The following is a 57,671-nucleotide window of genomic DNA, read 5'->3' as shown; positions in this document are numbered from 1 at the left end:
AATAATATGCAAAAGCATTAATTTATACTTGATAATACGCTAATTTTAAATAGAAAGTAGAGAAAATGTTAGATAAATTTGAATGGAAAAAGTGGATTTTACCACTTGTATTAGGCTTAGGGTTATGGCTTTTAACGCCTATCAGACCAACAGCTATTAATATTCAGGCATGGCACTTGTTTGCAATTTTTATTGCAACGATTGTGGCGTGCATCACTAAGCCATTGCCTATGATGGCTACTACAATTATTGCTATTGTAATTGCCACCTTAACCGGTATTTTTAAAATGGAAGAAGTCACTGCTGGCTTTGGGAATTCAACTGCATGGATGGTAGCAATGTGTATGTTCATGGCAGCTGGTTTTATTAAATCAGGTTTAGGAAAAAGAATTGCTTATTTCTTTGTTAAAACTTTTGGTAAGCGAACATTAGGTTTGGCTTATGCCTTATCCATGGTTGAAACAGTGCTCGCCATTGGAATTCCAAGTAATAATGCTAGAGTCAATGGTATTATGTATCCAATTATTGACAACCTTTCTAAAGAGATGGGATCAGATCCTAAAAAGGGAACCCAAGCAGATATGGGATCTTACTTGGTTTTTAATGAATATGAAGTTAATATTGTTACGTCAACGATGTTTCTGACTGGATTGGCCGGGAACATGGTAGCTTTAGGAATTGCGAAAACGCAAAATATTGAGATTTCTTGGATGCAATGGTTCTTAGCAGCAATTGTACCAGGAATCATTTCTTTATTGGTTATCCCGTTTGTTTTGTATAAAATTTATCCGCCCAAAATCAAAGAAACTCCTAATGCGCATGCTTGGGCAGATAATAAGTTAAAAGAACTAGGCAAAATGACCTTAGCTGAAAAAATTATGGCTATAGTTTTTATTTTAGCAGTAGCGCTTTGGTTAATCGGGCCTAAATTTGGTATTGATGCTACTTTAGTTAGTTTTATTGCCGTGGCTTTATTATTAATTTGTGGTGTTATTAATGTTAAAGACATTCTTGGTCAAAGCTTTGCATGGAATATTTTGACTTGGCTTTCAATTATTATGTTAATGTCACAAAAATTAATGCAACTTGGCTTTTTCCCATGGTTCTCAAAAACTTTGGGAAGCATGTTAAATGGTATGAATTGGGTCTGGGTTTTAGTAATTTTGTATTTAGCTTATTTCTATTTACATTATTTATTTCCTAGTGTTTCCACTCAAATTTCAGCCTTATATGCTGGCTTTCTTTCAATTGCGATCGGTGCTGGTGTACCTCCAATTATGGCCGCATTAATGTTGGCGCTAGATGGGTCATTATACTTGTCAACTACCAGTTATTCCGCTGGTCCGGCTGCACTCTTATCATCAACTGGTTATGTTTCAAATAAAGACTGGTGGCGGCTTAGTGCAATTATCGGAATAATTCTTAACATTATCTGGCTTGGCGGCGGTCTTTTATGGACTAAAGTTATTGGTATGTGGTAATTAATTGAAAAATTTCAGCCTTTGAAGTACTCCATAATAGTTAGACATTAATTTAACTATTAGGAGCGCTTTTTTTATGACTAAATATTCAAATAGAAAGGGGGAGTTTATGAAAAAATGGTTAAACAAATAAGGCTCTTGAGTTTGGGAAGCCGGATATTAGATGCGTATTATCATTTGTAGGCGCAGGAATAGGGAAGGCACCGTTATTAAAGGCAATATTTGACCAATATGGTATATCTTGTAAAGGGTTAAATATTTTAAGTTAAAAAATAAAATATTATTTATTTATATTGATTTAAATTAACCTTTATTTCCTGGTACTGCGGTTGATAATATTACTTTAAATAATAATGTTGACATATATAAAATAAAGTATTCGATTGAAATAATAGAAATTAAAAAACTAGTCATTTATAATAAATTTGATAAAAAGTAGCGAATAGCTTTAGCAAGGGCTTTATTGTTAACTAACAAGTTTTTGCTATTAGATGAAGCTACTTCTAGTAAGGTTAGAACTTATTTATTTTTTATAAATAGAGGCTTTATACAAATAGCTCATGAATTAAGCGAACAAGAAATTTCCAGGTATGACCAAGTTATTAATTTAGGGGGAAAAAATGATAATTGATACCAAAAACTTCAGAAGGAAGTTCTAGATAATAAAAGAAGACATAATTTTAATACGACAGATATCAAGTTTGAATTGCTGCTATTGTATGGCGAAGTAAATGAACTTTTTAAGGGATGGCTTAAGAGTGAGGCAAGAATTATATTTTTTGTCTCTAGTATGCATACTAAAAAATATTTTACATATTATCAATAAATTTAAGACAAGAGAGATAAAGTAATGACAACAACAATAATATACGCACATCCTTACACAAAAAGCTTTAACCATGCAATACTTAATAAAGTTATAAAAGCGATGAGAGATAATAAAGAAGATTATACAATTATAGATTTATATAATGATAAATTTGATCCAACATATTCTGCTAAAGAGTTATCTTTATTTAGTGTTGGAAAAACAATTGATCCTTTAGTTAGTAAGTACCAGAAGATTATCAAAAATACAGATAAAGTTATATTTATTTTTCCAATATGGTGGAATGATACGCCAGCTATTATAAAAGGCTTCATAGATAAAGTAATGAAGAAGGACTTTGCTTACAATGTAGGCAGTACTGGGTTAATAGGAAACCTTAACAATATAAAAAAGACGTTAGTTCTTACAACCTCAACTTCTCCGACATTTTATTTGAAGATGTTTTGTGGCAATGCTATTAAAAAAGTTTTTATTAATAGTACACTTAAGCAGCTTAAATTTAAAAATCGAGTATGGAAAAATTTTGGTAATATTGATCATAGTAGTATGAACAAAAGAAATGAATATTTGGAAAAAATAGCTAACTACGTAAGTGAATGGGTAGTGAAAAATAATTGAATAGGGTAGTTGTAACTGGTTTGGAATAATTAAGCCCTTAAGTGATAAGGTTACTTCGACTTGGAAAGCGGCTCAACTTTTGTCATACAAGAAAATTTAAGCCGTATATATAATAAACTCATTGGTGAAAGACAATCTTTATCTGATATAGGAGCAATAGTTGCTAAATATTTTTAGGTTCAATATTCAGCAGATGTGAAATCTTGAAGTTAGCAGTTACTTATGGCAGTTTCAATTTTGAAAATGAATATTGCTAGGTATAAAGAAAAGAATGAAGGACGCAGGTAAAGCGCCCTTTTTTGTGAGAAATAAATCTTGTAACTAGCATGTGATTTCTCACAGCTTTGTATTCGCTTAATAAAATTTTTGCTTTAAATATAGAATCGCGATTCTAAGAATAGTTATCAATGTAAGTTAATAAAAAGCTCCTTAGAATCGTCCCCTCAGCATTACATCATCTAATTGAAACTACTAGCAACCGTAATGAAGTAAGTATTGCTTTATTCAGTGGCTATGTTTTTAAGGATAAAACTAGAAGCAAAATATATCTATCATTTACAATGTAATTGACTTCTGTTTATGCCAACTGTGAGTCTACTGTAAGAGTAGAGCTTAAAGTTAATGAAAGAAGGTATTGGGTAGATTTGGTAACCGTTGCTTTTTAAATAATCTTAAAAAATAGCTTATACACTAAAAAAATCAATTCTAACGAAACTTAGAATTGATCTTTTAATTTTAATTTACATCATTTACGCTAAAAATATGTTTAGGAGGTACTGCAGGCAGTTTTGCCTTCGGTGGAACTAGGACTACTAAAACCTCCCCATATTGTCTACTTTCAAATTCATTTTTACTTTGCGGTACTACATAAGCACCAATCTTATAGCCTTTAAAATCTGAAAATGTTTTACCTTTGCGTGCTAATTGAAATTTTAAGCACTCTTTTTCAAATTCAATAAGACCATCTGGAGAACCGGTATATCTTTCATCAGATTCAAAGCAATTATCATGATTACCTTTACCAACGATATGATCTAATACATAATCTCTATCACTGTTAGCATCACCTTCTTGAAAAGCGACACTTGCTAAATTAGCACCAAATTGTACTTGACTATCCTTAATTGTACCAGGGTAAAAATCCGCTATTTGATTATTTAAATTATTATCAATTAGGGGATAATGCCGACAAGCTATCTGGTGGACAGTTAGCGAGAATTGAATTAGCAAGAGCAATTTTATCGAAACGTCCAATTTTATTACTTGATGAAATCAATGCTTCACTTGATCAAGCGACTTCAGCCGCAATTCATCAGATATTATTGCATTCAAATTTAACCTTCGTAGAGGTAATTCATCATTATCAAATTGCTGATTTAGACAAGTATGATCAGGTAATTAATTTAGCGGATTATCAAGATAGATAAATAATAAAATGTCTAACCTTTTCGTTGCACTACATTTGTTAGAGATTTTTTATCAGAAAAATAGCCTTATTTAACTTAATATACTAAAATAAAAAATTATAAAACTAATGAGTAAGTAACTAATCACTCATAGGTTAGGAGAAATTCACCTATCTAATGAGGCTAAACTGAAAGGATTAATTATGCTAAAAGAAGCTTGCGTTGAAAATTTTACTGCTATTCCCCAAATGATTGCTGCTGGTGCAACAAGAATTGAACTTAACAGTGATTTAGCTCAAGGTGGACTTACACCATCATTTGGTGTGATGAAACAAGCAATATTATATGCGCACCAACATGGCGTAGCAGTTGTAGTTATGATTAGACCACGTAGTGGTGATTTTGTCTATAATGAAACGGAGTTAAATATAATGATTAATGATTTGCAACTAGCTGCCTTGTTAGATGCTGATGCGGTCACCTTTGGTTGTTTGAAAGAGTCAGGGGTACTTAATTGCGAACAGATGCAAAAATTAATTACTTTAGCTCAGGAACTGAATTTAGAAGTGGTTATGCATATGGCATTTGACCAACTACAATTGGCACAGCAACATTCAAGCTTAGATTGGTTGGCAAATCATGGTGTGAAAAGGATTTTAACTCACGGTGGACCACTAACGGAGCCAATTGAAACTCATCTTGCCCATTTGAGCGAATTGATTACTTGGTCAAAGGGGCAAATAACGATTTTGCCAGGAGGAGGAATTACCGTTGATAACTGTAATCAAGTAGCGCAATTACTGGGAGTTAATCAAGTTCATGGTACAAAAATAGTGATTAAATGATTAGGCTATCAGATAGCATAAATTAAATTTAAAATTAGCAAAAATAGATATTAATTTAAAGATGAAAATATTTCATCTTTTTTATTTGGCTTATTTTTCTTGCACATATGATTGTTAATAAACAAATCTAGACGTAATTAAAATTATATCCTGACAATTACGCAAAATAGGTAAAACTAAAAAATAACATTTTTATAATTTGAGCCTCTTCTTTGACAACATTTACCAAGCAACGTAAATTAAAGGTAACTAGTTATAGATAGGATTGATCAAAAAGGATAGGACACAAATATGAAAAATATGGATATGGGGCATGAACAGCACCTAAAGCAAGCAGATCAAAAAGATAACATGCAAATGAAAAATGATTCTCAGCAAGCGATGAGTGACCATAAGATGATGATGCATGGTGGTCAGATGATGCAGATGGGAAATTTAAAGCAAAAATTTTGGTGGTCTTTTATTTTAGCACTACCAATTTTATTGTTATCGCCAGCAATGGGATTTAAGTTGCCATTTCAATTCTCTTTTCCGGGTTCAGATTGGCTAGTGGTTATTTTTGCTACTATTTTATTTTGGTATGGGGGAGAAATATTTTTACGAGGAGCTTATGCGGAATTAAAGCAAAAAAAGCCAGAGATGATGACGCTAATTTCCTTAGGGATTGTCACTGCGTATCTTTATAGCGTATACGCCTTTATTCAAAATAATTTGGTACACAGTCAAATGAAGGTAATGGACTTTTTTTGGGAATTAGCAACTTTGATTTTGATTATGCTCTTAGGTCATTGGATTGAAATGACTTCTGTGATGAAGGCTAGTAGTTCAGTTCATGACTTGGCAAAATTATTGCCAGATAAAGTACATGTACAAATAAACAATCAAATTGAAGAAATCAAGATTAACGATGTTCAAAAGCAAGCAACTGTTATTGTAAAACCTGGTGAAAGTATTCCTTTAGATGGCATAATTATCAGTGGTTCGAGTACTGCTGATGAGTCTTTAGTTACCGGTGAAGCAAGGCAAATCACCAAGCAAAAGGGGCAGCGGGTAATTGGTGGTTCAATCAATGGCTCAGGTACGCTGACTATCAAAGTTACCCAGACGGCTAATTCTGGTTTTCTGGCTAGTGTCAATAAGTTAGTTCAGTCTTCACAGGCAGATAAATCGAAATTGCAGACTAAGGCAGATCAAGTTTCAGGTTGGTTATTTTATGCTGCATTAATAATTGGACTTTTGGCTTTGATTGTTTGGACTAGTTTTCAAGGAATCGCTAGTGGATTAGAGCGGATGGTGACCGTGTTAGTAATTGCCTGTCCACATGCCTTGGGACTGGCTATCCCATTGGTAAATGCTAAGAGTACTGCTCTTGGTGCTAAACATGGTCTACTTATTCGCAATCATAATGCAATAAGTTTAAGTTCCCAAATTAATTATTTATTGCTAGATAAAACGGGAACATTAACTCAAGGAAAGTTTCAAGTTCGGCACTATGCTAGTTTAACTAATAAACTTGATTCTAACCAAGTCTTGACCATTATGGCATCGCTAGAACAGGATTCAACTCATCCTTTAGCTCAAAGTATTTTACATTATGCTCAATCTAAAAAGATAAACCTACTGCCATTAACTAATAGTCAGAACATGACAGGTGCAGGCGTCAGTGGAACTATTGAGCAGCACACTTATCAACTAGTTAATGAAAAAGCAGCACGCAAACAAGTCAGTAATTTCCCTAAGCTAGCAGCTGATAAAGATACAATTAGTTATCTTATACAAGATAGTCAACTTTTAGGTTATATAGCAGTGGGGGATCAGATTAAAGCATCAGCTTTTACTTTAATTAAGCAAATTAAAGAACGTCAAATCACCCCCGTAATGCTAACTGGTGACAATCAAAAAGTAGCTGATAATATAGCTCTTCAACTTGGAATTGATCAAGTTTATGCTGAACTTTTGCCTCAAGATAAAGAAAAGGTAGTTAAAAAACTACAATCTGCAGGTAATAAGGTTATGATGGTGGGCGATGGCATCAATGATGCTCCTAGTTTAGCTAAGGCTGATATTGGAGTAGCGATTGGGACTGGGACTGATGTTGCGGTTGATTCTGCTGATGTGATTTTAGTCAATAGTGAGCCAGAAGCAATCATTAGTTTCTTGGACTTAGCGCAGAAAACGCAAACCAAAACAATTCAAAATCTCTGGTGGGGCGCAGGTTATAATATCATTGCCTTACCCTTAGCTGCTGGAATTTTAGCACCATGGGGCTTAGTTTTACCGCCAGCGGTAGGCGCAATTTTAATGTCACTGTCAACAGTTATTGTTGCAATCAATGCTGAATTTTTAAAAATTTAAATAAATAGCAATTATTTTTAAATATTGAAATAAAAAATATAACAGGTATGATATTCATGAAGATAAGTCATGATAATTTTTAATAGTAAGGAGAATTACAATGAGCGAAGCAGAATATCGTATTGAAAGTGACACAATTGGACCAGTTAAAATTCCTCAAGATGCTTTATGGGGGCCACAAACTGAAAGAAGCCGCCACAACTTTCCAAGTGGGGAATTAATGCCCTTAGCGATTATCCGTGCTTTTTTAAATTTGAAAAAAGCCGCTGTAGAGTCAAATGTTGAAGTTGGTGATGAGCCAAAAGAAAAAGGTGAAGCAATTGAAGAAGCAATCAATCAATTGCTTGCCTTGAATGACACTGATTTACGTAAAGATTTTCCATTGCACGTTTTGCAAACTGGGTCAGGCACTCAGAGTAATATGAATGTAAATGAGGTTGTAGCTAATTTAGCTAATAAATTACATCCTGGTTTAAATATTCTACCCAACGATGACGTAAATCGCGGCCAGTCATCAAATGATACTTTCCCAACAGCTATGAATATTGTGGCAGTTGAGGCCCTTGATAAGTTGGAGCCGGCTGTGCAACATTTAATTGCTGAATTAAAAATTAAGCAAGACAAATACTGGCAGACAGTTAAAGTAGGACGTACTCACTTGCAAGATGCAACTCCAATCACTTTTGGTCAAGAAGTATCGGGTTATATTTCTGCATTAAAGCATGATCTGACTTATATTCAGAAATTGAAGCCCACACTTTACGAATTAGCAATCGGCGGTACTGCTGTAGGCACTGGCTTGAATGCAGCAGCAGGCATGACTGAAAAAATTGCTACTAAGTTATCTAAAATTTATGGGCATGAATTCAAAGTTGAAACAAATAAGTTTTGGGGGTTGGCACATCATTCTGGTATTGCAGTGGTTCATGGGGCCCTTAAGACTTTGGCCGACGACATGTTTAAAATTGCACAAGATATTCGTTTCTTGGCATCAGGTCCGCGCGCTGGATATCACGAACTAAATATTCCCGCTAATGAACCTGGTTCATCAATCATGCCCGGTAAGGTTAATCCTACTCAAGCAGAGGCAGTTACGATGGCGGCTGCTAAAGTTTTTGGTAATGATACTACGATTACCTTCACTGCCGCACAAGGTAATTTTGAGATGAACGTTTACAAAACAGTGATGATCGCCGCTTTTCTGGATAGTTGTGATATTTTGACAGGAACAATTACTGGTTTTGCTGATAAGATGATTGCTGGCTTGACTGTAAATTCGGAAAAGATGGATGAATTACTGGAAAATTCATTAATGACCGTTACAGCTTTATCCCCCCACATTGGTTATCATTCTGCCGCTAAAATTGCACAGGCAGCTGATCAAGAGGGTATTACTCTAAAAGAAGCTACCCTTAAGAGTGGTAAAGTTTCAGAAAAGCAGTATGATGAATGGATGGATTACATGCAAATGACTAACATTGATCGTACTAAACCAGAAGACTAGTGAAATACAAGAGGAGAATAATTTAAATGGCAAAATTTGTCTTTACCCCTAATCAAAGTACTGAAATCGCTAATTATTATGACGCAGTTATTGTCGGTACTGGTGGTGCCGGGTTAACTGCAGCCATTCAAGCCCATGAATTAGGCTTGCAAGTTGCAGTTTTTGAGAAAAATACTGCTTTAGGTGGTAATACAATGCGCGCTTCTTCAGGTATGAATGCATCTGAGAGCTTAGTTCAACTAGCTGAAGGAATTATTGACGATAAAGAAGATTTCTATCAAGAAACGCTTAAAGGCGGCGGCCTTATGAATGATCAAGAGTTATTGCGTTATTTTGTCGATCATTCAGCAGCAGCTATTGACTGGCTTTTAAACCATGGAATTGAGCTAACTAACTTAACTATTACTGGTGGAATGAGTAAAAAAAGAGCTCATCGCCCGGCATCAATGGCACCAGTCGGTAATTATTTAATTACTAATGCCTTAAAACAAGTTCAACAAGCAAAAATTCCAGTGTTCAATAATGCTGAGGTAATAAAATTATTACAAGATAAAAATAAAAATGTGGATAGCGTTGAAATTAAAACTGCAGATGGGGTTAAGACTGTTAAAACTAAGGCAGTTTTACTTGCTTCTGGTGGTTTTGGTTCTTCAAAGGAATTAATTAAAAAATACCGCCCAGATTTAGTTGATTACAAGACAACAAACCAACCAGGCGCAACTGGAGATGGACTAAAACTAGCTAATCAGGTTGATGCCCAATTGGAACAGATGGATCTTATTCAGGTTCATCCTACAGCTCAAACTGACACTGATCACGTGTATTTAATTGGTGAAGGCCTACGTGGTGAGGGTGCAATTTTAGTCAATAAATCGGGTAAGCGATTTGTTAATGAAATGGATACGCGAAAAATTGTTTCTAATGCTATTACAGCTTTGAATGAAAATGGTGCTTACCTGATTTTTGATCAAAGTATTCGCAATAATTTTACCGCGGTAGAGTTTTATGATCATATTGGCTTAGTTGAACACGGTACAAGTTTAACTGATCTTGCTCAAGCAATTGGTGTTGCTAGTTCTAATTTAGAAGCAACTGTTAAAACTTGGAATACAGCTGTAGATAGCAAAGTCGACAAAGAATATAGTAGAACAACCGGCATGGAGCGCGCGATTAATCAGGGCCCATTTTTTGCCATTCATATTAATCCAGCTATTCACTATACAATGGGTGGAATCCATATTAATTCTAAGACTGAAGTTTTGGATACTAATGGAAATGTGATTAATGGTTTATATGCTGCTGGTGAAGTTTCTGGTGGCCTTCATGGCAATAACCGAATTGGGGGAAACTCTGTCGCGGAAACAGTCGTATTTGGACGTCAAGCAGGAATGCAGATGACTAAATTTGTCCGCAATAAAAAATAAAGAATAAAAGTTAATTGCTGGGTTTAAGTAAACTAAGTAATTAACTTTTTTATTTATCTAAGTTTTAAAAATATTTTTAAATTTTAAAAAATTTAAATTTAAATAATTTATTTTGAATATTGCAAATAGAATAATTCAATTCTATAATTAAATATGTAAAGGATTACATTTTTTCATAAATTGAAAGGAAACAACTATGAATAGAAAAGTGTTACTCGTTGGTGATGGGGCAGTTGGGTCAACTTTTGCCAATGACTTACTACAACAGACACATGTTAATGAATTAATTATTGCCGATGTTGTTAAAGAACGTCCAGTTGGCGATTCTATGGATCTTGAAGATATTACCCCCTTTGTTGGTGACTGTAATATTCATCCTGGAGAATATTCTGATGCAAAAGATGCAGATGTCGTTGTAATTACTGCAGGAATTCCCCGCAAACCTGGCGAGACTAGATTAGATCTTGTTAATAAGAATGCTGCTATTTTAAAGAGCATCATTGAACCGGTTGTAGCTTCTGGCTTTAATGGAATTTTTGTTGTGTCGGCTAACCCGGTAGACATTTTGACCACTTTAACCCAAAAATTATCTGGTTTTCCGAAAAATAAAGTTATTGGAACGGGAACTTCACTTGACTCAGCTCGTTTACAAGTAGAGTTGGCCCAAAAATTAAGTGTTCCCATCGCTAGTGTTAATTCAATGGTGCTTGGTGAACACGGAGACACATCATTTGAAAACTTTGATGAATCAACGGTAGCGGGCAAGTCTTTACGCCAGTACAGTGCAATAAATGATCAAGTTTTAAGCGAAATTGAAACTGATATTCGGCAAAAGGGTGGCAAAATCATTGAAAATAAGGGCGCTACTTTCTATGGAATTGCCATGATGTTGGCTCAAATTGTTAGTGCAATTTTAGATAACCATGCAATTGTTTTACCATTGTCAGCACCAATTAACGGTGAATATGGCATCCAACATGAATTATATTTAGGAACGCCAACTGCAATTGACGGTTCAGGAATTAGTCACGTAATTGAAGCAAATTTGTCAGATCGCGAAATTAAGAAAATGATTAATTCGGCTGATAAAATGCATGAAATTTTGGTCGATATTAAGGTAGATTAAGCATAAAGAAGGCATAAGTATGCAAGTTGGAAAAAGAATATTTTTGAAAAGAGAGCTACCGGACAAAAATCTCATTGAAAAATATAAAAAATTACCATCATCTAATGTAGCAGATTGTATGAATCGAAGAGGAGCAATGGCTCCGCGAATCAAATTAATGTCTAAGCCTAAAGCGGAAATGTGTGGGCCAGCTTTTACAGTTCATAATCGTCCTGGAGATAATTTGACAATTTACGCCGCTTTAAAATATTGTCATGAAGGTGACATTATTGTGATTGATAATGAAGGCGATAATACTCGAGCTGTTATTGGCGAAGTAATGATGACTTGGCTACGTGACCAAAGACATGTAGCAGGAGTTGTTGTCGACGGACCAATACGTGACATTGATAGTTTGCGCAATTGGGACTTGCCTATTTATGCCGTTAGTACAACACCAAATGGACCATATAAAGAGGGCCCAGGCGAAATAAATGTTCCAATTTCTTGTGGAAATATTAGTGTTAATCCGGGTGACTTAATGCTAGGGGATGCAGATGGTGTTGTTAAGATTGCTCGCGAAAAAGCAGCAGAACTTTTACCTATAGTAGAAAAATTTCATCAAGAAGATGAGGCCAAGGCTGCTAGCTTTCATAATGGCACCGGAAATATAGATTGGCTTGATGAAAAATTAAAGAATAAAGATTATAAAATTATTGACGATATTTATCGCCCGTAACTAAAAGGGAATAATGATGAAGACGTTAGAAAAAGTAAATTATAAAGGTTTTATTTTGCCACTAATAATTGGTATTGCTCTGTGGTGCTGCACGCCACTAAGGCCAGCTGGATTGTCTGTTCAAGCTTGGGAAATGTTTGCCGTTTTTGTGGCGACAATTATAGGTTGTATTACTAAGCCCTTACCAATTGGGGGTACAACATTATTGGGCTTGATTGTAACTGTTTTGGCTGGTTTAGCCCCAATTAAAGATGAAGTAAATCCTAAAACAGGAGCGGTTACTTCCGGAATATTGAGTGCATTTAGTAATTCAGCTTCTTGGCTAATTGCGATGGCTTTTATTATGGCATATGGTATTAGTAAGACGGGGTTAGGGAATCGGATTGCTTATTGGATGATTCGACGCTTTGGTAAGCGCTCAATCGGTATCGGATATGCAATAACTGTTTTAGAATTAATTCTTGGGGCATTAATCCCTTCCAATAGTGCACGAACTGGTGGAGTAGTCTGGCCAGTTACCGAATCAATCTCTAAAGATTATGATTCTCTACCTAATGATTCTTCTCGTAAGAAAATCGGAGCTTATTTAAGTTTTACCGCTTTTCATGCCAACATCTTATCAACTGCGTTGTTCATTACCGGTGCGGCGCCTAATATGGTGGCTTCACAGATGGCGTCGCAAAAAGGTTATACGATGACTTGGATTGGCTGGTTCACAGCAGCTATTGTTCCAGTATTAATTGCCACTGCTGTAATTCCGATAGTTATCTATAAAATTTTCCCACCAGAAGTTAAAGAAACGCCTAACGCCAAAAAATGGGCTGACGATCGTTTGCAAAAAATGGGAGCGATTACTAAGCCTGAGAAAATTATGTCAATTGTTTTTTTACTGGCTATTATTTTATGGGTTTTATCTGGAATTTTTGATATTCCCCAATTAGATTCAACTTTCATTGCTTTTTTAGCAGTCGGATTACTGCTTTTAACCGGTGTTTTGACAATGAAAGATGCTTTAAATCAAACTGGAGCATGGAATATTTTAATTTGGCTTTCAATATTGGTTTTTATGGCTAGTAAGTTGATTTCATTTGGCTTTATTGACTGGTTCTCTAAAACTATTCAAAGTGGATTGCATGGCATTAGTTGGGGTATTGTCTTAGCCATTTTAATTGTATTAATGTTTTATACGCATTACTTCTTTGCTAGTGGTACTGCCCATATGACTGCTTTATACTTACCGTTTTTGTCAGTAGCTGTTGCAACTGGTACTCCGTTGGCCTTAGCTGCAATGTTACTAGCATTTACTGGTGCAATTAATGCGTCGACTACTCACTATGCCAACGGTCCCGCTTCGATTTTAGCTACTACTGGCTATATTAAGCAAGGTGAATGGTGGAAGTATAACTTTATTCTAGGCATTATTTATTTGGTTATTTTTGGTGGAATTGGGACACTTTGGATGAAAATGATTGGAATGTGGTAGATGATTCATCAAGCAGATTTAATAACCAATGATGGTATAAGAATTCATTATTATGATACTCAAGCAGATAAACAACCATTATTAGCTATTCCAGGTATCGGTGGATCTGCTTTACTTTGGGAAAAAGCATTGGAACGGTTTCAGTCAAAATTTAGAATTATTATTATTGATCCACGTAATCAAGGTAAGTCTGCAAGAACTTTTCAAGGGCAACGAATTAGTCGGCATGCAGCAGATTTAGCTGAGTTAATTCAAAAGTTAGATTTATCCCATATTATTGGCATTGGCAATTCAATGGGAGCTGCCAATTTCTGGGCGTATATTTCTATCTATGGTTCTGATAGATTAAATGCACTAATTGATTTAGACCAGCCACCCAAGATGATTAATGATTCAACTTGGAAGTTTGGTTTTAAAGATTTAACATGGGCTAACTTTCCTGATTACTTAAAGCTTGATTTTGGTAGTGGTATTTATGCTCAAATAGACGATGTGATGTTTGAAAAAGCACATCATTTTGCACAAAAATATCCTTATTTTCCAAAAAGTAATTATTTGTGTCGAATTAATCATGCGGAACAAGATTGGCGCGATGTGTTAGTTAATTTGAAAATTCCAATGTTAGTTTTAGCTGGAAAAAATTCCCCTTTCTTTAATTATCATTTTGCTTATAAAATGACTGAACTCAATTCTCAAATTAGCGCTAAAATTATTCCTGAATGTGGACACATTATTCAAGCTGAGCAACCCAATGTTATGTATGAAGAAGTACTTAATTTTTTGGTTGAAAAGGAAGTGACTTAATGGATAAAGTAGTGGATTTATATTTGAATAATCCAGCGACAAAGAAAAAATGGCAAAATTTTTTGTTAAAAATGGGTATAACTGATTTTGGCCTGCTTGAAATAGCGGCAATTGATCATACTTTAGCCCTAATTGATGAAAATGGTCAGCTGGTTGGCACGGGTAGCATTGCAAACAATGTTTTAAAGTATATTGCGGTGTGTAATCAAGACGCCGTCCCCGGTGCACGCTTTAATCAGATGGTAACTGCCTTGCAGCACTACTTATTTGATCAGAAAGTATTTCATAGTTTTGTATTTACAAAAGCAAAATATGCTACTAGTTTTTCACATTTAGGTTTTTCCGAATTAGCACATACTGAACATGCTGCCTTTTTAGAAAGTGGTACTCCAGATATCAACGACTTTATAACTGCAATACCTAAAATTGAAGATCAATCTAATAAACAAGTGGCAGCAATTGTCATGAATGCCAACCCATTTACTTTGGGACATAGAAAGTTAGTTCAGCTGGCTAGTCAAGAAAATGACTTAGTTTATGTATTTGTTGTAGCGACTGATCTTTCCTTGTTTAAAACAAAAGAACGAATGCAGTTGGTCAAAAGCGGAACTAGCGATTTGAAAAATGTTTTAGTAGTAAGCGGTGGTGATTATATGGTTTCACAATCAACTTTCCCCGCATACTTTTTAAAATCTTCGGCTGATTTAATTACAACCCAAACAGATATTGATGCTTTAGTTTTTAAAAATTTTATTGCACCTCAGTTAGCAATTAAGCGCCGTTACTTAGGGACGGAACCATTCTCAAGAACAACTAACTTTTATAACCAAAGCTTAACAAATAAGCTAAGTCCCTTAGTAGATGTTAGAATTGTTAATCGATTTCAGATTAACGGAAAAGTAATAACTGCAACCCGTGTGCGACAATTAATTAAGGAAGATAATTTGACAGCCATTTCAAACTTTGTACCACCGCAAACAATGCAATTTATTTATCGTCAAAAAGAAGTCCTACAAGCTAGAATTAAGGAAGGAATAAATATTAATGGAAATTAAAACAATTGGTGTAGCAGGCACCTTGGAATCATCAGATATTCAAATCATGATTGCTAAGGGTACCAATGGAATTCAAATTGATTTAGATTCAGAAGTTATTAAAGCCTATGGTGATCAAATTAAAGAAGTGATTATTACTACCCTAAAAAAATATGGTGTTCAAAATGCTAAGGTTAAAGCTACTGATAAAGGAGCGCTTGATTGTGTAATTGCTGCTCGAACTTTGACGGCAGTCCAACGTGCTACAGAAACTTCGGATCAACCTAAATTGGAGGTATTGTAATCAATGACTTATGTAAAAAATCGTCTACGTCGAACAATGATGTTTGTTCCAGGTAACAACCCTTCAATGATTAAGGATGCTGGTATCTATGGTGCAGATTCCATCATGCTCGATCTGGAAGATGCTGTTTCTTTGACAGAAAAAGATGCAGCACGAATGCTAGTTTATAATGCTATTAAAACTGTAGACTTTGGTGGAGCCGAGATTGTAGTTCGGATTAATGGTCAAGATACTCCATTTTATGAAGAAGATGTCAAAGCAATGGTTCGTGCTGGTGTAGATGTAATTCGACTACCTAAGACTGAATCAGCTGCAATGATTCAAAAGCTAGTTAAAGATATGGAACAAGCTGAAGAAGAGTATGATATTAAAAAAGATTCAATTGGGGTTATGGCCGCAATTGAAAGTGCGAAGGGAGTATTAAATGCGCCTGAAATTGCTACAGCAACTTCTTTAATGATGGGATTAGCCGTATCAGGAGAGGACTATACAGCGGACATGCATACGCGTCGTTATCCTGATGGACGTGAGTTAGAATTTGCCCGTAATATGGTTTTACAAGCTGCTCGAGCAGCGGATGTTTATGCCTTTGACACAGTTTTTTCAAATATGAACGATCCTGAAGGGTTTTATCGTGAAACCAATTATATTTACGAATTAGGTTATGATGGAAAATCATTAGTTAATCCGCGGCAAATAGAGATGGTCAATAAAGTTTTCAATCCCACAAAAGATGAAATTGAAAATGCGATGGCGGTTCAGAGTGCAATTCGTGAAGCTAAGGCTAAAGGCTCCGGCGTCATTTCAATGAACGGTAAAATGGTCGATAAACCAGTTGTTGAAAAAGCTAATCGGGTAATTGAGACAGCTAAGGCATCAAGTTTGATTGACGAAGAGGGTAATTATATTGGAAAATAAAGTAAAGCGTAATTTACCAGATAATCTAATGTCAGAAATGGGTTTAAAGCCTTTTGAAACAGTAGATATTGGCAATCCCGAAGTAAACAGGGTAGCACCTAAAGTTCGAGTTACGACTGGTGCAGATAAAGTCGTTAATTCGCTTGAAGAAGTAATTAAAAGAACCGTGCAAGATGGAATGACTATTTCATTTCATCATCATTTTAGAAATGGTGATTTTGCTTTTAATAAGGTAATGGATTTAATTATTAAATTGGGGTACAAAAACTTAACCTTAGCCCCATCCTCTTTGACCGGAATTATGAACGATAAGGTTATTGAAGCCATTAAAAAAGGAGTGATTACGGATATCACTTCTTCAGGAATGCGTGGCAGTTTAGGCGATTTCATTTCTCATGGTGGGTTGAAAAAACCAGTTATTTTTCGTTCACACGGTAATCGAGCTCGATCCATTGAAGAAGGAGAAATTAAGATTGATGTTGCTTTTTTAGGAGTGCCAAATGCGGATCCAACTGGTAATGCCAATGGTCAAGAGGGAGACGCTATTTTTGGCTCACTTGGTTATGCTTTAATTGATGCCCAATATGCTAATAAAGTAGTATTGTTAACTGACAATATTGTTGATTATCCCAATACACCAGCTTCAATTAAACAAACTCAAGTCGATTATGTTGTCAAGGTTGATCAAATTGGTGATGCTGATAAAATTGGTTCCGGTGCAACTCGTTTTACTAAAGATCCTAAAGAATTAAAAATTGCTCAAATGGTTAATCAAGTAATTGTTAATTCGCCATACTACAAAGAAGGCTTTTCTTTCCAGACTGGATCAGGTGGCGCAGCATTAGCTGTTACTCGCTACTTGCGGCAATCAATGATTAATGATGGTATTACAGCATCTTTTGCCTTAGGTGGTATTACTAAACCAACTACCGATTTGCTTGATGAGGGTTTAGTTAAGAAAGTTATGGATGTGCAGGACTTTGACAAGGGTGCTGCTGCATCAATGGCTAAGAATAAAGATCAACAAGAAATTGATGCGTCTTGGTATGCTGATCCACATAATAAAGGTGCGGTAGTCAATAATTTAGACATTGCAATTTTATCTGCTTTGCAAATTGATACCGACTTTAACGTTAATGTAATGACAGGATCTGACGGAGTTATTCGTGGAGCAATCGGTGGACATCAAGATGCAGCTTCAGCTAAAATGACAATTATTACTGCGCCACTTGTTCGTGGTCGAAATGCTACTGTAGTTCCAGCTGTTGCAACAGTTGTAACTCCGGGAGATTCAATTGATGTTTTAGTAACGGAACGCGGAATTGCTATTAATCCAAAGCGGCCAGATTTACTTGCTGCTTTTAGTAAAGTAACAAATCTAAATATTATTGATATTAAAGAATTGCAAAAAATGGCTGAACAGCAAGTTGGTAGCCCAAAGGCACTGGAATATACTGACAATACAGTTGCTCTTATCCAATACCGCGATGGTTCAATCATTGATACTATTAAGCAAGTTAAAGAATAAAATTTGCCATAAAAATTTTTAAAAATAGCTTTCGATTTTAGTTAAATTCAATTAACAAATTTAAGTATGTTTAATAAAATTCATTTGGGAACATCAATATAGCGAAAACCTAACAAAAATGTTAGGTTTTTTGTTTAGTAGCTAAAATAAAATAGTAATATTAAGTAAGTCGGTCTAATTTAATATGTTGATTTTTACTATGAATATATCTGAAAGGAAAGAAATGAATCAGTCAATTTTTATTGAAGGGGAAAAATTAAGTATTGATCAAGTTTTAAAAAATAAAGATCAACGAGCATACCTACAACAAGAAATATTTCAAAAATATCCGCATGATACTTTATTAGATATAAAATTAAATATTCCAGGTCCAATAAAAAATAACAGTTATTTAGAAAATATTTTTTATGCAGGAATTTCTGAGCTTGAACAAGCATTAACTAAAAATAAATTACCTTTTGTTTTATTGCAAAGTCAGAATCAACCTGCAGGTTGTGAAAATTTTTATCTTTTAACTGCAGATAAAATTGAAGTTAAAAAAGTAGCGATTGAATTTGAAGATTCTGCGCCACTAAATCGTTTATTTGATGCTGATGTCTTAGTTAAAAATAAAAAACAGGCCTTATCAAGGTCTGAAATTTGCTATTCTGGAAGAAAATGTTTTTTATGTAAGCGACCAGCCAAAGATTGTGCTCGCTCTAGACGTCATTCTGTGCAAGAATTACAAAATTATATCAGCAATTTATATAAAAAAACATTTAGTTAATGTTTGCTTTTTGCAGTACTCTTTGGGCAATACCACTAGTTGTTACCAGATGTGTAATTATGCCGCTTCTTAAAGCTCCTAATAGGGCATCATCTTTAAAACGATTTTTAACTACGATGAAACGAGTAGGAATTTGTAATATATTTTGCATGCTAATGCCGCAGATATGTGATTCAATCGGCTGATAAAAATTGCCATTTATGTCATAAGGTCTGCCAAAGATCACACCAGCAATTTGACTATAATCAAGATCTTTTAATAATTTATCAGAATAATAGTCCATAAAAAATTTCCCAGATTCAAGTGATTTAACAGTACCAATACTGGCAAAAATTAAATCTATTTTTTTGAAATATTGATCAATATATTCATAATATGGTTCCTTTTTAATTTCTTTTACTAATTTAGAATTTATTGTATAAAGTGGGGCAGGCATATTTAGACATTTGGCATTGAATTTTTCAGCTGCTTGCTGGGTTAATTGATTTTTTCGTTTACTAGTGTTGACTGCTAGACCAACTAATTGAACAAAGGTCAAATCTTCACGACTACTCTCAGTAAAATTGTCAATAATGTCTTTAATTAAGGTTCCCCAACTCAGACCAATTACATGAGCTGGTTTAATATAATTTTGAATTTGCTTAGCAGCATAATGAACAATCATTTCATTATCTTGATTTTTTGTTTCTAAGTCTTCTAATATATAAGCTTCTTTTAAATTGAATAATTTTTGAAATTCTTGCTCTAATTTATGTGCTCTTTTTGGCCGCTGATATATATTTATTTTAACAATTCCTTTGTCACGAGCTTCATTAATCGCTTTATCAATTAAGTAGCGCGAAAGATCATATTTTTTAGAAATATCTGCAATATTTAAATTGCTCAAAAAATAATCGTGAGCAATATTTGCTAGCTGTTCATCACTTAATAATGTCATTTTATAATCCCTATCTTTTATTTTAATTTACATTGTATTACAAAAGTGCTGTTTATTTAAAGGTAAAATGCTAAAAAATTATCAAATTATAAATTTTAAAATATACATAAGATAGTTAATTTTTATTTTTTATTAAGTCACAGAATGTTCCATTTGTAATTCTTTTTAAATCGCTGGGTTTGAGATACACACTACGCCCGATTTTACCACTCGAAACAGCAATTTTGTTTTCTTGCATCATGCTACTATCTAGATAGATGGGAAAATGATGATTAAAATAGATGCCGATGGGAGTATTAGCCCCATGGACGTAACCAGTTGTTTTTTCTAAATCTTTTAGTGGTAAAAGTTCGCATTTTTTATTACCAGATACTTTAGCTAATTTTTTCATATCTAAATGTTCCGTTACCGAAATAACGCCAACTAAGACACCAGTCTTATTTCCTAAACAGACAAGTGTTTTATAGATTAAATGTTCATTCTCGTTTAGAATAGAAGTATCCATTTGTGCTATACCACCAGAATCTGAATGAGTAGGGAATTGGGCTTGCTGGTATAAAATTTTATTTTGATCTAAAATTTTTTCAACCAATGTTTTTTCAATTTGTCGTTTCTTCTTTACCATAAAAATCACCTTCTTAAATAATAGCATTGATAAAAGATAAATAAAAAGGGAGTTTAAGCATGAAAGTACTAGTTATTAAAATTGAAACCAGTCATGAAGTAGAAGATGCACTTAATGTTTTTAGTCAAGATATTCTTCATTGCTTGGGTACAGAAACACGTAAACGTTCTGATTTTGAAGATGCAAATACAAAGCATGATTCTACTATTGTAGATTTAAATGAAATTGTTGATTTGCCACAAGATATGGAATTTGCTGCTTATTTTGCAGCAGATCAAAGTCAAGTTCAATTAATTAATGCTTATAAAAATAAATTAGTCGAATTGAAAGGATACGGTTTAAACATCGGTTTAAATAAAATTGATTATACCTATATTGAGGATAGCGATTGGAATCGTGTTTGGCAAAAATTTTACCATGTTGTTAATTTTTCACGCCACTTAGCCATTGTTCCTGAATGGGAAAACTATCAAGCTAAATTTAGTGATCAACATTTAATTAAACTCGATCCAGGTCTTGCTTTCGGTACCGGTAACCATAAAACTACTCGTTTAGCAATGATGGGACTTGAACAAGTGTTGGTTGAACCTAAGACTGTTATTGATGTCGGGACTGGTTCAGGAATTTTAGCTATTGCAGCTGCCTATTTAGGAGCAAACAGGGTAATGGCAACTGATATATCTGATCAGGCAATTACAGCTGCCCAAGAAAACGTTGCTTTGAATAAATTAACTAATATCGATATTAAAAAAACAAGTTTACTACAAGATGTTAATGAAAAGTTTGACATTATTGTTGCTAATATTTTGGCTGAAATATTACTTGAACTAATTCCACAATTAGATCAACATTTAACTCGAGCAGGAAAAGTGATTTTTTCAGGAATAGATTATTTGCAATTGGATAAGGTAGCCCATTCACTTGACCAAAATGGTTTTAAAATTATCCTTACTTTAAAGCAAGATCGCTGGATTGGTTTAATAATTACGCGAAAAGATAATTGAAAAGAGTTATAATATGAAATTAAGTTAAATTAAGTAAGGAATTATTAAATTGATTGATAAGTTCAAACAAATATCTTTTATTCGCAAGATAAACCAGTATAAGCCAATGCCAGTAATTTGGTGGAGTATTTTAGTTGTTACTTTACCTTTTATTTTTAGTCTATTGAAAATTTCAGTTATTTGGCGAGTGGGACTATTATTCACTGTAATTAATTGCTTCATCGGATATCACGTAGGTAATTTGGTTAAAACTATCAATATAAAGCATTATTGGCTACTTCTTTTACCAACATGTTTTTGTTTGATAGTATTATTAAAATATGCAAATTATAATCTATTATTTGGTTTAATTTATCTTATTTTTGAAATTTTTGGCTTAATGGATAAGCAAATATATAGTTGAAGGTGATTAAAATGTCTAAATACGTAGAAATGACATATGATGAAGTAATCAATGCGTGTCAAAAATATATGAATGAGGAGCAATTAGCATTTGTTAAGCAGGCCTATGACTTTGCTCAAAAAGCGCATCAAAATCAAAAACGTGCTTCTGGTCAACCATATATTGTTCATCCCACTCAAGTTGCTGGAACTTTAGCAACTCTAGGGCTTGATCCCGACACGATTGCAGCGGGGTTTTTGCATGATACAGTGGAAGATACTCCAGTAACTAATAATGATTTAAAAGATAAATTTGGTAAAGATGTAGCCTTTATTGTTGATGGAGTCACCAAGCTAAATAAGTATGAATATAAATCACATCAAGAATTTTTGGCAGAAAATCATCGAAAAATGCTAATTGCTATGGCAAAAGATCTACGTGTAATTATGGTTAAATTAGCAGATCGCCTCCATAATATGCATACTTTAGAGCATTTACGCCCTGATAAACAGAGACGTATTGCCTCTGAAACAATGGATATCTATGCACCACTTGCCGATCGCCTTGGAATTGGAACAATTAAATGGGAATTAGAAGATATGAGTTTTCACTACTTAAATCCCAAGGCATATTATCAAATTGTAAGTTTAATGGATTCTAAGCGTAGCGAACGAGAAAATTATATTCAAGACACAATCAACACGCTAACTGCAAGTTTAGACGGCTTAAATATTAAATATGATATTCATGGGCGACCTAAACATATTTATTCCATTTATAAAAAAATGGTTGACAAACATAAAGATTTCGCAGAAATTTATGATCTCTTAGCTGTACGAGTAATTGTGCAAACTGTTAAAGATTGCTATGCAGTTTTAGGAGCTGTCCATACGAAGTGGAAGCCAATGCCGGGGCGTTTTAAAGACTATATCGCTGTTCCGAAGGTTAATGGCTACCAATCTTTGCATACAACGATTATTGGACCAGGTGGGCGACCTTTAGAAATACAAATTCGAACGCAACATATGCATGATGTAGCTGAATATGGTGTGGCAGCACATTGGGCATATAAACAGGGCAACTTTAATGGGGTTGAGCAAACAAGTTCAAATGAAAAACTAGATATGGTACGTGAAATTCTTGAATTAAAGGATGAAACCCAAGATGCTGGTGAATTCATGAAAAGTGTCAAAAGCGAAATTTTCTCGGACCGAGTTTATGTCTTCACGCCTAAGGGGGAAGTATATGAATTGCCTAAGGGAGCAGTTACTTTAGATTTTGCTTATGAAATTCATACTCAAGTTGGTAGCCATGCAGTTGGAGCTAAAGTTAACGGAAAGCTAGTTCCGCTTGATTATAAATTAAAAAATGGCGATGTCATTGATATTATGACCCAAACCAATGCAACACCATCGCGCGATTGGATGGATATGGTTAAGACTTCTAGAGCGCGCAATAAAATTCGTCGTTATTATCGTAATCTTGATCGCGACCATAGTATTGCTCAAGGGGAACAAATGATTGCTGAACAGCTTCGTAGCCAGGAACTTTCACCTAAAGAGTTTATGGATAAGGAGCATGTTGCAAAAATTTTGGTTCAACTGAATTATCATACAGTTGATGAAATGTATGCTGCAGTTGGTTTTGGCGATTTGTCTGCCGTTAGTATTGTTAACCGCCTAACATCTGATTTGCGCCGTGAAGATGAGAAAAAAAAGCAAAAGCAACTAGAAGAAGAAATTTTGAACTCTGGTCAAAAAGCTGCTAACAAGTCAGTTAACGGTCGTTTAGATGCTGCAACACTTAAGTCAAAACATAACGATGGCGTTACTATCCAAGGAATTAACGATTTGATGCTCCACTTAGCTAAGTGTTGCAATCCAGTTCCCGGCGATGAAATTGTTGGCTATGTTACTAAGGGACGTGGTGTCACTATTCACCGCAATGACTGTCGTAATATTGTAAACAATAATGATAGTTTAGGTCGATTAGTAGAAGTTTCTTGGGAAGGCACTGAGTCAAATAATAATCAATCATTTAATGCAAATATTGAAATATTTGGTTACAATCGGGCCCAGCTACTTAGTGATGTAATCAACCGCTTAAATGCACTAACGCCTAATATTGATAATCTTTCAGGTAAAGTTAATGACGATAATATAGCACACATTTATGCTACCGTTGCTGTGAACAATTCAAGTCAATTAGCCAGTATTTTAACTAAATTAAGAGACATTCCTGATGTTTATGAGACAAGGAGGGCAGATAATTAATGCGAGTTGTAATTCAAAGGGTTAACCAGGCCAATGTAAAAATAGCTGGGGAAATAGTTGGTAAGATTAATCAAGGGCTACTCTTATTAGTTGGTATAGGTGAGGGGGACGACTTAGCAATTATTCAAAAAGCTGCAAACAAAGTTTCTAAGATGCGTATTTTTGAAGACGAGAGTGGTAAGACTAATTTGGCAATTAAGGATGTTAATGGAAAAATTCTTAGTGTAAGTCAATTTACTCTATTAGCAGATACCAAAAAGGGAAATCGTCCTAGCTTTGTTCAAGCCATGAAACCACCAAAGTCTGCTGAATTATGGCAATCTTTTAATCATGAATTAGAAAAGTTGGGCTTAGAGGTTGAAACAGGACAGTTTGGAGCGGATATGAAAGTTGATTTAGAAAATGATGGTCCGTTCACGATTGTATTAGATATGTAAAAATTGGTGCAAAATGATACTACAGGTTGACTTTTTGCTAGTAAAAATATAAGCTAAAAAAGAATTATCAATGACAAAGAATGAAGCTTAGCAATTTTATTTCAGAGACTGTCTATCTATGGTGCAAGGACAGATAATGAGCTAACTGTGACCCCTTTAACAGATAATAAACGTTTCGCGAGCGTTAATCGCAGCAGGCAAAAGGTGGTACCGTGCTAATTCGAAGCGCCCTTGATTTAATTCAAGGGCGCTTTTTAGATTAAAAGGATGATTAGATGAGAGTGCAAAAACCTAAAGGAACAGTTGATATATTGCCAGGGCAATCCAGTTCATGGGAAAAACTTGAACAAATATTGCGTGATTTTTTCAAACAGGCAAACTATCAAGAAATTAGAACACCAAATTTTGAAAACTATGAGGTATTTTCTCGATCAAGTGGTGAGACTTCGGATGTAGTTGAAAAAGAAATGTATGATTTCAATGACAAGGGTGGACGTCACATTGCTTTACGTCCAGAAGGAACAGCTGGCGTTGTTCGAGCATATGTTGAAGACAAGCTTTATGCTCCAGAAATGGCTAAGCCATTTAATGTTTATTATATTGAGTCCACCTTTCGCTATGAACGCCCGCAAGCTGGGCGGCAGCGAGAATTTCATCAAATTGGCATTGAAAGTTTCGGCTCAAGTAATTTTTTAGCTGATGTTGAAACCATTGTTCTAGCTAACGATTTATTGGCTAAACTTGGTGTTAAAAATTATGAATTACACATTAATACCTTGGGTAATAGTCAAGTGCGTCAAAGTTATCATGATGCACTAGTTAACTATTTTACGCCCCTAAAAGACCGGCTTTCCGATGATTCTAAACGACGTTTAGAGAAAAATCCGCTCCGAATTTTAGATTCTAAAGATGAACAAGATAAGCAATTTTTACCTAATGCACCAAAAATTATTGATTATTTAGATCAAGCTTCTAAAAATAATTTTAATCAAATTATTCAGATGCTGGACCAGTTAGATATCCATTATGTAATTGATAATGATTTGGTTAGAGGGCTGGATTATTATTCCGGGATTATCTTTGAATTTATGGTTGAAGATGCTAGTTTATGGGAATCGGCTACAACGATTCTTGGTGGTGGACGTTATGACCACCTAGTTGAAGAATTTGATGGTCCTGCAACCCCAGCAGTTGGTTTTGGTATTGGTGAAGAACGCTTAATGCTAGTTTTGCAAAAACAAAACCCAGGCTTATTTACTGATCAAGGAATTGACTTTTTTATTACTAATATTGGTGAAGAGACTGAAATTAAAGTTGTTGAAATTGCTCGTTTGTTACGTAAGCAAGGTTTTAGGGTTCAATATGACGTTGATCAAAAGAAGTTAAAAGCGCAATTTAAAAAAGCTGATCGAGTTAAGGCCAAATATGTAATTACTATCGGAGCTAAAGAAATAGCCGAGGGTAAGTTGAATATTAAACGCTTAGCTGATGGACAAAAAATTGATTTGCTGTTAAGTGATTTAGCAAATATGCATTCAGTCTTAGAACATTTAAAGGATTAAAATTATGGAAAAAAGAACAAACTATTGTGGTAATATTACTGCTAAATATATTGGTCAAAAAGTTAATCTATATGGTTGGGTCCAACGAGTTCGTAATTTAGGTAATTTAGTTTTTATTGATTTACGTGACCGTGAAGGTCTAGTTCAAGTAGTCATTAATCATGACTCAGGCCAAGAATTGATGCACCTTGCTGATCAACTTGGTAATGAATATGTTATTCAAGTTAAAGGTGAGGTAGTTAAGCGTTCAAGCATTAATCCAGAAATGAAAACAGGAGAAGTTGAAATTAATGCGCAAGAACTTATTATTTTAAATAAATCACAAAATCCACCTTTTGAAATTAAAGATAATATTGAAGTAGGCGAGCAAACTAGGCTAAAATATCGTTATCTAGATTTGCGGCGCCCCAGCTTACAAAAAGCGCTTATTTTACGTTCGAAAATTTTACAGGCAACGCATGAATATTTTGATGAAAATGGTTTCATTAATATTGAAACACCAATTTTAGGAAAATCATCACCAGAAGGCGCACGAGATTATTTAGTTCCTTCGCGAATTTATCCAGGTAGTTTCTACGCTTTGCCGCAGTCACCTCAATTATTTAAACAATTGTTAATGGGAGCAGGTTTTGATAAGTATTACCAGTTATCTAGATGCTTCCGCGATGAAGATTTAAGAGGCGATCGTCAACCAGAATTTACCCAAATTGATATGGAAACGTCCTTTACTGATGAAGAACAAGTGCAAGAATATACTGAAGGACTATTAAAGAAAGTTATGAAAGATGTCATGGGGATTGACTTAAAAACGCCAATTGATCGCATTACTTGGACTGAAGCAATGAACAATTATGGTACTGATAAGCCTGATCTTCGCTTTGGCATGCAAATTCATGATTTAAGTCCAATTTTTAAAAATAGTGACTTTAAAGTATTTTCTAATGCAATTAGTGCGGGCGGTTTTGTTAAAGGGATTGCGGTTAAAAACGGCGCTGAGACTTATTCGCGCAAACAAATTGAGAAAAAACAAGATTTCATTAAACGTTTCCACGCTAAGGGTTTAGCTTGGGTTAAATTTGAAAATGGGGAATTTAATGGACCAATTGCGCGCTTTTTAAATGAGGAAAATCAAGCTGCCCTAATTAAAGAATTTTCTCTTACAGGTAGTGAGTTATTGGTCTTTATAGCTGATAAATGGAAAGTCTGCTGTGATTCATTAGATCATTTACGCCGGGAATTTGCTAAAGAGACCAATATTATTCCTAAGCATGTCTTTAATTTTGTTTGGGTAGTTGACTGGCCCCTATTTGAATATGATGAAGGCATAGGTCGTTGGATTGCGGCTCACCACCCATTCACTATGCCGGATGATGAGGGAATTAAATTACTTGATACTGATCCGCACAAGGCGCATGCTCGTAGTTATGACATTGTGATGAATGGTGATGAATTAGGTGGAGGTTCAATTCGTATCCATAAGCGTTCAATTCAAGAAAAAATGCTTAAAGCACTTGGTTTTAGTAAAAAACGGTCATATGAACAATTTGGTTACTTATTAGATGCTCTTGATATGGGCTTCCCGCCACATGCTGGGTTAGCTATTGGCTTAGATCGTTTTGCAATGCTACTAGCAGAAAAAGATAATATTCGTGATGTCTTGGCCTTCCCTAAAAATGCTAATGCTTCAGAGCCAATGATGCACGCACCTGCTCCAGTTGCTGAGCAGCAATTAGCTGACTTGGGGATTGAAGTTGAAGCACAGTATCACGAAAGTGTAGCTAAAATTGAAACAACTCTTAAGCAACAAGCAGAAGAAACTGCTGCTAAAAATACTTCTTGGGATGAAAATTAATAGATAAATTTAAAGAAAATAAGCTGTAAAACTGAATGTTTGATGTAACCTTCTAGTTTTGTGGCTTATTTTCATAATGTATTTAATCACGATTGGAAACAAAACAATGCTTAGAAAATATCATTACGCCTTTGGCTGTTATGGAATAATTGGTAATCAGTCCGAACTTGTTGTCATTAAAAAGAATGGTGGTCCATACACTAATCGTTATGATTTACCGGGTGGTAGTTTAGAGGATGGAGAGGGGCTGGATCAAGCTATACTACGGGAAATAAGAGAAGAGACCGGCTTATTAGTTCAAGTTTATCAACAATTAGGGATTACATCATTTAAATATCCTTGGGACTATGAAAATTGGCATTTTAACCAGCACTTCTGCGTTTTTTATAATATTCAAAAAGCTGAGGTTAGCCAATTTGATGGTCAAGACTCATTAGGAGCAGTACGCGTACCTTTGAAAAAGCTCAGTTTCACCAATGCTTCTCCTTTAGTTATGTGGGCTAAATTGTATCTCATCAATCCTGAGCAAATGAATTTAGAAGATCAAACTTTTTCTACTTGGCAAGTTTTACAACGACCAGTTTTTTAAACAAGATTTTAAACAAAAAGCAACTAGTATTTTACCTAGTTGCCTTTTTCTTTGCTTAATTTAAAGTATCTAAGAATGCTAAAGCTGCATCATAATTTGGTTCATTCGTCATTTCCACAATTAATTCTTGATAAAGTATTTTTTGGTTAGTGTCAATAATCCAAATACTTCGTGAATCAAGTCCCATTTTTTCAATAAATAGTCCCATCTTCTTACCAAAATCAAATTTTTCATCAGAGAGTAATTCCATTTTTACTACTCCTTCTGCTGCACACCAGTTACGTTGGTCACTGGGTGAGTTAGTTGAAATGGTATAAAAATTAATATTGTCGTATTTGTCAACTTCACTATTAAAGTGCTTGGTTGAGATGCTACATACACTAGTATTAATATCGGGTACTACGCTAATTAAAGTGGGTTTGTTAATTAATTCTGACAAGTTGACGATAGATCCATCAGCTTTTTCAATTTTTAAATCGGGTAATATCTCGCCAACTTTTGGTGGTTGACCATTAGTCGATAATGGGGTACTTAGTCTTGTAATTTGCATTTTGTTTACTCTTTCTTTAAAACTGTTTACTCTAAAGTCTAAACTATATACTGAACTGGACCAAAATAAAATGCTTGCTAATTATTTAAAGCTGCTCATTTACGTAAGTTGTAATGCGCTCAACGGCAGTTCTTAAACATTTTTCAGATGATGCATAGGATAAACGTACAAATCCTTGACCACCAGCCCCAAAGTAACTACCAGGAATTACTCCTACCTTAACTTTATTGGCTAAGTCAGTAGCAAAAGCTACATCATCTGTACCGAATTTACTTGGAATTTTAGCAAAAATATAAAATGCGCCTTCAGGTGTAGCCATTGTAAACCCATTTTTTTCAAGACCTGTTTGAATTATGTGTAATCTGCGTTCATAAATTGCTCGGGCCTCGATATAATCTTGTTCACCATGACTGATAGCTTCTGCTGCCCCAATTTGAACATTATCAGTAACTGAGGTAATCATAAAGGAATTGATTTTGGAGATTGTTTGCATAATTTCTTTTGGCGCTGCAATATAACCAATTCGCCAACCAGTCATGGCAAAATTTTTAGATAATCCTGAAAGAAGGATAGTCCGATCTGGAATAATTTGTGTAAGCGAATAGTGCTTTTTCTGAGCATAAATTAATTCGGCATAAATTTCATCGCTTAAGGCAAATAAATTATAATCGACAATAACTTTTGCTAGCTCTTTTAAATCTTTTTTAGCATAAACTCGTCCGGTCGGATTAGATGGATCAGTTAAAATGACTGCTTTTGCTCCTTTTCCTTCATTTTCCATAACTTTTGCTAGATGTGCAGCAGTCAAAATAAAATTATCAGCAGAAGTATCTACTTCTATAGGTACGCCGCCAGCCATTTTTATAATACCAAAATAGACTCCCCAAACAGGTGTAGGAACAATTACTTTATCACCGGGGTTAAGGATAGCCATAAAGGAAACATTTAAGGCTGCTGATACTCCGACAGTTGCACAAATTTCATTTTTGGGGTTATAGTACACGCCTAAACTCTTTTTGAGATAATCACTTACTGCATTTAAGTATTCTTCTTTACCAGCTTCTGGCGCATAGTGTGAGTCATCGCGGTTAATATCATCTATAGCGGCTTGCTTAATGTGGTCGGGAGTGTTCAAGTCGGGTTCACCGACAGTTAACTTAACTATTCCAGGAATCTGAGATATTTTTTGACTAAATGAACGAATTTCGGATTTAGGTAATTTTTCAATCCTTTTGTTAATTGTATCAGATAAATTATTTGCTAGAGTTGGCATAATAAAAGAACCTTTCTTGAATTTTGATATAGATACAATTATAACGCAGTAGTCGCTTTAAGAATATTTAAATTAATATTAATTTAGCAATTAATTTTTCGGTTGTTCAAAAATAGATTTATGATAGTTATTTAAGGAGAGTGACAATAATGGATCAAGAACAAAAAAAGCAGCAATTAAAGCATTTGTCCAAAGAGCAATTCGAAGTGACGCAGCATGGGGCTACCGATTATCCTTTTAAGGGTAAATATGATGATTTTTACCAAAAGGGAATTTATGTTGACATTGTTTCTAAGGAACCACTATTTTCAAGTGAAGACAAATACGATGCTGGTTGTGGATGGCCTAGCTTTACTAAGCCAATTCAAAAACTAGTTTATCATCGTGATCAGTCTCATAATATGGAACGCACCGAGGTCAAGAGTCCTGAGGCTGACTCTCATCTAGGACATGTCTTTACCGATGGTCCTGTAGATCAAGGAGGCTTACGTTATTGTATTAATTCTTCAGCTTTAAAATTTATTCCTTTTGATCAATTAGAAAAAGAGGGATATGGCGAATATCGCAAACTTTTTAAATAATAATAATTATGTAAAGTATAAAAAAGCAAATCGATTTCTTTAATAAATTAGATGCTTTTTTTATTTTTAGCTCTCTTAATTTAACATTTTCTAAAAACTTGATAAGCTAATTAGTATGAGGCAATAGCAAATAGTCCATCTTCAAAAGCAAAAAGTACTATTGCGCTAAATGGGTACATGAGAAAGGAAGAATAATGACAAAATTACAGACAATTAGTTCCCAGTTATGGACACTGACCAATGAGCTAGAGACTAATCGGGATACAACTGAATCCAAAAATTATATTTTAGCCTTCATATGTTATCGTTACTTGTCCGAACAGCAAGAACAGTATCTTGTTAGTAGCAGTGCTATAAATGTTAAGAAAGGCCAAGCAATTAATGAAGCTTACCTAGAACAAGCAGGCGGTGCTGAATTAAATGCTTATCTTAAGGATATCTTTTCAAATCTTGGTTATGCCATTGCGCCACTTGACACTTGGCAGTCATTAGTAAATAAAATTGACAAGGGCCAAGTAAATCTAAGTGACTATCAAACTATTTTTGCTAATTTTGATAAGAATGCTGCACTATCTAAAGCGGCAGGTCAAACCTTCAAGGGGATCTTTAGTAATCTTAACTTAGCCGATTCCTACCTGGGGTCATCAGCTAATGAACGAGTGAAGTCTTTAGCGAAGATTGTCAAATTAGTTGATAGTATTGATTATCAAGATGAAGCTGGTAAAGATATTCTTGGTGATATCTCTACTGGTTTAATTAGCAAATATGCAGCTGGTAAGAAGGGGGCTACTTTTTGCACACCACCGGCAGTTGCAAAATTAATAGCTAAAATAGTGACAGCAGATTTACCTAAAGCAACCCAATCGTTCACAGTATATGATCCTAGTTGTGGGGTAGGTTCAATTTTGTCAGCGCTAGCAAATGATAATAACTCAGCAATTGTCAAGTTGTATGGGCAAGAAGCAAATTTGACCGCTTACAATTTAGCTAGAATAAATTTAATGTTGCACCATGTTTTATTTACTAATATGACATTGTTCAACACTGATGCGCTCGAAAACGATTGGCCGGCCGAACCAAATACTAAAGAAATTGATTATCCACGTACCTTTGATGCGGTTGTGGCTAATCCACCAGATCCTCAATCTTGGAATAATAACCAAAATAAGTTAACAGATCCCCGTTTTCGTAATTATGGCAAATTGGCTCCCCGGACTAAGACTAGTTTTGCTTTTGTTTTACAGGGTCTTTATCATTTAAACGAAAAGGGAATCATGGCGATTGTTCTTCCTAACGAAGTTTTATTCCGTAGTGCTGCAGAAGCTACAATTCGCAAAAATTTGGTTGAGCATCCAGATGGTAATCAGATCGATGCTGTAATAGGGCTACCGCCTAATCTATTTTATGAGAGCATAAGGCCAATGATTATTTTGGTACTAAAAAAGACGCGTACTAGCGAAGATATTATTTTTATTGATGCTTCAAAAGAATTTGCTAAAGGTAAAATGAAAAATTATTTAACTCAAGAAAACATTGATAAAATTTTCAAGACCTATCAAAAACGTGTAGCCATGCCACAATATGCTTATTTAGCGTCTATCGAAGAAATCCGTGCTAATGATTATAATTTAAATGTTTCACAATATATTACTACTTCTGAAAATAAAAAAATTGATTTAACTGAAATCGATAGATTATTGTTCCAAGATAAAAAAGACATCGCTGCACTAGAAGCTAAAATTGCTAAAGACTTAAAAGTCTTAGAGATTAAAAGGGACCAGTGAGTTTTTATATAGTGGCAAGTATTAGCTTTTTAATCAAATTAGTACATCAATTATAAATAATTCAAATAAAGAATAAAGGATTTTTCAAAAAAGGAAGAAACAATATTTAATCGATTTGACAAATATGCTATTATATCAATGAAAGGGAGCGATTACATGGATTCATTAATGCGGCATATTTTTGGCCTACAAAAGAAGAAGGTCAAGCATCAAAAACATAGTAAATACAATAATAAAAAACGAAAGTCGTTAATTTGCGGGCATACTTTCTTTGGTATATTTTAAGTAAATAAATTAATAAAGACATATCTTTGGTCATGAGATATGTCTTTATTAATTGTAAAAGAATGTGAGATTTATGAATAAGAAAATAAAGCTGTATGCAATTTCTTGGCAGTTCATTTTAGGGCTTATTTTAGGGATTTTAGGTACCTTTATTGAGGTTTTGATACCTTTAATAGTGCGACAATTTATTGACGGTAAAACGCACATAAGCGCCCATATAAATTTTCGTTTAGCTGCGGTAATCGTGTTAACCATTATTTTTAGTGCAATTATTAGTGCTTTTTGCCAATACTTGATCAGTGTGGCCGGAAATTTAAAAATTGCTGAAGTTAGAATGGAAATTGAGCAAAAGTTACTTACTTTGCCTATGAGCTTTTTTACTAATCAAAAAAGTGGTCAACTTTCTAGTCATTTAATTAATGATGCTGAAGTAGTTCAAGATTTTATGACTAGTAGTATTCCAGCCACCATTAATAGTTTAATTGCAGTGCTAGGATCATTCATTGTTTTATTTCATTTAGATTGGCAATTGACGGTATTTATTGTCTTATCTTTTTCACTAATTATCTTAATTGCATATCCAATTGGAAAAATTAGTGAAAAATTGTCGCTCACTACCCAGAATAAATTAAGTGAACTTTCTGGTCAAAGTACAGAAAACATATATAATATCCGCAGTATTAAGCTGAATAATGCTTATCGCCCAGTCTTGTTAAATTTTAAGCAGGTAGTAGTTGAATTATTTAAAGTTTCAAATAAAACTGATTGCATATTTTCAATTGTAGGTCCCATTCAAACGGTTTTTACTTTAGGAATTATTCTTTTAATTATTATATATGGTGGTATTCGTGTACAGCAGGCTAGTTTGAGTATTGGCACCTTAGTATCCTTTTTAATTTATCTCTTTCAGGTAATTGAGCCAATTAATATGTTGGGTAATTTTTATACCAGTTACAAGCAAGCTAAAGGGGCTACTTTGGAATTAAATAAGATTTTGAATACACCAGGAGAAAAAAGTGTTTATCAAGTTAATTCTCAAATATTGTTTGCTAAGAATAGTTGTTTAACGTTGAAAAATGCCTCTTTTTCATATCAAAAGGAACCGGTTTTACAAAATATTTCTTTAAGTTTTAATAGTGGCCAAAAAATAGCAATAGTTGGTCCCTCTGGTGCTGGTAAAACAACAATTATTAATTTATTAACTAGATTGTATGAATTAAATGAAGGACAACTTTTATTAAATTCAGTAAGTGCTACTAACTACGATCTAAATACTTGGCGTAATTTGTTTGCCGTAGTAACCCAAGAAAACACGATTATTTCAGGATCAATTTATTTAAACCTAACTTTTGGCTTGACTGTTATTCCTGAAGAAAGTGATATTTGGGCCGCCCTAGACAAGGCTAATTTGTTAGAAGATGTGCAAAAAATGCCCAATGGCTTACAAACTTTAGTTGGTGAACAGGGAATCGGTTTGTCGGGCGGTCAAAGGCAAAGATTACAGATTGCTCGCGCATACTTGCGCCAAGCCAATTTTTTAATTCTAGATGAAGCAACTTCTAACCTAGATCCCAATTCGGAGAAAATTATTACTAATACTTTGAATGAGTTGCTTGCTACTCACCAGACGACTTTAATTGTCATTGCTCATCGCTTATCGACAATTGTTGATTCAGACAAAATTTATTTTTTAGATAATCATCAAATTACCGGCAGTGGTACCCACCAAGAGTTGATGCAATTGGTTCCTAAATATAAACAATTTGTTAATGAAGAACTATTGGCAGTTGAAAAATAATTATACAAGGAGGAAACAGATAAATGGACTTAACTGGTAATGAATACCTGGAATTTGTTAAAAACGACCGTTCACTTTTTTATTATCCTAATGATGAACCAAAAAATAAATTTAAATTTACAAAACCTAAAACTAGCTTTCAAGAATCAACTGATAGCTATTGGCATTATATTTTATTTGATCATAAATTGCCCCAACAAGGCTGGAAAATTCATCTAACTGCTAATATTAAGGATGCACAAAAACTATTATTGACGGTGAGCCAGTACTTAAACAATCAACAAGTTAGTTATAAATTTATTGATACAGTAGATGCAATGCTTTTAAGTAATTCCAAATATGGTGACCGAACAGAGTCGGGAAAGTTTATTACAGTTTATCCCGTAAATACTACTGAATTTGTCCAACTTCTGACTGCGTTAGCAGAAATCACCCAAGACTTTTTAGAGGGGCCATATATATTAAGCGATCAAGAATGGCAAGATAGCCATGTCTTTTACCGTTACGGTGCCTTTAAGGCAATGAAAACGGTGATTGACGGTGCAGAAGTTTACGCCATTATTGATAATAAACATAACTTAGTTGAAGATAAACGGTTACCATATTATTATCAGCCTGATTTTATTGTAGAACCTGAACAATTGAAAAATAATGTACAACATTATGATCAAAATGAATTCAAAAAACTAATGAATTATAATGTTGATTTTTCTTTACACTATAGCAATGCTGGTGGAGTTTATCATGCAGTTTTCAAGGGGAAGGAATGGGTTCTAAAAGAAGGCCGTGCTTTTGCGGGCTTAGATGCTAATGGCAATGATGGTTTTAATCGGATTAAACACGAGTATAAAATATTAAAGCAACTAGCCGAGATACCAACAGTTGTTAATGTTTATGAGAGTTTTAAGGCATGGAAACATCAATATTTAGTTGAAGAGTACCTTCAAGGAGATACTCTAGCTGATTTTGTTGATAGTCAATATCCCTTTACCGCAAATAAGCAAAAGAAAAATGAATATCTTACAAAGACGGTCAAAATTATTACGGCACTTTTAAAGGCAATTAACCAAATTCACCAAAAGGGAATTGCAATTGGTGATTTACAACCAGATAATATAATTATATTAGATACGGATAAAGTAAAGTTAATTGATTTTGAAAATGCTCAAAAAGCGTCAGCAGCCTACAATCCTGGTCTGGCAACGCCTGGCTATTCTGATTTTAATGCGCAGACTTTTGCAGAAGCTGATCGAATTGCGTTATACAAAATTGCACGTTATATGATTTTGCCAACCGCAACTGGCTTTGATTGGGCGCCTGAATTAGAAGCGGTGCAAGATAAGAATATTAGCAATGTGTTTGGCAAGCAAATTGTAGAATTTTTGCATAATTTAAAAAAGCAATTAAATTTGAATTTTAATTCTGACTCACGCCACCCGCAGTATTATTATCAAAATCTAACAGTACCGTCTACACCATTTTCACTGAATCAGTTAAATCAAAATATAGCCGAAGTAGCTAAGGGAATCAGCGACAACTTGAATTACAACTTTAAAGGATTAATTTATGGTGACATTCCGCAATACAGTTCTGAAATTAGTTATTATTCCGTGGCCAATGGTGCTTTTGGCGCTATAATGGCTTTAAATAGATCACAGACTTTAGATCAGAAAAGTAAGCAAGAAATTAATATTTGGCTCGAACAGCAATTACCAAATTTAAAAAAATTGTTAGCTGAGCCAGCAACAGATATCGGATTATTTACTGGCCTAAGCGGTATTGCTACTGTTTTGTATGAACTAGGCTACACTAAAATTAGTTACAGTATAATGAGAAAAATACAGACTAATGTGGCACTTAAGTTAACCAATGACATTTCAATTTACTCTGGTTTAGCCGGAGTTGGGCTAGCTTTTTTATGCTTTTATGGACAAACAAAAAAAACTATTTACTTACAAAATGCAATTGATATTGGTAAACAAGTAATGCAAATCATTAAGCATGAACGCTATACCGAAAAAACTGATAGTGGATTAATTACTGGCTGGTTGGGTGCAGCATTATTTTTATGGAAATTAAGTATTGTTACAAAGGCAAAGCAATATAAGCAATCAGCTTTAAGAATCTACCAGGTAGTAATAAAAAATTCATTACAACTTACAAGTGACGGTGCATTTATTAAAGATAATTCCTACTCATATGAACGTTTAATCCCGTATGTTAATCATGGTAGTGCTGGCTTAGCCTTATTAATGATAGAATTTTTACAAGATGATCCTAAGGTTTTTACCAAAAAAGAATTAGAAATTTTATTAAAAATATTAAAGCAAAATGATGTTTTTGTAACTTTTTTTGCCGGATTATTCGATGGTTTTCTTAGCCTGCTGATTTTAGATAATGCCTTTGCAATTTGTACCAATAATAAAGTGACTTTAAAGAAGAAGTACAATTTACTTAATAATTACTTAGTTGCTCAAAATGGCGGCGTAATGGTACCTGGCAGCTTTGGCTTTAAGTGTTCTTTAGATTTGACTACTGGAAGCAGTGGCTTACTGCTACTTTTAACAGATATTAAGCAACATACCTGGAATGCTTGGCTACCACTTCTAAGAAGTAAATAATTTTTTAATTAACATAACTAAAAAGCCATTCCATTTATCATGGAGTGGCTTTTGTGGTATCACATATAGATATATTTTAAACAATTTCTTGTTCTTTAAATGTCCCATAAACACGCTCTACTTCGGTGACACTCATGAAGGCATAGGGATCACTTTTTTGAACAATTTGTAAAACATCGTACATATCATAGCGATTAATAACGGTTATTAAAACTTTTTTTTCTATGTGACTGTACGCTCCTTCGACATCATGAAAAATTGTGATACCGCGATGCATTTTTTCTTGAATTCCATCAATAATCGCTTGTGGCTGATCTGTGACAATTGTGACTTGCAATTTTTGGTGTTGGGTATAGACAGCATCAATCACCCGTCCATTAATAAAAATGGTCAGGGCCGAGTATAAAGCGCGATTCCAGCCAAAGGCAATACCGGCAGCAGCAATAATTACTAAATTAATAAAAATACTTACCTTGCCATAACTTGTGCCTGTTTTTTTCTGAACAACAATTCCCACAATATCTAAGCCACCAGTTGAGATGCCATTTTTCAAGGCAAAACCAGTTCCCAAGCCATTAATCATTCCCCCAAAAATTGCGCAAACAAGGGGATCAACATGCATATTAACTGGTTGTAGCACGCGCATCATAATCGAGCCCAAAATTACCGTGATAATTGTAAAAAAAGTAAACTTGTGCCCAATCTTAAACCAAGCAACTAAAAGTAGTGGCACATTTAAGGCAAAATACATTGCCGAAGTTGTCAAAGTGAAGGGGAGATAACGTTCACTCAATGTATTAATTAATTGAGCAAATCCGGTAATACCAGAAGAATACATGTGCCCCGGACCCCAAAAAAGATTTAACGCAATTGCTACTGCAATTGAATAAAAAAATGAAGCTGAAATCTTTGAAAGTAAATTATAACGTCTGTTAAAGGTATCGAGTCGATCCATTATTCACATTTTCCTTTTGTCCTAAATAATAGTAATTCATTTAATTCAGTGTAACAAAAGTTGGGGAGGTAACCAACTGAGAAAATTCAGTTAATTTTATTTTTGCCAGTGTTCTTTGATAAAAGTTAACCGACCACCAGCTTCCTCTAGTGCATAGCGATTGGGGGCCTTTTTATAGAAATCTTGATGATATTCTTCAGCTGGATAAAACGGTTGAGCCGGTTCTATTTTGGTAACAATCGGTGCAGTAAATCTGCCACTTTCTTGGAGCTTCTGCTTTGATTTTTCGGCAGCTAACTGTTGTTGGACAGAATTATAATAAATAACTGGGCGATAATTATCACCGCGATCTTGAAACTGGCCCATGGCATCAGTTGGATCAGTTACTTGCCAATAGTATTCTAATAATTGCTCATAAGACATCAGCTCTGGATCATAAGTTATTTCAACTGCTTCTGTGTGCCCAGTCAATCCACTAGCTACTTGTTCGTAAGTAGGGTTAGGGACGTGACCGCCGGTATAGCCAGAAATCACCTTTTTGACACCAGGTAAAGTGTCAAATGGCTCTACCATACACCAAAAGCAGCCCCCAGCAAAGATGGCTTTTTGAAAATTTTGTTTTTTATCCTTATTTATATTTGCCATTTTATTGACCTCATTTCATCTTGCCGGACTTAGGTAAAAAATATTTAAGACCGGTCTTAAGTGCTTGTTTATTCTTCAATTCCCAGATGATCTAAAATCAAGGCAGCCGTTTCCTCGATTGACCGGTTAGCAACATTAATAACAAAACACCCTAATTCATTGTAAAGGGTTTGGGCAGAATCAAGTTCTTTTTTAATTGCGTCTGTATTTGAATAAGTGGTATCGGGATTTAACCCATAGGCAATCATTCTTTGCCGTCTAATTTCATTTAATACGGATAAGTCATTGGTCAGACCAATAATTTTTTTAGGATTAACTTGATATATCTCCTTTGGAATATGCGTATCTGGTACTAATGGTAAGTTAGCTACTTTTAAATTTTTATTAGCTAAAAATAAAGAGAGTGGTGTTTTTGAAGTTCGAGAAACACCTAATAAAACGACATCAGCTTCTAAAAAGCCCTTTGGATCTTTGCCATCGTCATACATTACGGCAAACTCCATTGCAGATATTCGATCAAAATATTTTTGATTCATTTTATGTTGGGCACCAATTTTCTTAAGCGGTCGGCTACCAGTAGCGCTTTGAATTGCTTCAACCACTGGAGATAAAATATCAATCCCATGGATATTATGTTCCCGAATAAAACGAATTACTGGTAACTGCATTTCATCTTTAACTAAACTATAGATAATTACCAAATTAGGATACTTTTCGATTTCTTGAAAAGTTTCTGCCAATTTTTCTTTATTATAAACGAATGGATATCGCCGATAGTTAATTTGAGCATCGGGGAATTGCGCTGCTGCTGCCACTGCATTATTAAAAGCAGTATCACCAGCAGAATCAGAAATAATTATAATATTAACTTCTTTTTTTGGGGTTTCGTCAGTCATTGTCTGCTCCTTTTTTCATTTATTATACAATCTCCCTTTAATATTAACAGATTTTAAATAGCTAAAACGGTAATGAAAAATAATTTTAAAAAATATTGCTTGTATGTATTGACCGATGAATATGGTTTGATATAATTTAAATAAATGTATGACGGAAACGTCAAGAAATGGAAGGAGGGATCACATATGGCCAAGACTGTTGTTCACGAAAACGAGTCTATTGATGATGCTCTTCGTCGTTTCAAACGTTCCGTTTCTAGAAGTGGTACTTTGCAAGAATATCGCAAGCGCGAATTCTATGAGAAGCCAAGTGTACGTAGAAAGCTGAAGTCAGAAGCAGCTCGCAAGCGTAAGCATTATTAATATAAAAAACGACTTCTATCAATTATGGTAGAGGTCGTTTTTTAGATATTTTGCTAAGAATATTTATTTTATACCTATAACAAGATTTGTTATAATTTAAGCAAGCTATATTAGAAAGAAGGGATTACTGTGAGTTTATCAGAACAGATAATGGCTGATATGAAGGATGCGATGAAGGCACATGATAAAGTTAAGTTGAACACTGTGCGGATGATTAAGGCTGCTTTAATGAACGAAAAAATCAAAGTAGGGCGTGAATTGAATTCCGATGAAGAATTAACAGTTTTAAATCGTGAAAAAAAGCAACGTGAAGAATCATTGGCTGACTTTGTTAAAGCTAAGCGTACTGATTTAGTTGAGGAGACTAAAAAAGAATTAACCGTTATTGAAGCCTATATGCCTAAGCAACTTTCACAATCTGAGTTGGAAAAAATCGTTAGTGCAGCAATTGCTGAAGTCAGTGGTGCAACTAAAGCTGACTTTGGTAAGATTATGAAAATTTTAATGCCTAGAATCAAAGGTAGGGCAGATGGAAAAGTTGCCTCTAACCTGGTTAAAAACAAACTGAGTTAAGCAAGAAAGGGAGAAAAGATATTGGCTCAAACCAATTTTATTCCTAGAAATCCAGAAAATATTCAAAAGTTAGTTGGGGTTAATGACAGCAATCTTGATTTGTTAGCAGAGGGATATGATATCAGTATCACTGATACTGGAAGCCAAATTCTGCTTGCAGGCGATAGCAATAATTGTCAAAAAGCAATTGCTGTTTTAAAAGCCTTAGACAATGTAGTTAGTGCTAATATTAATATCAGTGCTCCTGATATTGTCAGCGCAATGAAAATGGCGGATAAAGGGATTACCGAATATTTTCCTGATCTATATAAAAAAATTCTAATTCGGGATGCTAAAGGTAAACCGATTAGGGTGAAAAATATCGGTCAAAAAAATTATGTTGAAGCAATCGAAAAAAATGATGTCGTATTTGGTATTGGTCCTGCTGGTACTGGTAAGACATTCATTGCCGTTGTTTGCGCAATTGCAGCTTTTAAAAAGGGTGAAGTTTCACGCATTGTTTTAACCCGACCAGCAATTGAAGCAGGTGAGTCACTTGGATTTTTACCTGGAGATTTAAAGGAAAAGGTTGATCCATATTTAAGACCAATTTACGATTCTCTTTATTCTATTTTGGGTACTAATACGACTGATCATTTGATGGAACGGGGAGTAATTGAGGTTGCTCCACTTGCGTATATGCGTGGGCGTACATTAGATGATGCATTTATAATATTAGATGAAGCTCAAAATACTACTGATGCGCAAATGAAGATGTTTTTAACTCGTTTAGGATTTAATTCCAAGATGATTGTTAATGGTGACATGACGCAAGTCGATTTACCTGGACGCCAGCGTAGCGGTTTAGTAGACGCTGAGCATATTTTAAAAGGTATCAGTCATATTAAATTTATTCAGTTTTCAGCTAATGATGTTGTTAGACATCCAGTTGTAGCTAAAATCATTAATGCATATGAAAAGAAAGAACAAAGTTAATGACTCCAATCGATATTACTTATAATGATGAAGTTGATTTTTTACAAGATAAAAAATGTAACTGGCAAAAGTGGATTACTGACCTATTATTGTTAGCCAAAAATGAAATTGGTAAAGAAAATAATTTAGAAATGAGTATTAACTTTGTCAATGAAGAGCGTAGTCAAAAAATCAATTATAAATATCGTGATAAAAATCGCCCAACTGATGTAATTTCCTTTGCGATTGAAGACGGTGAAGATAAGTTTGAGATTGCCGCTTTTGCAGCAGATCCTGATTTTTGTGAAGATATTGGTGATTTGTTCATGTGTCCGAGTGTCATAAGAAGACACAGTGAAGAATATGGTACTGGTTGGCAGCGTGAGTTTGGCTACACCCTTGTTCATGGCTTTTTACACCTTAATGGGTATGATCATATAGAACCTGACGAAGCAAAAGAAATGTTTGCCATTCAAGGTAAAATTTTAAAAAACTATGGCTTGCCTTTATATGCAGACCAGTTAGATGAGGGCAGAGGTAAATAATGTCGAATAATGAAAAAAATAAGTCTGGTTTTGTTGCGTTAATTGGTAGACCCAATGTTGGTAAATCAACTTTAATGAATTATTTAGTGGGGCAAAAAGTCGCAATAACTTCTAACAAACCGCAAACAACGCGTAATAAAATATCAGGTATTTACACTACGTCAGGTATGCAGGTAATTTTCGTTGATACACCAGGAATATTTAAGCCACACGGTGAACTTGATGACTATATGGACAAAGCAAGTTTATCTAGTTTAAATGATGTTGACTTAATTTTATTTATGGTTGAACCAGAAAAAATGGGTAAAGGTGACGAATATATCGTTAATCTTTTACAACAAGTTAAGGTACCAGCATTTTTACTAATTAATAAAGTTGATCAGGTTAATCCAAATGACTTATTAGGAATAATTGATGAATATCGTCAATTAAATATTTTTAAAGAATTTTTACCAATATCTGCTACTCAGGGAATCGGTATTTCTGACTTAAATCAGGTTTTATATGATTATTTACCAGAAGGTCCAGCCTACTATGATCCTGAGCAAATTACTGATCGGCCAGAATATTTTATGGTTAGTGAATTAATTCGTGAGCAACTTTTAAATTTAACTGCCGAAGAAGTACCCCATGCAGCTGCCGTATGGGTTGAACAAATGAATCAGCATGAAAATAACAAGCTGCAAATTGAAGCTACAATTTATGTCGAAAAAAGTGGGCAAAAAGGGATTATTATTGGTAAAGGAGGGAAAATGCTTAAGCAAATAGGCATTAATTCCCGTAAACAAATTGAGGACTTATTAGGTGAAAAAGTTAACCTGCACTTGTGGGTTAAAGTTCAACGTAATTGGCGATCTGATCCCCGCTTTTTGAAGCAGATTGGTTATAATAAGAAGGATTTGTCCTAAAAATGGCACGAGAACTCAAAGAAGTTCAAGGAATAATTTTTAAACGGCAAAAATATAATGAAGCTGATGTCTTAGCTAAAATTATAACTAAAAATTACGGCATAATTACCATGCTTGCTCGCGGAGCACTACGTCCCAAGTCGAAGTTAGGCGCAGCCTTACTTAACTTTTCTTACGGTACTTACATTATCTATACCAATGGTCATGGGCTTAGTAATTTACGAACTTATAAAAATATCAAACAATTTAATCATATTTTTACTGATATAAATAAAAATGCGTATTCTTCTTTCATTTTAGATTTAATTGATCATGCCTTTATTGAATATCAACATATAGATCAATATTACTTATTAGCTGATTTTGCTTTGCAAAAAATCAATGCTGGAGTTGACGCAGAAATGATTACTCAAATCGTTCAAATGCAACTTTTAGCTGCATTTGGGGTAAAGCCAGAACTACGTCACTGCGTTATTTGTAGGAAAGAAAAAGGCAATTTTGATTATTCAATAAAATATGGCGGGGTTTTATGTAGCGACCATTTTTATACTGATCCTAATCGCCTCCATCTAAAGCCTAAAGAAACGGCTGTTTTAAGAACGATTGGGCTATTACCAGCTGAACGATTGGGTGAAATTACAATTAGCGCTCAAACTAAAAAAGCAACTCGAAAAGCAATTGACCAAATTTATCAGGCAACGATTGACTTAAACTTAAAAACCAAAAAATTTTTAGACGAGTTAAATTTATTAACTTAGTTTGCTTTAGCTTATCCTTGGATTATGGTAAAATTAATTTGTATTTTGGCAATGATAAGGAAGAAGAAAAGTACCAGTCAAGCGAGTGTTAGATAGTGCAAGGACATCTGGGAAAAGGCACCTTTAGTCAATAATTAAGTGCAGGGTATATTTTCCCTGAATTAGGGTGGAACCGCGATTAAATCTCGTCCCTATGCAAGTTTTGCATAGGCTTTTTTTATGGTCTAATGCAGAAAGGATTAAAAATGACAAAGAAAAAATTAAACATTCAAAATATGATTTTTAAATTAGAAGAATTTTGGTCATCCAAAGGCTGCATGGTTATGCCTTCATATGATGTAGAAAAAGGGGCTGGTACAATGAGCCCGTATACATTTTTACGGGCTGTGGGGCCAGAGCCATGGGCTGCTTGCTATATTGAGCCATCAAGAAGACCAGCTGATGGGCGTTATGGTGATAATCCTAATCGCTTATTCCAACATCATCAATTTCAAGTAGTAATTAAACCAGCGCCAACAGATATTCAACAATATTATTTAGATAGTTTAAAAGTTTTAGGAATTAATCCACTTGAGCATGACATTCGCTTTGTTGAAGATAATTGGGAAAATCCTTCAATGGGGTGTGCCGGTGTTGGTTGGGAAGTATGGCTTGATGGAATGGAAGTAAGTCAGTTTACTTATTTTCAAGTTGTCGGTGAACTCGAAGTTAAACCAACAATGAGTGAAATTACTTATGGGGTTGAACGTTTAGCTTCATATATCCAAGATGTTAACTCTGTTTTTGATTTGGAGTGGGGCAATGGTGTTTTATACCGCGATATCTTTAAAGAAGCAGAATATGAAAATTCAAAATATGCGTTTGAAGAATCAAACCAGAAAGACTTGTTAAAATTCTTTGATGTTTACGAAAAAACAGCACAGGAACTGATTAAATTAAACTTGGTTCAACCAGCATATGATTATATTTTAAAATGCTCGCATACGTTTAACTTGCTTGATGCACGCGGAGCAGTTTCAGTGACGGAGCGGGCGGGATATTTAGCGAGAATTAGAAATCTTGCCCATGAAGTAGCTGTTTGTTTTGTCGAAGAACGGGAAAAAAGAGGTTTCCCGCTATTAAAGAGTGCAGAAGATAAGAAAGCAGGGCTTGAAAATGACTAAAGATTATTTATTTGAAATTGGGACCGAAGAGATGCCAGCACATGTTGTCACCCGTAGTGTTAATCAACTAGCTGACAAAACCACAAAATTCTTAAATGAAAATGGTTTAAAGTTTAAGAATATCAAGACTTTTTCTACGCCAAGACGTCTAACGATTTTAGTCGAAGAACTTGCTGAAAAGCAGGATGATATTGATGAAATCAAAAAAGGACCAGCTAAAAAAATCGCCCTAGATCAAGATAATAATTGGACTAAAGCTGCTCAAGGTTTTGCTCGTGGACAGGGAATGTCCGTTGATGATATTTATTTTGAAGAACTTAAAGGTGTAGAGTATGCCTATGTTCATGTTAAAAAAACTGGGCAAAAAGCGAGCGAAATTTTGTTAAACATGAATAAGGTAGTTAAGGCCATGACTTTCCCTACTAAAATGCGTTGGGCGGCTAATGATTTTGAATTTATCAGACCAATTCACTGGATTGTATCTCTTTTTGGCAATGAAGTCGTTCCCGTCAAATTATTAGATATTACAGCTGGTCGTAAAACTGAAGGTCATCGTTTCTTAGGTGATTCAGTAGTATTAGCTAATACGGGCGATTATGAAGATGCTTTAAAAGATCAATTTGTCATTGTTGACGCAACTAAACGTAAAGAAATGATTGTGACGCAGATGTCTGAATTGGTTAAAGAAAATAATTGGAAAATCAAACCAGATTCCAGTTTGCTTGAGGAAGTGACTAATTTGGTTGAATATCCAACTGTTTTTGCAGGAACATTTGATGAAAAATACTTACAAATGCCAGCAGAAGTATTGATTACTTCAATGAAAGATAATCAACGGTACTTTGAAGTTTACGATCAAGATGAACACCTAGTTAATCATTTTATTTCTGTACGTAACGGTAACCAAGATTTTCTAGAAAATGTTATTTCAGGGAATGAAAAAGTTTTAGTTGCACGTCTTGATGATGCCCAATTCTTTTATGATGAAGATAGAAAATATCCGCTTAGTCATTTTGTACAAAAGCTCGATAATGTTTCTTTCCATGACAAGATTGGTTCAATGTCAGAAAAAATCAAACGTGTTCGCATCATTGGTAACTTTTTAGCTGAGAAATGGCAATTAGATGAACAAACAATCGCTGATTTTAATCGGGCCAGTGAATTATATAAATTTGACTTAGTTACTCAAATGGTGGGTGAATTTGCTGAATTGCAAGGTGTGATGGGCATGCATTATGCTAGCTTAGCTGGAGAGAGACAAACAGTCGCTGTTGCAATTAAAGAGCATTACATGCCAACCACTGCCGAAGGTGAATTACCACAAACTATTGTTGGTTCTCTTTTATCAATTGCAGATAAATTGGATACAATCATTACCTTTTTTGCGGCAGGTATGATTCCCAATTCATCAAACGATCCATATGCTCTACGCCGTTATGCATATGGGATAGTGCGTATTTTATTAAATCAAAGTTGGTCTTTACCATTTAATAAAGTTTTGCCTGAAATTGTAACCGAACTTGACGGTCAAACCTCGGCTAAGTTACCTAAGACTGAGCTGCAAGATGATGAGATTGCTTCATTTATTCGGGATCGGATTAATCAATACTTACAAAGAAATCAATTTAAGTATGACATTATTGATGCCGTGTTAGCTTCCAATCAACAAGATCCGATTCAAATTTTGTCAGCAGCTAATGTGTTGCAATTGCACCATGATGATGAACAATTTAAGCCAGTTGTTGAAAGCTTAATTAGAATAAATAATATTTTAAAGAAAGCTGAATTCAAAGGGCAAAACATAATTAATCCAGACTTGTTTGAAAATGAAAGTGAGAATAAGTTATTTATCGAAGTAAATAATTTAAGTAAGCTTACCAATTTGACAGCTTTATATGAAGGCTTTGTTGAAATACAGCCAGTTATAAATCTTTATTTTGAAACTAATATGATTATGGCCAAAGATGAAACAGTTAAGAATAATCGCTTAGCACAGCTTAAGTTGATTTCAGAATTAGCTACTGGATTAGGGGATTTAAGTAAGCTGGTTATTAAATAGTTATTTGTAGGTGATGAAGTGGCTGGATTAATACCTGAGCAAACAATTGCTAAAGTACGAGAAAATATCAATATTGTGAACGTTATCAGCCAATATGTATCACTTGAAAAAAAAGGTAAAGATTATATTGGCCTGTGTCCTTTTCACCAAGAAAAAACTCCTTCCTTTACCGTTAACGAGGGTAAACAATTCTTTAAATGTTTTGGTTGCGGTAAAGGCGGTAATGTTTTTACCTTCTTAATGGAAAAGGATGGTTTGACTTTCCCGGAAAGTGTTCAAAAGGCAGCGGATTTTGCGCATATTGATATTGGGGACGTAACCCATGCTAGAGCAGAAAACTCTAATATTTTAATTAAAATAAATGAGCAAGCAGCAAAATTTTATCAACGTGTACTAGTTTCAACGAATGCAGGAAGACGTGGACTTGAATATGCCAAGCAGCGAAAACTAGATGCGAAAATAATTGACCATTTTAAAATTGGCTATGCGCCCCGGCAAAACGACTTACTTTTGACTTACTTAAGAGGACGTGATTTTCAAGATAGTGACTTGTTAAAAAGTGGCTTATTCGTTCAGACAAAAAATGGCAGCCTGCTTGATCGTTTTCGTGACCGGTTAATGTTTCCGATTGCAAATGAGGGTAGTTATGTCATTGGTTTTTCGGGAAGAAGAATTGCTAATGACAAAACTGAAGCAAAATATATTAATAGCCCAGAAACAAAAATTTTTGCAAAATCAAAGGTACTCTTTCATTTTGCTGAGGCCAAAAAAGCCGTTCGTGATGAAAACCATTTAGTTTTATATGAAGGATATATGGATGTAATTGCAGCCTATCAAGCCGGGATAAAGTCAGGAATTGCTTCTATGGGAACAAGTCTTACCGATCAGCAACTTTATATGATTCGTAGAATTACTAAAAATATTATTATTAATTACGATGGCGACGAGGCTGGCATTCATGCGGAAGATCGTGCAGTTAAAATGTTTGCTCAAGCTGGTGGATTTAATCTAGGTATTGTAATATTACCGGAAAAATTAGACCCAGATGAATATATAAAAAAATATGGCGCAGAAAATTATACTAAAGAAGTTAAGGGGGCATTGACACCAACTGACTTTTTCTTGAAACGCTTGGCTAAAAAATATAATTTAGATAATGACCGCGAAAAATTAGCATATATTGATGAAGCAGTTAAAGCAATTGCTAAATTAACTAATCCCGTTGAACAAGATTTATATTTAGATAAAATAGCGCGCGAGCAAAATGTCTCTTTTGATTCTTTAAAAGCGACCTTAGCACGCTATAGACGTCAATTTAATATTGCTCAACGTCGTAAAGAAAATAGTGGGTTTGATCAAAGTAGGCAAATGCCTCCAATTAAATCGATTCAAGAGACCGCAATTGATCCGATTCAAGTGCGTTTATTATATTTATTCATTCATTCTACTCATGCACGCGATTATTTATTAAATAGAAAATTTTTATTTCCAGATGAGGCTTTTCAAAGATTAGCGGAATTATGGTTAAGTTTTAGTGAAGAACAAGAAAATCCATCCGTCAATAGTTTCTTAGATTTTATTCCAAGTCAACTTCAAGGTATAATAGTTAATACCGAAATGACAGACATGCCCCAGGATTTTTCAGATCAAGAAATTGATGAGCAAATTGATGCATTAAAAATGCGAGAAATTCGTACGCAATTGCATCACTTAATGAATGAATTGCAAGATGCCAAAAGAAAGACGGACACTAAAGAAATAATGACAATTACTCAGAAAATTTTAGAGTTAAAAAGAATTCAGGGTTAAAGGGGGGCTTTATTTTGACAGAAAATAAAAATACCAATAATAATGAAGAATTGTCTTTAGACAAAGTTGTTAAGCAAGTTGTCAAAGACGTAAAAAAAGATAAATCGATTACTGAAACTGAATTTGTAGATCGCCTAGTTAAGCCTTATGATTTACAAAATAAGGCTGTCGATCAATTAATTCAGGAATTTGAAGACAACGGTATTAGTATTGTCGATGAGAATGGCGATCCTTCTAAATTAGCTTTAAAGAAACAAAAAGACATTGAAAAAGCCGAGCTAAAAGATATGTCGGCTCCATCAAGCGTGAGGATGAATGATCCTGTGCGGATGTATTTAAAAGAAATTGGTCGTGTACCACTTTTAAACGCCGATCAAGAGATTTCTTTAGCTAAAAGAATTGAAAAAGGTGACGAAGAAGCCAAACAAGAATTAGCTGAAGCTAACTTACGTCTTGTTGTCTCAATTGCTAAACGATATGTTGGTCGTGGTATGTCTTTTCTTGATTTAATTCAAGAAGGTAACATGGGGTTAATGAAAGCTGTAGATAAATTTGATTATAGCCTCGGTTTCAAGTTTTCAACTTATGCGACCTGGTGGATAAGGCAAGCCATCACCCGGGCAATTGCAGATCAAGCACGGACAATTAGAATTCCGGTTCATATGGTAGAAACAATCAACAAATTGATCAGAATTCAAAGACAGCTATTGCAAGATTTAGGACGTGAACCAACTCCTGAAGAAATTGGTGCCGAAATGGATATGCCAACTTCTAAGGTACGTGATATCCTTAAGATTGCTCAAGAACCAGTTTCACTCGAAACACCAATTGGTGAAGAAGACGATTCTCATCTTGGTGACTTTATTAAAGATAAAGATGCAACTAGTCCAGAACAACATGCTTCATATGAAATGTTGAAAGAGCAGTTAGAAGAAGTTTTAGATACACTTACTGATCGTGAAGAGAATGTTTTACGCTTACGTTTTGGTCTTGATGACGGCCGAACTAGAACTTTAGAAGAAGTCGGTAAAGTGTTTGGTGTTACTCGTGAACGTATTCGCCAAATTGAAGCCAAGGCTTTACGGAAATTGCGTCATCCTAGTCGTTCCAATCAGTTACGTGATTTTTTGGATTAACTTTATACTATACAAAAAGTTTCACTTCGTTTATTGTACGAAGTGAAGCTTTTTTGCTTTATCCTAATTTTAACTTTTTCTCTTATAAATTTAAAATGCCTTTTTATTTAATCCTTGAAGATTCAAATTATATTCGACAACTTTTTTACGTTTACCTGTAACTAGAAACAAAGCAAGGCCGAGATAAATTAAAACTATAAAAATTAATAATTGCCAGTCAAATATTGTAGGACTTAACATCGAAATACTCCCAGACGCAATCATCCCCGCTAAATCATATAAGAAGTGGTATGCGATATTGCTAATAATTGTACCAGTGTATAAATAGAGTGCTGAAAATAGTATACCTACTGTCATTGCATTAATCACTTGCAAAATAGTAGCTGATAATGGTTGAACAGGAGTATTTAAAAAATGAATTAGACCAAAAATTAAGCCATCAAGAAATATTGCCCAAAAGATTTGCCTACTAGAATTTTGGAGTAACTTCAATAAAAAACTTAAAATGCAAAAGCGCATCATCCATTCTTCACCAATTCCAGCAGCAAAAGCATTTAAAGTTAAATATAAAAGATTACTATTTGAAGCTACCCTAAAATTCCAGTTAGTAAGAATACCGTTCAATGAATTGGCATCATTAAAACCATTAAACAGACAATCTATGATAATAAAAATAATTAGAATACTCAAAATTACCTTTGAAACTCTTGAACTAAACTTAAAATTAGGAGTAACAAATCCCCATTTTTTCATCACAAACCATGTAGTAACAACAAAACTTAAACTACCAATAATTGCACTATTGGTACAAGCCTTAAAAAAAGGGTTAGTGGGAATAGGATAAGTAGATTCTATTTCGATAATCAAATATATAAAACCATAGTAAACAAAAACGTCCCCATTTATTCTGAACATTTCCCATAGCCAATTCGCCCATAGGAATAAACATAAAAATTTTATAAATTGTAATAAGACACAAAACAAATGTTGTTATAGTCTCAATTGTATACTTAATTAAAAGATCATTTACAAAAGTAAAGAAAAAAATTGGGGTACTAGTGATACTAATTGCCTGAAAATAATAATTGCATTGAATTAACTTACTATTTACATTTTTATTTAATACTGAAAACTGTAAACTAATCAAAATTATCAAAATAAATGCTTTAAAAGTAGTAATCCCACCAGCATGAATAAATAAACTATAAATTAAACTAAATATTACAAGTAGCAATTGTAATAAGGTCTGCAGTAGGTGCCAATTTCTTATTTTTTTCTCTGTAACCATTAAAAACCTTTCTAGACTTAAAACAGTTCATCACGCTTGCCATCAAGTAAATGTTCATCAATATCATTATTAAAATAAACTTTTAAATCGCGGTCAAAGTTATAGGCAAGCTTTTCTTGTTGCAATTCTTTTTTTGTCATCCAGATCAACTCTCCTTCTTTTGATGCTTTTAGCTGCCCACTAAACTTTGTAGCAATATAAAAAAAGACGATATAGCGATTATTATTATCGTCATAAAACTGTTTAATTCCCACTAAATGTGGCTTCTTAATTGTTAAATTAGTTTCTTCTTTAATCTCTCGGATGACCGAGTCGTGAAATGATTCATGCGCTTCAACATGTCCGCCTGGAAAGGTGAGTCCAGGCCACGTTGGATCGTTACGATTAATCACTAATATTTTTTGCTTATTTTCAATCATACACATATTTGTTAATGTTACTCTTTCAGTTCTATCCATTCCGTATAACTTCTTTCATCTTTTTATTGAATTTATTATATAAAAAAGATGAAAGATTAACTAGGTAAATTTACAATACATTAATTTACTTACAGTCAATAACTTTATTAAAAATCTGGTCTTTTTTGTTTATTTTTGTACTATAATAGCATAGTAATACAATATATAAATGATATTAAAGTTTACACTTTTAGGGGAATTAACTATGGAATTAGATATCAAAAACGTATCATTAAAGTTTGGTCAAAGGCCAATACTTGATAACATTAACCTTAACTTACATTCAGGTGGGCTCATTGGACTAATTGGTCCTAATGGCGCTGGGAAATCAACTTTATTGCGGATAATATCAACTATTTTGCAACCTGAAAAAGGAAGCATATTTTTAGATGGAGTAGACATTGTTAAATATCCCAAAAAGATGCGAATTTCATTAGGATATTTACCACAGCAAGTTCCATATTATCCTCATTTAACTGCAATTGAATATTTGCAATACATTGCGGCTCTTAAAGGTATTTCTAAAAAGCAAGCACGAAGTAATATTGAAAATTTACTAACTAAATTTCATTTGATTAATGCAAAAAATACAAAATTGGCCGACTTTTCTGGCGGTATGCGACAAAGAGTAGGTATAGCCGCCACATTACTAGGTGATCCAAAAGTAATTATTGTTGATGAACCTACAGTCGGATTAGATCCATTAGAAAGAGTAACTATTAGGAATGTTTTGGCAGAAATGGCTGTTAATCATATTGTTATTTTATCAACTCACATTATTTCTGATATAGAAGCAGTTGCTTCTAAAATTATTGTTTTGAAAGAGGGGCAAATTTTATATACAGGTTCACCGGAAGGACTTTTACAGAGAGTAACAAATTCAGTTTGGGAATATACTGCTCCAGTTAATCAGGTTCTTAATCAACTAGAAAATGTTAGTTCTATTACGCAAGAAATTGATGGTGTTCATATTAGAGTAATCTCTCAATCTAAACCTAATGCAGAAGCTGTTAATGTAACACCACGCTTAGAAGATGCCAGTCTGGCTATCTTAGAAAGCGGTGATTAGTTTGACTAGAATTGTTAAAGCTACATTTTTAGAACGAAGTCGACGCTTGTCATATTGGGCTCTAATAATTTTGGCCTTAATCGCAGCTGTTATTGGATATCCAAGAATTAAGGGTCCAATTAAGGTATTTGTACTTGAGCCGAATTTATTTATTCAAGCAAGCAATCCTAGTTGGGTTCCAGTTAGTGTGGTGTTAGTATTAGGCTTGTTTTTACCAATTATTAGTTACCTGTTTTTAAAAAATACAATTGGAATTGATGATCAAAATCATACTAATGTTTTAATGGCGTCAGTTTCCTTTTCTAAAATTAAGTACATTGGTGGAAAATTCTTGGCGAATTGTTTACTTTTATTTATTCTCTGGATTGTTATCATATTAGCGACAATTATAATGGTGATTTTACAGTTTCCAGGGAAATTTATTGACTTTTATCAGTTCTTAACGCCATTTTTAACTTTATTACCTGGTATTTTCATAATTTCGACGCTTGCGATATTTACAGAAATTGTTCCTTTTCTAAGAGGTATTCTAGGAATAATTCTTGTTAGCTTTTTTTCATTAATTTGTTATGGAGTTAGTATCGAAAATTATAATTCCTTTTTTTTAAAGATAATTAATCCATCTGGTAGCTCCTATTTATTCAAAATGATTCAAAATACTTGCGTTAAGACCGTAGGGCAACCATTAAAGCAAACAATGCTACTTAGTTCAGGAAATTTTAAAGAAACAGGAAAGCAGACTTTATTTTTTTTACCGATTAAATTTACTCAGCAAGATCTACTAATTTTTATTATTCAGCTCATAATTTGCATTGTAATGCTAATTTTAGCAGGTTTTATTTTTTCTCCGCACAAATACTCAAATAAAATTCGTAAAAATTCCATCCCTATTAACTTAGTTCACGACCATCATAAATTGAAAACAATCAATTCAAAATCGGCTAGTAGTAGTTTATTAAAAACTTCATTTGCTTTATTATGGAGACCACTATCTATTTATAATAAACTTGCATTAATTATTTTGTGGTTAACAGCATGGCTTAGTTCATTAGCCATAAAGCAATTAATAATTTTACCTTTAATCTTATTAACAGAATTACCATTATTGAGTAATTTAGGTTCACAAATTACTCAATTTAGTTTCTATCAATGGCTGATGACGATTCCTAAAGCACAAAATAAGCAACAATTTTTTGAATATGTAGCTAGTTTAACATTTACACTAATCTTGTTTTTACCTTTCATGCTAAAGTCAAGTTATACTGCTTTGTTACTAGTATGTTTTAGCATTATGATTTGCATGCTAGCACAAGTTTTAGGATTAATTACCAAGGGTAACCGCATGTTTATTTTTTTAATGGTCATTTTTTGTTTTATCTACCTAAATGGAATTACTAACTTGTTACCCATAAATAAACTAAATCCATCTGTCTGCTTAGTATATCTTGGTGTAACCCTAGTTTTATTTTTAATAAAGTGTAGCTTAAAGCAGTTAATTAAATAATTGGTATAAGTATTCATATTAAATTGTTCTTTATTAGCTTCATTTTGAATTAAACTCAAAATGAAGCTTTTTGGTAAAGCTAAATTTTATTCAAGACACCAATTTTCAAAAACATTTAATTCTTAAACCAGCTTAAGTAATATGCTAAAATTTCAGTATGTAGAAAGTAGGGGAAAAAGTGAATTTACGTTTAAATACTTTAGCCAATATGGTAGATACAGGTAGTCGGGTTGCCGACATTGGTACTGATCATGCTTATTTACCAATTGAATTAGTTAAATCAGGTAAAATTGATTTTGCCATTGCTAGTGACATTGCATCAGGTCCCCTAGCAAATGCAAAGCAAGATATTATTGAAGCCGGACTTGCAGAAAAAATTGAACCACGCCTAGGTGCAGGACTTGACACAGTTAATAAAGAAGATCAGATTGATACTGTGGTAATCGCTGGTATGGGGGGCAAACTCATGACCCAAATTTTAACTACTTCTTGGGAAAATGGTTTAAGTTTTGATACGCTAATTTTAGCGCCAAATATTGGTGAGTATGGGGTACGAAAATGGCTAATTAAGCACTCTTATCATATTCAAGCTGAACAAATTATTGCTGAAGCAGGTCATATTTATGAACTAATTAAGGCTAAAAAAGTAGCTAAGTTAGAAACATTAACTCAGGCACAGTTATTTTTTGGACCAATAATTATTAAAGAAAAAAATCCAGTCTTTTACCAAAAGTGGCAAGACCAGTTACATTATCATGAGCGGCTTTTAGATAATTTAAATAAGGCTAAACAAAAGGATTTTTTGCGTATCAAAAAAGTAGAACAAGAAATCGAGTTAATTGAAGGAGAATTAAATGACCAAAGTTAAAGATATTGTCACCACTCTTTGCCAACACTTTCCTGAAGAAATTGCTAGTAAAGGTGACCCCATAGGACTGCAGATTGGTTCACTTGATCAAGAAGTAAATAAAGTAATGACTACTCTTGATGTGCGACCAGAAGTAGTAGATGAGGCAATTCAAAGGGGAGTTAATTTAATTATTAGTCATCATCCGGTTATATTTCGACCTGTTATTAATCTTAATTTTGCTGATCCACAAAATGAAATGTATGGCAAAATTATTGCTCACGGAATTGCTGTCTATTCAATTCACACTAATTCTGATAAGGCACAAGACGGTTCTAGCGATTGGCAGGCAACAGAACTAGGTTTAATTGATGTTAAACCTTTCTGTTTTGATGCTGATGGTATAGCCATTGGCCGTAAAGGAAAATTACCACACCCATTATCAGCACACGATTTTGCGTATTATGTTAAAGCTAAAATGAAAGTTAAGATGGTACGGTTAATAACTGCTGATTCTAATAAGATGATTTCATCTGTGAGTTTTATTTGTGGCGATGGTAGCAAGTTCTGGCACCAGGCGGTTGCAGAAAAAATTGACGCATTTATTACTGGTGACGTCTATTATCACACCGGTCATGATATAATTTCTTCAGGATTAACAGTTATTGATCCTGGTCACTATACAGAAAAACTATTTAAAGATAAAATGTATCAAAAGTTAACTCAATGGAATAAAGAAAACAATTGGGACCTACAAGTGGAAAAGTCTACTGTTTCAACTAATCCATTTCAAGATTTATTTTAATAAAGGAGAATTATGGAATATCCAAACTTACTGCCAAGATTTTTAAAATATGTGCAAGTCAATTCACGATCAGACGAGCATGCTGATCGTTTCCCCTCAACTAAACGTGAAGAAGATTTTCAAAAAGAAGTAATTATCAAGGACTTAGAAGAATTAGGTCTAAGCGATGTTCATTATAACCAAAATTCCGGCTGTGTAATCGCTGAAATACCCGCTAATATTGATTTTAAAGTTCCAACAATGGGCTTTTTAGCTCATTGTGATACGGCAGACTTCAATTCCGAAAATGTCAAACCGCAAATTCATGAAAACTATGATGGCAAATCAAAAATAAAATTAGGAAATTCCGAATTTTACCTTGATCCCGCAGTTTTTCCCCATCTTGCAAATTATAAGGGGCAAACTATTATTACCACTTCCGGTGATACTTTACTGGGGGGCGATGATAAATGTGGGGTAGCAGAAATAGTAACTTTAGCAGAATATCTTTTAACCCATCCAGAAATTAAGCATGGCAAGATTCGTTTAGCTTTTACGCCAGATGAAGAAATTGGCACTGGAGCAGGGCATTTTGATGTAACAGAATTTGGAGCTGATTTTGCTTTTACCGTTGATGGTGAAGCACCAGGAAAACTTGATTGGGGCACTTTTTCTGCTGCCCAATTTGGGCTTGATATTCAAGGAGTGAACGTTCATCCAGCAGTAGCCAAAGGACAAATGGTTAATGCACTTCAAATCGCAATTGATTTTCAAAATCAATTGCCAGCAGATGAGGTTCCAGAAAAGACTGATGGGCGACAAGGATTCTTCCATTTGATGAATTTAACCGGAACGGTTGATAATGCCCATATGGACTATATCATTCGCGACTTTGAGCGCGAAGGGCTAGAAGAACGAAAAGCATTAGTCAAATCGCTTGTTCATAAAATGAATGAAGCATTTGGTACTGAACGAATCAAGTTAAAAATGTGGGATCAATATTATAATATGGCGGATGAATTAGCTAAACGTATGGATATTATTAATTTAGCTCGTGAAGCTTATCGCAGTGAAGGATTATCAATTAATGAAGATCCGGTTCGCGGTGGCACTGATGGGTCTCAGTTAACTTATATGGGTCTGCCATGTCCTAATATTTTTGCTGGACAAGAAAACATGCATGGACGCTACGAGTACACAGTTTTAGAATCAATGTACAAGGCAGTTGACGTTATGGTAAAAATGGTTGAATTAAATGTGA

52 protein-coding genes and 1 pseudogene (2 of these 53 running past the window's edge) are annotated in these 57,671 nt (G+C 34.2%); 43 read left to right on the top strand and 10 right to left on the bottom strand.

Features of this window, described 5'->3' with window-relative positions:
- The 3 genes from F5ESL0237_RS03985 to F5ESL0237_RS03975 all read left to right on the top strand — a co-directional run.
- On the top strand, window positions 1–21 hold the final stretch of the coding sequence (locus F5ESL0237_RS03985) for an FAD-binding protein (RefSeq protein ID WP_370448611.1). Its footprint begins 1,776 nt before the window's first position; the window shows 21 of its 1,797 coding nt (coding positions 1,777–1,797); its start codon lies beyond the left edge, outside the window; the stop codon is at window positions 19–21.
- Between the two features lie 44 nt (window positions 22–65).
- Window positions 66–1,481 carry a DASS family sodium-coupled anion symporter gene (locus F5ESL0237_RS03980; protein WP_122024694.1) on the top strand — a complete coding sequence of 472 codons (1,416 nt, stop codon included), beginning with the start codon at window positions 66–68 and terminating at the stop codon, window positions 1,479–1,481.
- Between the two features lie 850 nt (window positions 1,482–2,331).
- Window positions 2,332–2,928: an NAD(P)H-dependent oxidoreductase gene (locus F5ESL0237_RS03975; protein WP_090092076.1), complete on the top strand. Its 597-nt coding sequence runs from the start codon at window positions 2,332–2,334 to the stop codon at window positions 2,926–2,928.
- A gap of 735 nt (window positions 2,929–3,663) precedes the next feature.
- On the opposite strand, the gene F5ESL0237_RS08455 is transcribed toward F5ESL0237_RS03975, so the two are convergent.
- Complete coding sequence (locus F5ESL0237_RS08455; protein WP_199700027.1) at window positions 3,664–4,164, bottom strand: hypothetical protein; 501 nt, start codon at window positions 4,162–4,164, stop codon at window positions 3,664–3,666.
- Here F5ESL0237_RS08455 and F5ESL0237_RS03970 point away from each other — a divergent pair.
- The 14 genes and pseudogenes from F5ESL0237_RS03970 to citX all read left to right on the top strand — a co-directional run.
- Window positions 4,095–4,355: pseudogene (locus F5ESL0237_RS03970) on the top strand (ATP-binding cassette domain-containing protein); the annotation flags it as partial. The gene F5ESL0237_RS08455 and the pseudogene F5ESL0237_RS03970 overlap by 70 nt on opposite strands.
- Before the next feature lie 182 nt (window positions 4,356–4,537).
- A complete protein-coding gene (locus F5ESL0237_RS03965; protein WP_122021721.1) occupies window positions 4,538–5,179 on the top strand; it encodes a copper homeostasis protein CutC in 642 nt (213 codons plus the stop codon).
- A 291-nt stretch (window positions 5,180–5,470) separates the two neighbouring features.
- Complete coding sequence (locus F5ESL0237_RS03960) at window positions 5,471–7,534, top strand: copper-translocating P-type ATPase (RefSeq protein ID WP_233551884.1); 2,064 nt, start codon at window positions 5,471–5,473, stop codon at window positions 7,532–7,534.
- 100 nt (window positions 7,535–7,634) lie between these two features.
- Entirely contained in the window at window positions 7,635–9,038 is a 1,404-nt protein-coding gene (locus tag F5ESL0237_RS03955; RefSeq protein WP_122024692.1) for a class II fumarate hydratase, read from the top strand.
- 26 nt (window positions 9,039–9,064) lie between these two features.
- On the top strand, window positions 9,065–10,462 hold the full coding sequence (locus F5ESL0237_RS03950; protein WP_090092052.1) for a flavocytochrome c: 1,398 nt from the start codon (window positions 9,065–9,067) through the stop codon (window positions 10,460–10,462).
- 196 nt (window positions 10,463–10,658) lie between these two features.
- Window positions 10,659–11,588, top strand: a complete 930-nt coding sequence (locus F5ESL0237_RS03945) for an L-lactate dehydrogenase (RefSeq protein WP_122021719.1) — start codon at window positions 10,659–10,661, stop codon at window positions 11,586–11,588.
- A gap of 19 nt (window positions 11,589–11,607) precedes the next feature.
- Window positions 11,608–12,306: an RraA family protein gene (locus F5ESL0237_RS03940; RefSeq protein WP_118896541.1), complete on the top strand. Its 699-nt coding sequence runs from the start codon at window positions 11,608–11,610 to the stop codon at window positions 12,304–12,306.
- A 16-nt stretch (window positions 12,307–12,322) separates the two neighbouring features.
- The gene (locus F5ESL0237_RS03935) at window positions 12,323–13,789 is read left to right on the top strand and encodes a DASS family sodium-coupled anion symporter (RefSeq protein WP_118897854.1); all 1,467 of its coding nucleotides are present in this window, start codon (window positions 12,323–12,325) and stop codon (window positions 13,787–13,789) included.
- Entirely contained in the window at window positions 13,790–14,593 is an 804-nt protein-coding gene (locus tag F5ESL0237_RS03930) for an alpha/beta fold hydrolase (protein ID WP_122021716.1), read from the top strand. It begins immediately after the preceding gene.
- Window positions 14,593–15,648, top strand: coding sequence for a [citrate (pro-3S)-lyase] ligase (gene citC / locus F5ESL0237_RS03925; protein WP_122024691.1), 1,056 nt, complete (start codon window positions 14,593–14,595; stop codon window positions 15,646–15,648). The genes F5ESL0237_RS03930 and citC overlap by 1 nt, the downstream gene beginning before the upstream one ends.
- On the top strand, window positions 15,638–15,931 hold the full coding sequence (gene citD, locus F5ESL0237_RS03920; RefSeq protein ID WP_122021714.1) for a citrate lyase acyl carrier protein: 294 nt from the start codon (window positions 15,638–15,640) through the stop codon (window positions 15,929–15,931). The genes citC and citD overlap by 11 nt, the downstream gene beginning before the upstream one ends.
- 3 nt (window positions 15,932–15,934) lie before the next feature.
- Window positions 15,935–16,849 (top strand): aldolase/citrate lyase family protein, encoded by a 915-nt coding sequence (locus F5ESL0237_RS03915; RefSeq protein WP_122024690.1) that lies wholly within the window; start codon window positions 15,935–15,937, stop codon window positions 16,847–16,849.
- The gene (gene citF / locus F5ESL0237_RS03910) at window positions 16,839–18,377 is read left to right on the top strand and encodes a citrate lyase subunit alpha (protein WP_122024689.1); all 1,539 of its coding nucleotides are present in this window, start codon (window positions 16,839–16,841) and stop codon (window positions 18,375–18,377) included. Before F5ESL0237_RS03915 ends, citF begins: the two co-directional genes overlap by 11 nt.
- Before the next feature lie 223 nt (window positions 18,378–18,600).
- Window positions 18,601–19,143, top strand: a complete 543-nt coding sequence (gene citX, locus F5ESL0237_RS03905) for a citrate lyase holo-[acyl-carrier protein] synthase (RefSeq protein ID WP_122024688.1) — start codon at window positions 18,601–18,603, stop codon at window positions 19,141–19,143.
- Here citX and F5ESL0237_RS03900 read toward each other — a convergent pair.
- Complete coding sequence (locus tag F5ESL0237_RS03900) at window positions 19,136–20,080, bottom strand: sugar-binding transcriptional regulator (RefSeq protein ID WP_122021710.1); 945 nt, start codon at window positions 20,078–20,080, stop codon at window positions 19,136–19,138. The genes citX and F5ESL0237_RS03900 overlap by 8 nt on opposite strands.
- Before the next feature lie 115 nt (window positions 20,081–20,195).
- Window positions 20,196–20,705 carry an aminoacyl-tRNA deacylase gene (locus tag F5ESL0237_RS03895; protein ID WP_118896533.1) on the bottom strand — a complete coding sequence of 170 codons (510 nt, stop codon included), beginning with the start codon at window positions 20,703–20,705 and terminating at the stop codon, window positions 20,196–20,198.
- A 59-nt stretch (window positions 20,706–20,764) separates the two neighbouring features.
- Between F5ESL0237_RS03895 and prmA the strand changes: the two genes are divergently transcribed.
- The 6 genes from prmA to F5ESL0237_RS03860 all read left to right on the top strand — a co-directional run bounded on the left by prmA (window position 20,765) and on the right by F5ESL0237_RS03860 (window position 28,804).
- Window positions 20,765–21,709: a 50S ribosomal protein L11 methyltransferase gene (gene prmA / locus F5ESL0237_RS03890; RefSeq protein ID WP_122024687.1), complete on the top strand. Its 945-nt coding sequence runs from the start codon at window positions 20,765–20,767 to the stop codon at window positions 21,707–21,709.
- Window positions 21,710–22,123: 414 nt separating this feature from the next.
- A complete protein-coding gene (locus F5ESL0237_RS03880; protein WP_122021708.1) occupies window positions 22,124–24,364 on the top strand; it encodes a bifunctional (p)ppGpp synthetase/guanosine-3',5'-bis(diphosphate) 3'-pyrophosphohydrolase in 2,241 nt (746 codons plus the stop codon).
- The gene (dtd, locus tag F5ESL0237_RS03875; protein ID WP_122021707.1) at window positions 24,364–24,801 is read left to right on the top strand and encodes a D-aminoacyl-tRNA deacylase; all 438 of its coding nucleotides are present in this window, start codon (window positions 24,364–24,366) and stop codon (window positions 24,799–24,801) included. The genes F5ESL0237_RS03880 and dtd overlap by 1 nt, the downstream gene beginning before the upstream one ends.
- 275 nt (window positions 24,802–25,076) lie before the next feature.
- Window positions 25,077–26,363, top strand: coding sequence for a histidine--tRNA ligase (gene hisS / locus F5ESL0237_RS03870; RefSeq protein WP_122024686.1), 1,287 nt, complete (start codon window positions 25,077–25,079; stop codon window positions 26,361–26,363).
- 4 nt (window positions 26,364–26,367) lie between these two features.
- Complete coding sequence (aspS, locus tag F5ESL0237_RS03865) at window positions 26,368–28,215, top strand: aspartate--tRNA ligase (RefSeq protein WP_122024685.1); 1,848 nt, start codon at window positions 26,368–26,370, stop codon at window positions 28,213–28,215.
- 106 nt (window positions 28,216–28,321) lie between these two features.
- Window positions 28,322–28,804 carry an NUDIX hydrolase gene (locus tag F5ESL0237_RS03860; RefSeq protein WP_122024684.1) on the top strand — a complete coding sequence of 161 codons (483 nt, stop codon included), beginning with the start codon at window positions 28,322–28,324 and terminating at the stop codon, window positions 28,802–28,804.
- Between the two features lie 55 nt (window positions 28,805–28,859).
- Here F5ESL0237_RS03860 and tpx read toward each other — a convergent pair whose 3' ends face one another.
- Entirely contained in the window at window positions 28,860–29,354 is a 495-nt protein-coding gene (tpx, locus tag F5ESL0237_RS03855; RefSeq protein WP_122021703.1) for a thiol peroxidase, read from the bottom strand.
- A gap of 85 nt (window positions 29,355–29,439) precedes the next feature.
- Window positions 29,440–30,627 carry an aminotransferase class I/II-fold pyridoxal phosphate-dependent enzyme gene (locus F5ESL0237_RS03850; RefSeq protein ID WP_122021702.1) on the bottom strand — a complete coding sequence of 396 codons (1,188 nt, stop codon included), beginning with the start codon at window positions 30,625–30,627 and terminating at the stop codon, window positions 29,440–29,442.
- A gap of 149 nt (window positions 30,628–30,776) precedes the next feature.
- Between F5ESL0237_RS03850 and msrB the strand changes: the two genes are divergently transcribed.
- From msrB to lanKC, 5 genes are all read left to right on the top strand, one after another.
- Window positions 30,777–31,208 carry a peptide-methionine (R)-S-oxide reductase MsrB gene (msrB, locus tag F5ESL0237_RS03845; protein ID WP_090092018.1) on the top strand — a complete coding sequence of 144 codons (432 nt, stop codon included), beginning with the start codon at window positions 30,777–30,779 and terminating at the stop codon, window positions 31,206–31,208.
- 194 nt (window positions 31,209–31,402) lie between these two features.
- Entirely contained in the window at window positions 31,403–32,992 is a 1,590-nt protein-coding gene (locus F5ESL0237_RS03840; protein WP_122024683.1) for a type I restriction-modification system subunit M, read from the top strand.
- 156 nt (window positions 32,993–33,148) lie between these two features.
- Window positions 33,149–33,277, top strand: coding sequence for a hypothetical protein (locus F5ESL0237_RS08575; RefSeq protein ID WP_255409268.1), 129 nt, complete (start codon window positions 33,149–33,151; stop codon window positions 33,275–33,277).
- Window positions 33,278–33,350: 73 nt separating this feature from the next.
- Window positions 33,351–35,075: an ABC transporter ATP-binding protein gene (locus F5ESL0237_RS03835; protein ID WP_122024682.1), complete on the top strand. Its 1,725-nt coding sequence runs from the start codon at window positions 33,351–33,353 to the stop codon at window positions 35,073–35,075.
- Window positions 35,076–35,098: 23 nt separating this feature from the next.
- Window positions 35,099–37,696: a class III lanthionine synthetase LanKC gene (gene lanKC / locus F5ESL0237_RS03830; RefSeq protein ID WP_122024681.1), complete on the top strand. Its 2,598-nt coding sequence runs from the start codon at window positions 35,099–35,101 to the stop codon at window positions 37,694–37,696.
- Between the two features lie 76 nt (window positions 37,697–37,772).
- Here lanKC and F5ESL0237_RS03825 read toward each other — a convergent pair whose 3' ends face one another.
- From F5ESL0237_RS03825 to F5ESL0237_RS03815, 3 genes are all read right to left on the bottom strand, one after another.
- The gene (locus F5ESL0237_RS03825; protein WP_122024680.1) at window positions 37,773–38,651 is read right to left on the bottom strand and encodes a YitT family protein; all 879 of its coding nucleotides are present in this window, start codon (window positions 38,649–38,651) and stop codon (window positions 37,773–37,775) included.
- A 96-nt stretch (window positions 38,652–38,747) separates the two neighbouring features.
- Window positions 38,748–39,296 carry a peptide-methionine (S)-S-oxide reductase MsrA gene (gene msrA, locus F5ESL0237_RS03820; RefSeq protein WP_122024679.1) on the bottom strand — a complete coding sequence of 183 codons (549 nt, stop codon included), beginning with the start codon at window positions 39,294–39,296 and terminating at the stop codon, window positions 38,748–38,750.
- A 68-nt stretch (window positions 39,297–39,364) separates the two neighbouring features.
- Window positions 39,365–40,192: a pyruvate, water dikinase regulatory protein gene (locus tag F5ESL0237_RS03815; protein ID WP_090092009.1), complete on the bottom strand. Its 828-nt coding sequence runs from the start codon at window positions 40,190–40,192 to the stop codon at window positions 39,365–39,367.
- Between the two features lie 186 nt (window positions 40,193–40,378).
- Here F5ESL0237_RS03815 and rpsU point away from each other — a divergent pair, with 186 nt between their 5' ends.
- The 10 genes from rpsU (at window position 40,379) to rpoD (ending at window position 50,460) form a co-directional block, all read left to right on the top strand.
- Window positions 40,379–40,555, top strand: a complete 177-nt coding sequence (gene rpsU, locus F5ESL0237_RS03810; protein ID WP_046306945.1) for a 30S ribosomal protein S21 — start codon at window positions 40,379–40,381, stop codon at window positions 40,553–40,555.
- A gap of 129 nt (window positions 40,556–40,684) precedes the next feature.
- Window positions 40,685–41,128 (top strand): GatB/YqeY domain-containing protein, encoded by a 444-nt coding sequence (locus tag F5ESL0237_RS03805; RefSeq protein WP_090092007.1) that lies wholly within the window; start codon window positions 40,685–40,687, stop codon window positions 41,126–41,128.
- 21 nt (window positions 41,129–41,149) lie between these two features.
- Window positions 41,150–42,103, top strand: coding sequence for a PhoH family protein (locus F5ESL0237_RS03800; RefSeq protein ID WP_122021695.1), 954 nt, complete (start codon window positions 41,150–41,152; stop codon window positions 42,101–42,103).
- Complete coding sequence (gene ybeY, locus F5ESL0237_RS03795) at window positions 42,103–42,627, top strand: rRNA maturation RNase YbeY (protein ID WP_090092004.1); 525 nt, start codon at window positions 42,103–42,105, stop codon at window positions 42,625–42,627. Before F5ESL0237_RS03800 ends, ybeY begins: the two co-directional genes overlap by 1 nt.
- On the top strand, window positions 42,627–43,535 hold the full coding sequence (gene era, locus F5ESL0237_RS03790) for a GTPase Era (RefSeq protein ID WP_122024678.1): 909 nt from the start codon (window positions 42,627–42,629) through the stop codon (window positions 43,533–43,535). The genes ybeY and era overlap by 1 nt, the downstream gene beginning before the upstream one ends.
- Before the next feature lie 2 nt (window positions 43,536–43,537).
- On the top strand, window positions 43,538–44,293 hold the full coding sequence (gene recO / locus F5ESL0237_RS03785; RefSeq protein WP_122024677.1) for a DNA repair protein RecO: 756 nt from the start codon (window positions 43,538–43,540) through the stop codon (window positions 44,291–44,293).
- Between the two features lie 245 nt (window positions 44,294–44,538).
- Entirely contained in the window at window positions 44,539–45,456 is a 918-nt protein-coding gene (glyQ, locus tag F5ESL0237_RS03780) for a glycine--tRNA ligase subunit alpha (RefSeq protein WP_122024676.1), read from the top strand.
- Window positions 45,449–47,515: a glycine--tRNA ligase subunit beta gene (gene glyS / locus F5ESL0237_RS03775; protein ID WP_122024704.1), complete on the top strand. Its 2,067-nt coding sequence runs from the start codon at window positions 45,449–45,451 to the stop codon at window positions 47,513–47,515. The genes glyQ and glyS overlap by 8 nt, the downstream gene beginning before the upstream one ends.
- An 18-nt stretch (window positions 47,516–47,533) precedes the next feature.
- On the top strand, window positions 47,534–49,324 hold the full coding sequence (gene dnaG, locus F5ESL0237_RS03770; protein ID WP_122024675.1) for a DNA primase: 1,791 nt from the start codon (window positions 47,534–47,536) through the stop codon (window positions 49,322–49,324).
- A 14-nt stretch (window positions 49,325–49,338) separates the two neighbouring features.
- On the top strand, window positions 49,339–50,460 hold the full coding sequence (rpoD, locus tag F5ESL0237_RS03765) for an RNA polymerase sigma factor RpoD (RefSeq protein ID WP_122021690.1): 1,122 nt from the start codon (window positions 49,339–49,341) through the stop codon (window positions 50,458–50,460).
- A gap of 90 nt (window positions 50,461–50,550) precedes the next feature.
- Here the strand turns inward: rpoD and F5ESL0237_RS03760 are convergent, their stop codons facing one another.
- Together F5ESL0237_RS03760 and F5ESL0237_RS03755 are read right to left on the bottom strand one after the other, a co-directional pair.
- Window positions 50,551–51,375 carry a CPBP family intramembrane glutamic endopeptidase gene (locus tag F5ESL0237_RS03760; RefSeq protein ID WP_122024674.1) on the bottom strand — a complete coding sequence of 275 codons (825 nt, stop codon included), beginning with the start codon at window positions 51,373–51,375 and terminating at the stop codon, window positions 50,551–50,553.
- 390 nt (window positions 51,376–51,765) lie between these two features.
- A complete protein-coding gene (locus F5ESL0237_RS03755; protein ID WP_122021688.1) occupies window positions 51,766–52,206 on the bottom strand; it encodes an 8-oxo-dGTP diphosphatase in 441 nt (146 codons plus the stop codon).
- Window positions 52,207–52,411: 205 nt separating this feature from the next.
- On the opposite strand from F5ESL0237_RS03755, the gene F5ESL0237_RS03750 reads away from it, so the two are divergent.
- From F5ESL0237_RS03750 to pepT, 5 genes are all read left to right on the top strand, one after another.
- Window positions 52,412–53,275, top strand: coding sequence for an ABC transporter ATP-binding protein (locus tag F5ESL0237_RS03750; RefSeq protein ID WP_122024672.1), 864 nt, complete (start codon window positions 52,412–52,414; stop codon window positions 53,273–53,275).
- 1 nt (window position 53,276) lies between these two features.
- A complete protein-coding gene (locus tag F5ESL0237_RS03745; RefSeq protein ID WP_122024671.1) occupies window positions 53,277–54,779 on the top strand; it encodes a hypothetical protein in 1,503 nt (500 codons plus the stop codon).
- A gap of 178 nt (window positions 54,780–54,957) precedes the next feature.
- Window positions 54,958–55,647: a class I SAM-dependent methyltransferase gene (locus tag F5ESL0237_RS03740; protein WP_122024670.1), complete on the top strand. Its 690-nt coding sequence runs from the start codon at window positions 54,958–54,960 to the stop codon at window positions 55,645–55,647.
- Window positions 55,634–56,431 carry a Nif3-like dinuclear metal center hexameric protein gene (locus F5ESL0237_RS03735; RefSeq protein ID WP_122024669.1) on the top strand — a complete coding sequence of 266 codons (798 nt, stop codon included), beginning with the start codon at window positions 55,634–55,636 and terminating at the stop codon, window positions 56,429–56,431. Before F5ESL0237_RS03740 ends, F5ESL0237_RS03735 begins: the two co-directional genes overlap by 14 nt.
- A 12-nt stretch (window positions 56,432–56,443) precedes the next feature.
- Window positions 56,444–57,671: the 5' portion of a peptidase T gene (gene pepT, locus F5ESL0237_RS03730; protein ID WP_122021683.1), read on the top strand. Its footprint extends 14 nt past the window's final position; the window shows 1,228 of its 1,242 coding nt (coding positions 1–1,228); the start codon lies at window positions 56,444–56,446; its stop codon lies beyond the right edge, outside the window.

It is taken from the genome of Lactobacillus sp. ESL0237, from assembly GCF_003692985.1.
GTDB lineage: Bacteria > Bacillota > Bacilli > Lactobacillales > Lactobacillaceae > Lactobacillus > Lactobacillus bombicola.
This window is presented reverse-complemented; position numbering and strand designations above follow the sequence as displayed.

Bases quoted from the DNA above. Each gene is read 5' to 3' on its own strand.
- F5ESL0237_RS03980 (WP_122024694.1), top strand. From the start codon at position 66: ATGTTAGATAAATTTGAATGGAAAAAGTGGATTTTACCACTTGTATTA.
- F5ESL0237_RS03975 (WP_090092076.1), top strand. From the start codon at position 2,332: ATGACAACAACAATAATATACGCACATCCTTACACAAAAAGCTTTAAC.
- F5ESL0237_RS03965 (WP_122021721.1), top strand. From the start codon at position 4,538: ATGCTAAAAGAAGCTTGCGTTGAAAATTTTACTGCTATTCCCCAAATG.
- F5ESL0237_RS03960 (WP_233551884.1), top strand. From the start codon at position 5,471: ATGAAAAATATGGATATGGGGCATGAACAGCACCTAAAGCAAGCAGAT.
- F5ESL0237_RS03955 (WP_122024692.1), top strand. From the start codon at position 7,635: ATGAGCGAAGCAGAATATCGTATTGAAAGTGACACAATTGGACCAGTT.
- F5ESL0237_RS03950 (WP_090092052.1), top strand. From the start codon at position 9,065: ATGGCAAAATTTGTCTTTACCCCTAATCAAAGTACTGAAATCGCTAAT.
- F5ESL0237_RS03945 (WP_122021719.1), top strand. From the start codon at position 10,659: ATGAATAGAAAAGTGTTACTCGTTGGTGATGGGGCAGTTGGGTCAACT.
- F5ESL0237_RS03940 (WP_118896541.1), top strand. From the start codon at position 11,608: ATGCAAGTTGGAAAAAGAATATTTTTGAAAAGAGAGCTACCGGACAAA.
- F5ESL0237_RS03935 (WP_118897854.1), top strand. From the start codon at position 12,323: ATGAAGACGTTAGAAAAAGTAAATTATAAAGGTTTTATTTTGCCACTA.
- F5ESL0237_RS03930 (WP_122021716.1), top strand. From the start codon at position 13,790: ATGATTCATCAAGCAGATTTAATAACCAATGATGGTATAAGAATTCAT.
- citC (WP_122024691.1), top strand. From the start codon at position 14,593: ATGGATAAAGTAGTGGATTTATATTTGAATAATCCAGCGACAAAGAAA.
- citD (WP_122021714.1), top strand. From the start codon at position 15,638: ATGGAAATTAAAACAATTGGTGTAGCAGGCACCTTGGAATCATCAGAT.
- F5ESL0237_RS03915 (WP_122024690.1), top strand. From the start codon at position 15,935: ATGACTTATGTAAAAAATCGTCTACGTCGAACAATGATGTTTGTTCCA.
- citX (WP_122024688.1), top strand. From the start codon at position 18,601: ATGAATCAGTCAATTTTTATTGAAGGGGAAAAATTAAGTATTGATCAA.
- F5ESL0237_RS03900 (WP_122021710.1), bottom strand. From the start codon at position 20,080: ATGACATTATTAAGTGATGAACAGCTAGCAAATATTGCTCACGATTAT.
- F5ESL0237_RS03895 (WP_118896533.1), bottom strand. From the start codon at position 20,705: ATGGTAAAGAAGAAACGACAAATTGAAAAAACATTGGTTGAAAAAATT.
- prmA (WP_122024687.1), top strand. From the start codon at position 20,765: ATGAAAGTACTAGTTATTAAAATTGAAACCAGTCATGAAGTAGAAGAT.
- F5ESL0237_RS03880 (WP_122021708.1), top strand. From the start codon at position 22,124: ATGTCTAAATACGTAGAAATGACATATGATGAAGTAATCAATGCGTGT.
- dtd (WP_122021707.1), top strand. From the start codon at position 24,364: ATGCGAGTTGTAATTCAAAGGGTTAACCAGGCCAATGTAAAAATAGCT.
- hisS (WP_122024686.1), top strand. From the start codon at position 25,077: ATGAGAGTGCAAAAACCTAAAGGAACAGTTGATATATTGCCAGGGCAA.
- aspS (WP_122024685.1), top strand. From the start codon at position 26,368: ATGGAAAAAAGAACAAACTATTGTGGTAATATTACTGCTAAATATATT.
- F5ESL0237_RS03860 (WP_122024684.1), top strand. From the start codon at position 28,322: ATGCTTAGAAAATATCATTACGCCTTTGGCTGTTATGGAATAATTGGT.
- tpx (WP_122021703.1), bottom strand. From the start codon at position 29,354: ATGCAAATTACAAGACTAAGTACCCCATTATCGACTAATGGTCAACCA.
- F5ESL0237_RS03850 (WP_122021702.1), bottom strand. From the start codon at position 30,627: ATGCCAACTCTAGCAAATAATTTATCTGATACAATTAACAAAAGGATT.
- msrB (WP_090092018.1), top strand. From the start codon at position 30,777: ATGGATCAAGAACAAAAAAAGCAGCAATTAAAGCATTTGTCCAAAGAG.
- F5ESL0237_RS03840 (WP_122024683.1), top strand. From the start codon at position 31,403: ATGACAAAATTACAGACAATTAGTTCCCAGTTATGGACACTGACCAAT.
- F5ESL0237_RS08575 (WP_255409268.1), top strand. From the start codon at position 33,149: ATGGATTCATTAATGCGGCATATTTTTGGCCTACAAAAGAAGAAGGTC.
- F5ESL0237_RS03835 (WP_122024682.1), top strand. From the start codon at position 33,351: ATGAATAAGAAAATAAAGCTGTATGCAATTTCTTGGCAGTTCATTTTA.
- lanKC (WP_122024681.1), top strand. From the start codon at position 35,099: ATGGACTTAACTGGTAATGAATACCTGGAATTTGTTAAAAACGACCGT.
- F5ESL0237_RS03825 (WP_122024680.1), bottom strand. From the start codon at position 38,651: ATGGATCGACTCGATACCTTTAACAGACGTTATAATTTACTTTCAAAG.
- msrA (WP_122024679.1), bottom strand. From the start codon at position 39,296: ATGGCAAATATAAATAAGGATAAAAAACAAAATTTTCAAAAAGCCATC.
- F5ESL0237_RS03815 (WP_090092009.1), bottom strand. From the start codon at position 40,192: ATGACTGACGAAACCCCAAAAAAAGAAGTTAATATTATAATTATTTCT.
- rpsU (WP_046306945.1), top strand. From the start codon at position 40,379: ATGGCCAAGACTGTTGTTCACGAAAACGAGTCTATTGATGATGCTCTT.
- ybeY (WP_090092004.1), top strand. From the start codon at position 42,103: ATGACTCCAATCGATATTACTTATAATGATGAAGTTGATTTTTTACAA.
- era (WP_122024678.1), top strand. From the start codon at position 42,627: ATGTCGAATAATGAAAAAAATAAGTCTGGTTTTGTTGCGTTAATTGGT.
- recO (WP_122024677.1), top strand. From the start codon at position 43,538: ATGGCACGAGAACTCAAAGAAGTTCAAGGAATAATTTTTAAACGGCAA.
- glyQ (WP_122024676.1), top strand. From the start codon at position 44,539: ATGACAAAGAAAAAATTAAACATTCAAAATATGATTTTTAAATTAGAA.
- glyS (WP_122024704.1), top strand. From the start codon at position 45,449: ATGACTAAAGATTATTTATTTGAAATTGGGACCGAAGAGATGCCAGCA.
- F5ESL0237_RS03760 (WP_122024674.1), bottom strand. From the start codon at position 51,375: ATGTTCAGAATAAATGGGGACGTTTTTGTTTACTATGGTTTTATATAT.
- F5ESL0237_RS03755 (WP_122021688.1), bottom strand. From the start codon at position 52,206: ATGGATAGAACTGAAAGAGTAACATTAACAAATATGTGTATGATTGAA.
- F5ESL0237_RS03750 (WP_122024672.1), top strand. From the start codon at position 52,412: ATGGAATTAGATATCAAAAACGTATCATTAAAGTTTGGTCAAAGGCCA.
- F5ESL0237_RS03735 (WP_122024669.1), top strand. From the start codon at position 55,634: ATGACCAAAGTTAAAGATATTGTCACCACTCTTTGCCAACACTTTCCT.